Annotated in this window: 43 protein-coding genes and 4 pseudogenes (1 of these 47 running past the window's edge); 28 read left to right on the forward strand and 19 right to left on the reverse strand. The window is 60.2% G+C overall.

Annotation, left to right across the window (positions count from 1 at the left end):
* Positions 1-441 (forward strand): annotated as a pseudogene (locus C493_RS18905) (methylmalonyl Co-A mutase-associated GTPase MeaB); the annotation flags it as partial.
* 134 nt (positions 442-575) lie between these two features.
* On the opposite strand, the pseudogene C493_RS18910 reads toward C493_RS18905, so the two are convergent.
* Positions 576-1,709 (reverse strand): annotated as a pseudogene (locus C493_RS18910) (acyl-CoA dehydrogenase family protein); the annotation flags it as partial.
* Positions 1,710-1,834: 125 nt separating this feature from the next.
* On the opposite strand from C493_RS18910, the gene C493_RS18915 reads away from it, so the two are divergent.
* A complete protein-coding gene (locus C493_RS18915; RefSeq protein WP_007261100.1) occupies positions 1,835-2,314 on the forward strand; it encodes a MaoC/PaaZ C-terminal domain-containing protein in 480 nt (159 codons plus the stop codon).
* Between the two features lie 51 nt (positions 2,315-2,365).
* Here the strand turns inward: C493_RS18915 and C493_RS18920 are convergent, their stop codons facing one another.
* Positions 2,366-3,520: an epoxide hydrolase family protein gene (locus C493_RS18920; protein WP_007261101.1), complete on the reverse strand. Its 1,155-nt coding sequence runs from the start codon at positions 3,518-3,520 to the stop codon at positions 2,366-2,368.
* Between the two features lie 210 nt (positions 3,521-3,730).
* Between C493_RS18920 and C493_RS18925 the strand changes: the two genes are divergently transcribed.
* Positions 3,731-4,624 carry an MBL fold metallo-hydrolase gene (locus C493_RS18925; protein WP_049889500.1) on the forward strand — a complete coding sequence of 298 codons (894 nt, stop codon included), beginning with the start codon at positions 3,731-3,733 and terminating at the stop codon, positions 4,622-4,624.
* Positions 4,625-4,635: 11 nt separating this feature from the next.
* Here C493_RS18925 and C493_RS18930 read toward each other — a convergent pair whose 3' ends face one another.
* The 3 genes from C493_RS18930 to C493_RS18940 all read right to left on the reverse strand — a co-directional run bounded on the left by C493_RS18930 (position 4,636) and on the right by C493_RS18940 (position 8,789).
* Positions 4,636-5,415 carry a crotonase/enoyl-CoA hydratase family protein gene (locus tag C493_RS18930; RefSeq protein WP_007261103.1) on the reverse strand — a complete coding sequence of 260 codons (780 nt, stop codon included), beginning with the start codon at positions 5,413-5,415 and terminating at the stop codon, positions 4,636-4,638.
* Between the two features lie 473 nt (positions 5,416-5,888).
* On the reverse strand, positions 5,889-6,647 hold the full coding sequence (locus C493_RS18935) for an IclR family transcriptional regulator (RefSeq protein ID WP_007261104.1): 759 nt from the start codon (positions 6,645-6,647) through the stop codon (positions 5,889-5,891).
* 447 nt (positions 6,648-7,094) lie between these two features.
* Positions 7,095-8,789: a (2,3-dihydroxybenzoyl)adenylate synthase gene (locus tag C493_RS18940; RefSeq protein ID WP_007261105.1), complete on the reverse strand. Its 1,695-nt coding sequence runs from the start codon at positions 8,787-8,789 to the stop codon at positions 7,095-7,097.
* A 284-nt stretch (positions 8,790-9,073) separates the two neighbouring features.
* Between C493_RS18940 and C493_RS18945 the strand changes: the two genes are divergently transcribed.
* From C493_RS18945 to C493_RS18970, 6 genes are all read left to right on the forward strand, one after another.
* Positions 9,074-11,215, forward strand: coding sequence for an oxidoreductase (locus tag C493_RS18945; protein WP_007261106.1), 2,142 nt, complete (start codon positions 9,074-9,076; stop codon positions 11,213-11,215).
* A 90-nt stretch (positions 11,216-11,305) separates the two neighbouring features.
* Positions 11,306-11,716 carry a universal stress protein gene (locus C493_RS18950; protein ID WP_007261107.1) on the forward strand — a complete coding sequence of 137 codons (411 nt, stop codon included), beginning with the start codon at positions 11,306-11,308 and terminating at the stop codon, positions 11,714-11,716.
* 117 nt (positions 11,717-11,833) lie between these two features.
* Positions 11,834-12,091: a hypothetical protein gene (locus C493_RS18955; protein ID WP_007261108.1), complete on the forward strand. Its 258-nt coding sequence runs from the start codon at positions 11,834-11,836 to the stop codon at positions 12,089-12,091.
* On the forward strand, positions 12,088-13,569 hold the full coding sequence (locus C493_RS18960; protein ID WP_007261109.1) for a sodium:solute symporter family protein: 1,482 nt from the start codon (positions 12,088-12,090) through the stop codon (positions 13,567-13,569). Before C493_RS18955 ends, C493_RS18960 begins: the two co-directional genes overlap by 4 nt.
* Before the next feature lie 644 nt (positions 13,570-14,213).
* Complete coding sequence (locus C493_RS18965) at positions 14,214-14,489, forward strand: hypothetical protein (protein ID WP_007261110.1); 276 nt, start codon at positions 14,214-14,216, stop codon at positions 14,487-14,489.
* A gap of 100 nt (positions 14,490-14,589) precedes the next feature.
* Positions 14,590-15,390: an IclR family transcriptional regulator gene (locus tag C493_RS18970; RefSeq protein WP_007261111.1), complete on the forward strand. Its 801-nt coding sequence runs from the start codon at positions 14,590-14,592 to the stop codon at positions 15,388-15,390.
* Positions 15,391-16,629: 1,239 nt separating this feature from the next.
* On the opposite strand, the gene thiM is transcribed toward C493_RS18970, so the two are convergent.
* The gene (gene thiM / locus C493_RS18975; protein WP_007261113.1) at positions 16,630-17,463 is read right to left on the reverse strand and encodes a hydroxyethylthiazole kinase; all 834 of its coding nucleotides are present in this window, start codon (positions 17,461-17,463) and stop codon (positions 16,630-16,632) included.
* Positions 17,456-18,109: a thiamine phosphate synthase gene (gene thiE / locus C493_RS18980; RefSeq protein WP_049889503.1), complete on the reverse strand. Its 654-nt coding sequence runs from the start codon at positions 18,107-18,109 to the stop codon at positions 17,456-17,458. Before thiE ends, thiM begins: the two co-directional genes overlap by 8 nt.
* A 1,139-nt stretch (positions 18,110-19,248) precedes the next feature.
* Between thiE and C493_RS18995 the strand changes: the two genes are divergently transcribed.
* Positions 19,249-20,022 (forward strand): IclR family transcriptional regulator, encoded by a 774-nt coding sequence (locus C493_RS18995; protein ID WP_083912458.1) that lies wholly within the window; start codon positions 19,249-19,251, stop codon positions 20,020-20,022.
* Positions 20,023-20,166: 144 nt separating this feature from the next.
* A complete protein-coding gene (locus tag C493_RS19000) occupies positions 20,167-20,976 on the forward strand; it encodes an SDR family NAD(P)-dependent oxidoreductase (RefSeq protein WP_049889505.1) in 810 nt (269 codons plus the stop codon).
* A gap of 35 nt (positions 20,977-21,011) precedes the next feature.
* Here C493_RS19000 and C493_RS19005 read toward each other — a convergent pair whose 3' ends face one another.
* Genes C493_RS19005 through C493_RS19015 form a run of 3 tightly spaced genes read right to left on the reverse strand, consistent with a single transcriptional unit; the run spans position 21,012 to position 24,504 of the window.
* Entirely contained in the window at positions 21,012-22,511 is a 1,500-nt protein-coding gene (locus tag C493_RS19005; RefSeq protein WP_007261118.1) for a dihydrolipoamide acetyltransferase family protein, read from the reverse strand.
* A gap of 5 nt (positions 22,512-22,516) precedes the next feature.
* Positions 22,517-23,524, reverse strand: a complete 1,008-nt coding sequence (locus tag C493_RS19010; RefSeq protein ID WP_007261119.1) for an alpha-ketoacid dehydrogenase subunit beta — start codon at positions 23,522-23,524, stop codon at positions 22,517-22,519.
* Positions 23,521-24,504: a thiamine pyrophosphate-dependent dehydrogenase E1 component subunit alpha gene (locus C493_RS19015; protein ID WP_083912450.1), complete on the reverse strand. Its 984-nt coding sequence runs from the start codon at positions 24,502-24,504 to the stop codon at positions 23,521-23,523. The genes C493_RS19010 and C493_RS19015 overlap by 4 nt, the downstream gene beginning before the upstream one ends.
* Before the next feature lie 224 nt (positions 24,505-24,728).
* Between C493_RS19015 and C493_RS19020 the strand changes: the two genes are divergently transcribed.
* Together C493_RS19020 and C493_RS19025 are read left to right on the forward strand one after the other, a co-directional pair.
* On the forward strand, positions 24,729-25,409 hold the full coding sequence (locus C493_RS19020) for an AMP-binding enzyme (protein WP_007261121.1): 681 nt from the start codon (positions 24,729-24,731) through the stop codon (positions 25,407-25,409).
* Between the two features lie 60 nt (positions 25,410-25,469).
* Positions 25,470-26,639: a M20 family metallopeptidase gene (locus C493_RS19025; protein WP_007261122.1), complete on the forward strand. Its 1,170-nt coding sequence runs from the start codon at positions 25,470-25,472 to the stop codon at positions 26,637-26,639.
* A gap of 120 nt (positions 26,640-26,759) precedes the next feature.
* On the opposite strand, the gene C493_RS19030 is transcribed toward C493_RS19025, so the two are convergent.
* Positions 26,760-28,799, reverse strand: coding sequence for a TRAP transporter permease (locus C493_RS19030; protein WP_049889516.1), 2,040 nt, complete (start codon positions 28,797-28,799; stop codon positions 26,760-26,762).
* Between the two features lie 244 nt (positions 28,800-29,043).
* On the opposite strand from C493_RS19030, the gene C493_RS19035 reads away from it, so the two are divergent.
* Complete coding sequence (locus C493_RS19035; RefSeq protein ID WP_083912451.1) at positions 29,044-30,087, forward strand: TAXI family TRAP transporter solute-binding subunit; 1,044 nt, start codon at positions 29,044-29,046, stop codon at positions 30,085-30,087.
* A gap of 81 nt (positions 30,088-30,168) precedes the next feature.
* On the opposite strand, the gene C493_RS22335 is transcribed toward C493_RS19035, so the two are convergent.
* Positions 30,169-31,221: a zinc-dependent alcohol dehydrogenase gene (locus tag C493_RS22335; protein WP_083912452.1), complete on the reverse strand. Its 1,053-nt coding sequence runs from the start codon at positions 31,219-31,221 to the stop codon at positions 30,169-30,171.
* Between the two features lie 110 nt (positions 31,222-31,331).
* Between C493_RS22335 and C493_RS22340 the strand changes: the two are divergent.
* The 8 genes and pseudogenes from C493_RS22340 to C493_RS19075 all read left to right on the forward strand — a co-directional run bounded on the left by C493_RS22340 (position 31,332) and on the right by C493_RS19075 (position 38,509).
* Positions 31,332-31,960: pseudogene (locus tag C493_RS22340) on the forward strand (IS6 family transposase).
* 56 nt (positions 31,961-32,016) lie between these two features.
* On the forward strand, positions 32,017-32,811 hold the full coding sequence (locus C493_RS19045; protein ID WP_007261126.1) for an enoyl-CoA hydratase/isomerase family protein: 795 nt from the start codon (positions 32,017-32,019) through the stop codon (positions 32,809-32,811).
* 113 nt (positions 32,812-32,924) lie between these two features.
* Entirely contained in the window at positions 32,925-33,605 is a 681-nt protein-coding gene (locus tag C493_RS19050; protein ID WP_007261127.1) for an IS6 family transposase, read from the forward strand.
* 92 nt (positions 33,606-33,697) lie between these two features.
* A complete protein-coding gene (locus C493_RS22850; RefSeq protein ID WP_152421213.1) occupies positions 33,698-34,333 on the forward strand; it encodes a universal stress protein in 636 nt (211 codons plus the stop codon).
* Positions 34,334-34,438: 105 nt separating this feature from the next.
* Positions 34,439-35,839, forward strand: coding sequence for a chromate efflux transporter (gene chrA, locus C493_RS19065; RefSeq protein WP_007261130.1), 1,401 nt, complete (start codon positions 34,439-34,441; stop codon positions 35,837-35,839).
* Between the two features lie 126 nt (positions 35,840-35,965).
* Positions 35,966-36,407, forward strand: a pseudogene (locus C493_RS23950) (IS6 family transposase); the annotation flags it as partial.
* Positions 36,408-36,846: 439 nt separating this feature from the next.
* On the forward strand, positions 36,847-38,181 hold the full coding sequence (trkA, locus tag C493_RS19070; RefSeq protein WP_007261131.1) for a Trk system potassium transporter TrkA: 1,335 nt from the start codon (positions 36,847-36,849) through the stop codon (positions 38,179-38,181).
* Positions 38,182-38,227: 46 nt separating this feature from the next.
* Entirely contained in the window at positions 38,228-38,509 is a 282-nt protein-coding gene (locus tag C493_RS19075; RefSeq protein ID WP_007261132.1) for a hypothetical protein, read from the forward strand.
* Between the two features lie 170 nt (positions 38,510-38,679).
* On the opposite strand, the gene C493_RS19080 is transcribed toward C493_RS19075, so the two are convergent.
* Complete coding sequence (locus tag C493_RS19080; RefSeq protein WP_007261133.1) at positions 38,680-39,213, reverse strand: Rrf2 family transcriptional regulator; 534 nt, start codon at positions 39,211-39,213, stop codon at positions 38,680-38,682.
* Positions 39,214-40,621: 1,408 nt separating this feature from the next.
* Between C493_RS19080 and C493_RS19085 the strand changes: the two genes are divergently transcribed.
* The 3 genes from C493_RS19085 to C493_RS19095 all read left to right on the forward strand — a co-directional run bounded on the left by C493_RS19085 (position 40,622) and on the right by C493_RS19095 (position 44,321).
* Positions 40,622-42,049: a sodium-dependent transporter gene (locus C493_RS19085; RefSeq protein WP_007261134.1), complete on the forward strand. Its 1,428-nt coding sequence runs from the start codon at positions 40,622-40,624 to the stop codon at positions 42,047-42,049.
* A gap of 194 nt (positions 42,050-42,243) precedes the next feature.
* On the forward strand, positions 42,244-43,437 hold the full coding sequence (locus tag C493_RS19090; protein ID WP_007261135.1) for an MFS transporter: 1,194 nt from the start codon (positions 42,244-42,246) through the stop codon (positions 43,435-43,437).
* A gap of 128 nt (positions 43,438-43,565) precedes the next feature.
* Positions 43,566-44,321 (forward strand): proteasome assembly chaperone family protein, encoded by a 756-nt coding sequence (locus tag C493_RS19095; RefSeq protein ID WP_007261136.1) that lies wholly within the window; start codon positions 43,566-43,568, stop codon positions 44,319-44,321.
* A 116-nt stretch (positions 44,322-44,437) separates the two neighbouring features.
* Here C493_RS19095 and C493_RS19100 read toward each other — a convergent pair whose 3' ends face one another.
* Entirely contained in the window at positions 44,438-45,211 is a 774-nt protein-coding gene (locus C493_RS19100) for a competence/damage-inducible protein A (protein ID WP_007261137.1), read from the reverse strand.
* Positions 45,212-47,103: 1,892 nt separating this feature from the next.
* Between C493_RS19100 and C493_RS19105 the strand changes: the two genes are divergently transcribed.
* Complete coding sequence (locus C493_RS19105; RefSeq protein WP_049889517.1) at positions 47,104-48,549, forward strand: MATE family efflux transporter; 1,446 nt, start codon at positions 47,104-47,106, stop codon at positions 48,547-48,549.
* An 834-nt stretch (positions 48,550-49,383) separates the two neighbouring features.
* Here the strand turns inward: C493_RS19105 and C493_RS19110 are convergent.
* Complete coding sequence (locus tag C493_RS19110; protein ID WP_007261139.1) at positions 49,384-50,460, reverse strand: phosphotransferase family protein; 1,077 nt, start codon at positions 50,458-50,460, stop codon at positions 49,384-49,386.
* 152 nt (positions 50,461-50,612) lie between these two features.
* Between C493_RS19110 and lpdA the strand changes: the two genes are divergently transcribed.
* A complete protein-coding gene (gene lpdA / locus C493_RS19115; RefSeq protein ID WP_007261140.1) occupies positions 50,613-52,016 on the forward strand; it encodes a dihydrolipoyl dehydrogenase in 1,404 nt (467 codons plus the stop codon).
* 58 nt (positions 52,017-52,074) lie between these two features.
* On the opposite strand, the gene C493_RS19120 is transcribed toward lpdA, so the two are convergent.
* The 4 genes from C493_RS19120 to C493_RS19135 all read right to left on the reverse strand — a co-directional run bounded on the left by C493_RS19120 (position 52,075) and on the right by C493_RS19135 (position 56,872).
* A complete protein-coding gene (locus tag C493_RS19120; RefSeq protein WP_007261141.1) occupies positions 52,075-53,151 on the reverse strand; it encodes a zinc-binding dehydrogenase in 1,077 nt (358 codons plus the stop codon).
* Positions 53,152-53,261: 110 nt separating this feature from the next.
* Positions 53,262-54,737, reverse strand: a complete 1,476-nt coding sequence (locus C493_RS19125; protein WP_161606919.1) for a 2-oxo acid dehydrogenase subunit E2 — start codon at positions 54,735-54,737, stop codon at positions 53,262-53,264.
* A gap of 168 nt (positions 54,738-54,905) precedes the next feature.
* Positions 54,906-55,871 carry an alpha-ketoacid dehydrogenase subunit beta gene (locus C493_RS19130; protein WP_007261143.1) on the reverse strand — a complete coding sequence of 322 codons (966 nt, stop codon included), beginning with the start codon at positions 55,869-55,871 and terminating at the stop codon, positions 54,906-54,908.
* Positions 55,872-55,873: 2 nt separating this feature from the next.
* Positions 55,874-56,872, reverse strand: a complete 999-nt coding sequence (locus C493_RS19135; protein ID WP_007261144.1) for a thiamine pyrophosphate-dependent dehydrogenase E1 component subunit alpha — start codon at positions 56,870-56,872, stop codon at positions 55,874-55,876.
* A gap of 170 nt (positions 56,873-57,042) precedes the next feature.
* Here C493_RS19135 and C493_RS19140 point away from each other — a divergent pair, with 170 nt between their 5' ends.
* A protein-coding gene (locus C493_RS19140) for an SDR family NAD(P)-dependent oxidoreductase (protein WP_007261145.1) crosses the window boundary here: on the forward strand, positions 57,043-57,671 show its 5' portion. The gene runs 121 nt beyond the window's last position; only the first 629 of its 750 coding nucleotides appear in the window; the start codon lies at positions 57,043-57,045; the stop codon falls past the right edge of the window.

The raw sequence follows: 57,671 nt of genomic DNA on the forward strand, positions 1-57,671 counted from the left end.
CTCGACTCGGGCGACGGGTACGGCGGCGGTGGCGGCGGCCACCACAGCCAGGAGGTCATCGACGCTCACGACGACTGGGATCCCGAGGACGACGAACCCGAGGACGACGCCGTAAGCTGGACGACGCCGATCGTCGAAACCGTCGCCATCCGCGCCGAGGGCGTCGACGACCTCACCGGCGAGTTCCGCGCCCACCGCGAGTACCTCCTCGAGTCGGGCGAACACGCCGATCAGGTCCGCCAGCGCTACGCCGAAGAGATCCGCACGCTCCTCCGGGAGGACGTCCACGCGCTCCTCGAGGACGAACTCGCGGCCGCCGGCGGCATCGACGACCTCGCCGAAGCCGTCCGGCAGGGCGAGACCGATCCCTACTCCATCGCCAGTGACATCCTCGAGCCGGTCGAGGCCTGCGTTGACGAACTCCGCGTCGACGGCGAGTGAGAAAAGAAGAGCGTCGGCGGCTCGAACCGCCCGTTCAGTTCAGCAGTTCTCGAGCGATCGTGTTCCGCAGGACCTCGCTGGTCCCCTCGTAGATCTCGTTGAGCTTCGCGTCGCGGTAGAACCGCTCGGCGGCGAAGTCCTTGGTGTAGCCGTAGCCGCCGTGGNTCGCTGGTCCCCTCGTAGATCTCGTTGAGCTTCGCGTCGCGGTAGAACCGCTCGGCGGCGAAGTCCTTGGTGTAGCCGTAGCCGCCGTGGATCTGGATGCCCTCGTTGGCGACCTCGCGGCTCACCTCGCTGGCGTAGAGCTTCGCCTGCGCGGCCTCCTTGACGAAGTTCTCGCCGCGGATCTTCCTGTCGGCGGCGTCGTGCATGAGCAGTCGTGCGGCGCGCGTTTTCGTGTCCATGTCGGCCAGTTTGTGTTGAATCGCCTGGAAGTCCGAGATCGGCCGATCGAACTGCTCGCGGTCCTGGCTGTACGTCGCCGCCTCGTCGAGGGCCGCCTGTGCGATCCCGATCGAGCGGGCGGCGATGGTGATCCGGCCGCCGTTTAACGTCTTCAGCGCCTGCACGAAGCCGTCGCCTTCGTCACCGAGCAGTCGGTCCTCGGGGATCCAGAGGTCGTCGAACCGGAGTTCGGCGGTCGGACAGCCCTTGTCGCCGAGTTTCTCCTCCGTTCCCTCGACGATGAAGCCGTCGTCCTCCTCGGGTTGGACGACGAACGAGGAGATTCCTTTGTTCCCCGCGTCGGGGTCGGTCTTGGCGAACAGCGTGACCGTGTCGGCGACCGAGCCGTTCGAGATCCACAGCTTCCCGCCGTTGATGCGGTAGCCGTCGCCGTCTGCTTCGGCGGTCGTCTCCATCGCCGGCACGTCGCTGCCCGCGCCGGCCTCCGAGAGCGCGAACGCGCCGATGTCCGTTCCCTCGGCCAGCGGCGTCAGGAACTCTTCCTTCTGGGCGTCGTCGCCGAACTCGTAGACCATGTTGCCCGCGAGCGAAGTGTGGGCGGCGACGATCGTGCCGAGCCCGCCGGAACCCCGCGAGATTTCTTCGAGCGCCGCCGGATAGGCGTGGTAGTCCAAGCCGGCGCCGCCGTACTCCTCGGGGAAGGGCATCCCCATCAGGCCGAGGTCGGCGAGTTCGTCGACCAGCTCGCGGGGGAACTCGTCGTCGTGGTCGATCTCGTCGGCGATCGGCACCACTTCCTCGTCGACGAACTCCGTGACCATCTCGACTATCTGTCGCTGCTCGTCGGTAAAGCGGAAGTCCATACGGGACGTGTTATCCCGGTTCGCCTATAGCTGTTCCTCTTCTCGAAGACCGCCGCCCCGTCTCGCCTGGAGGCCACGCGGTGGGTTGAAGAAAGATATATGGATGCGATCGATGACCATCAGGTATGGTATACAGTTACGAGCCACACCACTTCGAGGAGTTCGAGGAGGGACAGACGTTTCGCAGTCCCGGGCGGACGATCACCGAGACGGACGTGGTGATGCACGCCGCGACGACCAGCGACTGGAACGAACTGCACACGAACGAGGAGTTCGCCCGGGAACGGGACTTCGACGGTCGGATCGTCCACGGCCCGATGACCTTCGTTCAGGCGATCGGGATGGTCATGCGCATCGGGATCCTCGAGCGGACCGCCTACGCGTTCCTCGGGATGAACTACATGGACCTGCCGAATCCGGTCCGTATCGGCGATACGGTCTCGGTCGATATCGAGGTCGCCGAGACGAAGGCACTGGAGAGTCGCGACGACGTGGGCCTGGTCGTCTTCGAGACGGAGATGACCACGCAAGAGGAGACGGTCGTCTTCCAGGGCGATCTGAAGTTCTTCGTACTCAAGACCGATCAGACGGAGTTCGGATCCTGAACGCCGCCGCGGCGGGATCACGCCGCGGGAGTCGTCGGCGCGGTTCGCCGCTCAGCGGACGTCGACCTCCCGGACGAACGAGCGGACCTCCTCGACGAACAGGTCGGGAACCTCCATCGCGGCGAAGTGGCCGCCTTCGGGCAGTTCGTTCCAGCGCGCGATATCGTAGGTTTCCTCGGCCCAGCTTCGAGGCGTCTTGATGATCTCGGCCGGGTACCGGGCGTGGCCCGTGGGTACGTCGACGGACTCCGGGACCGTCCGCTCGACGTCCGTCTCGTAGTAGAGTCGCATCGAGGAGTTGATCGTCCCGGTGAGCCAGTAGACGCTGATATTGTCGAGCAGCCGGTCGCGGCCGAACGCCGCGTCGACGTCGTCGCCGTCGCTCCACTCGCGGAACTTCTCGACGATCCAGCCCGCGAGCCCCGCCGGAGAGTCGGTGAGGCCGTAGGCGAGGGTCTGCGGTCTGGTCGACTGGATCTCGTGGTAGCCGAACCCCGTCTCGTAGAACTCGCTCGTCTCTCGGTAGGCGTCCATCTCGGCTTCGTCTACCATCCCTACCGGATCGTCCAGTCTCGACGGAACCGAGAACAGCATGTTCGCGTGGATCGCGTCGACTCGGTCGGGGTAGTTCGCCCCGAGGACGGCGGCGATCAGGGCGCCCCAGTCGCCGCCCTGGACGACGTAGCCGTCGTACTCGAGGCGATCCATCAGCCGATCGAACGCGGCCGCCATCTCCGCGACGTCGTAGCCGCGTTCGTCGGTCGGTCCGGAGAATCCGTACCCCGGCAGCGACGGCGCGACCACGTGAAACGCGTCGGCCGGATCGCCGCCGTGGGCGGCCGGATCGCTGAGCGGGCCGAAGACCTCGAGGAACTCCGCGACCGAGCCGGGCCAGCCGTGGGGCATGAGCAGCGGCGTGGCGTCGGATTCGGGCGAGCGCACGTGATAGAAGTGAATTCGCTGGCCGTCGATCGTCGTCACGTACTGGTCGAACTCGTTGAACCGGTCTTCGAAGCCGTTCCAGTCGTACTCGGTTCTCCAGTATTCACAGAGGTCCTGGAGGGAGACCCGATCCGTGCCGTACTCCCAGTCCGCGTCCGGCAACTGATCGGGCCATCGCGTCTCGGCGAGCCGATCGCGGAGGTCGTCGATTGCCGATCGATCGACGTCGACTTCGAACGGATCGATCGAGTCGGTCGCCGTCATGGCGGACGCCCTCCACCCGTGCGATACGTCGTTTCACCGATCTCCGTCTCGCTGACCATACTCCGTACTTCGAGAGACGAACCCAAATAACGACCGGGCGATTCGTCGCACATTCGCCCTCGAGTCGGCTCGAGTCGACCCTCAGCGCCCTCGAGTCCGCACCCCGATATTTCCGAAACAGATTTGGCACTTGATAACACTGGTTGTGCTATGACTACGTTCGAGGTAACGGAGGGAGTGTACGGAATCGATATCGGCATGTTCGACTCGAGCGTCGCATCGGTCTACCTGTTCGACGACGACGAGCCCACGCTCGTCGACGGCGGGATCGCCGCCGCGGCGGAGACGATCGTCGAGGGTATCGAGGACTGCGGCGTCGATCCGTCGTCCCTCTCGAACCTCGTCCTCTCTCACGTCCACGTCGATCACACCGGCGCCGCGAGCGCGCTCGTCGACGTCGCTCCCGACCTCGACGTCTACATTCACGAGTCGACCGCGCCCCACCTCGTCGATCCCGCCGGACTCGTCGAGAGCAGCAAGCGGGCGATGGGCGAACACTTCGAGCTCATGGGCGAGCAGGGACCGGTTCCCGAGCAGAACGTCGTCGGCGTCCCGAACGAGGGGACGACGGTCGACATCGGTGCGAACAGCCTCGAACTGATCCACGCGCCCGGCCACTCCCCGGATCACTTCGCGGTCTGGAACCCCGAACGGGAACTCCTGTTCGCCGCCGAGTGTCTCGGGATCTACTTCGGAGCGGCCGAGGAGTGGCTGCCGCCAGCCACGCTACCGAACTTCGACGTCGACGCGATCGGCGACGCCATCGACCGACTCGCGGAGTTCGACCCAGACCGGATCGTCTTTCCGCACTTCGGCGAGTGGCCGGGCGAACCGGACGACGCCTTCGAGACGGCGCGGACGGAACTGCACCGGTTCGACGAGCGGATCCTCGAGTACCACGACGAAACCGGGTCGGTGGACGCGACGAAAGAGCTGGTCGGCGAGGAACTGCTCGATCTCTCGCCGCCGTACGATCCGGCCGTCGAATCGTTCTTCTCGAGTCTCCTCACCGATGGCTACCTCAAACATCACGGCCGCGTCTGAGCGCTCTGCGGTCAGTCGTCGAACTCGTCGACGATTCCCTCGCCGTGTCGTCCCTCGCCGTCCGCAAACCTGCTAGCGCCCTCCTGGGCGACCGCCATCGACTGCAGACCGTTCCACGCCTCTATCTCGAGGCCGCGCTCGAGCGGCATCCCGATTCCCTCGTAGATCGCCTCGAGGTCGGTTCGGATCGTCTGTTGTGGGTAGCCGGCGATACGATCCGCGAGTTCGATCGCTCGCTCGAGCGCGTTCCCGGGTTCCGCGACGCGGTTTACGAGCCCCCACTCTTCGGCGGTTTCGCCGTCGATCGGTCGGCCGGTGAGCATGAGATCGAGCGCGCGACTGTAGCCGATCATGCGGGGGAGTCGTTGCGTCGCGCCGTCGACGAACGGGACGCCGAACCGGCGGTTGAACGCGCCGAACGTCGCGTCGGCGGCCGCGACGCGGAGATCACACCAGAGCGCGACCTCGATGCCGCCGGCCACGCAGTGGCCTTCGATAGCGGCGATCGTCGGTTTCCGAACGTCCGCGTGGGAGTAGCCCATGAGGCTGTACGGGCGCTCACCCATGTCGACTCCCTCTGCGATCTCCTTCAGGTCCGCACCGGCACAGAAGTCCTCGCCCGTTCCGGAAACGATCCCGACCGCGAGATCGTCGTCCTCGTCGATCCGACGGAGCGCGTCGACCATCTCCTGGCCCGTCTCGTAGTCGACGGCGTTCGTCCGTTCGGGTCGGTCGATCGTTACGTGTCCGATAGGTTCGCTCCGCTCGAACTGAATGTTATCATACGACATCGTATGGTGATAGCACGGCTGCGCTGTTGAATCTATTTCAGGGGACACTAACAGTCGTAGTTCTCTAGGAATGATATCGGATGGCCCTCGCAGCTCTGAACGGCTACCGTAGTGTGGATAATAAACAATACTAAATGATGTCATTGGGCGCTAATCATCCTCCTTCACGATACAATAGCTGCAATAGGCGTCTATTTCAGGATTGTGTGGAGAAAAGAGCTGAAAACTGATTCTGGAATTGATTCACTCTTGAGTATCATTCTCCAATATTCTATACAGTATTGTATTAAGTTGGGTTAAATATACTAGTCTAAATCCGATATTCTACTACTCGAAATACTAAAATGTGGGAGTAAATATAGTATGTTTCACTATTTCGCCTATTCGGTTGGCGACATGCTCTTCAGAGAGACCGATCACATTTACAGTTGTATTCTTGTAAAGAAACGACCGATCGTTGTCGATTCGGCTACTTACAAATGCGACATATTGAGTTCGAACTCCTTTGCCGCACCGAGAAGATACTCCGGGAGTTCGTCTTCGAACTGTTCGCCCCGCATTCGATACGTCGGCCCGACGACGAGTAGCCCGCCGGCGATTCCGCCGTTGACGTCGTGAACCGGAACGGCGACCGCCCAGAGTCCTTCCGTGTGCTCGCCGTGGGCGTACGCGTACCCGCGTTCTCGAATCGTCTCGAGGTTTCGCTCGAGTTCCTCTCGGTCCGTGATCGTCTTCGGGGTTCGTTCCGGGAGTCCGTGTTCGTCGATGATCGCGGCGGTACGCTCTTCTGGAAGGTTTGCAAGAATCGCCTTTCCCGCGGCGGACTGATGGAGGTGGATTCGGCGCCCGATCCGAACGTCGTTGCCGACACCTTCGGAACCCCACTCGCTGTAGATATAGGTGCCGAGGCCGTGTTCTTCGACGAGAAAGCCGACGAATTCACCGGTTTCTTCCGCGATGTTCCGCACGAGCGATTTCACCTGCTTGTGGATCGGATTACGGTGGCGAACGTGCCCGCCGAGATCCAAAAACCGGAAGCCGAGGGCGTACTCGTGGCCCTCCTTCGCCACGTAATCGTGTTTCTGCAGCGTTGCGAGGTGTCTGTGGACGGTGCTCTTCGAGACGTCGACGACGTCGGCGACGTCGGTGACCGTCGCGCCCCCTCGGTCGTACAGTACCTCGATAATCTCGAGGAGGGTTTCGTCCGATTTGATCGTGTCCGATTCGGCCATACGCTACGTATCGGATCGGCTGTGATAATTGTTCCGTCTCATGGAACGGTGAACGGCGTCTATACTGATTCTCGCAGACACACGCACATCGTTGCATAGTGTGGAACGGACGTAGACAGGCACATATCATATATTCACGGACTATATATCTGGATATGTCTGGACGATTGATTTGGTGAATCGCTCCGCCATGTATATTCCAAAAGATTTTCCGAATCATTAACAGTCGTTCATGTCATGGTGTCTCCCGTCACGGTGTAGGGTAACGAGTTACAATATTCGGTGATGAACGGTAAAGCAACTTTCGACTGACTCGTTCTCTTCAGAGTTCACTGCGCCTGCTCGCCGTCGGACGCGTAAAAAAGCCTCCCGAAACCAACTCACACCGATTCTGAGCCGCGCTTCAGCCGTTGTCGTTACCTCCGAATTCGCTCGAGTCGGTTCCGTTCAGTACCCGTCCGGCAGTTTGCCTTCGCGCTTGAGTTCCTCCGTGATCCGTTCTTCGAGATTAACCTTCGCGATTTTCCCGACCTCCGTCCGCGGAAGTTCGTCGACGACGTCCAGTCGCTCCGGGCGCTTGAAGACGGCGATACCGCGGTCGCTGAGATACGATTGCAGGTCCTCGAGCGTCACCTCGTCTGCGTTCTCGCGCAACTCGACGAATGCCGCGGGTCGTTCACCCAGCCGTTCGTCGGGCATGCCGATCACTGCGACGTTCTCGATGGCCTCGTGCTCGATGATCACGTCTTCTAAGTCCGGCGCGTAGATGTTCTCGCCGCCGCGGATGATCGTCTCCTTGATTCGGCCGTGGACGCGGTAGTTTCCGTCGTCGTCGACCGAGAGCACGTCCTCGGTGTAGAACCAGCCGTCGTCGTCGAAGTTCTCGGCGTTCTCCTCCGGCGTTCGGAAGTAGCCGGTGAAATAGCCCGGTCCGCGGACGGAGAGTTCGCCCTGTTCACCCCGATCGACCGCCGTTTGGCGGTCGGTGCCGACGATCCTGACTTCGTCCGCGTCGGGAGCGATGGGCCGGCCGACGGTGTTCGCCTGCGTATCGACGTCGTCGTCGGGGCGCGTACAGATGAGCGGTCCTTCGGCCATCCCGAAGATGTTGCAAAAGCCGATATCGTACTCGTCGACCAGTTCGTAGACGACTCGCGGTGGTACTTTCTGTCCGCCGCTGATGAGGGTCTCGAGCGACGACAGATCGTACGATTCTCGATCGGGATGCTCGAGGATGTCGACGAGTTGCGTCGGAACCGGCAGCGAGTACGTCCCGCCGACGTCCTCGATGAGTTGCATCAATCGATCCGGCTTGAGCACCGGCTCGACCGCGACCGTCGCGCCCGCCCAGAACGCCGAGCCGACGACGCAACACAGCGAGGCGTTGTGACCGATCGGGACGCTCGGGAAGCCGATCCAGTCGTCTTCGACGCCGACCGCGTCGGCCATCTGCCCCCACTGGAAGACGTAATCGTTGTGCGTTCGCGGGATTCCCTTCGGAAGCCCCGTCGTTCCGCCGGATAGCAACATGACGCCGGGATCGCTCGGGTTGACGTCGACCGGCGACAGATCCTCGGGGTCGGACGCGGACCGAAGGGCGTCGAACGCCGTCCAGTGCTCGGGAAGTTGCTGGCCCGCTCCGGCGACGGCCACGAGCCGTTCTAGATCCTGATATTCGTCGGCGAAATCGTCGACGAACTCGACGAAATCGAACCCGAGATCGTACCGCGAGCCGGTCGTGAAGAACGCCTTCGCGTCGGTGAGCTCGATAACGTGGCGAGCCTCGCTCTCGCGGTGGCGGGGCAACAACATGACCGGAACGACGCCGAGCCGGGAACAGGCGAAAAACGCCTCGATGAATTCCACCGTGTTGGGAAGCTGGAAGACGACCCTGTCGAGTCGCTCGAGGCTCGTTTCGCGCTGGAGGGACGCGGCGATTCGCTCGGAGTTTGCGGCGAGTTCCGCGTAACTCAACTCCCTGTCGGGACCGACGAGTGCGGTTCGGTCGGGGTGGCGTTCGGCTCGCTCATCGAGTACGGCGTGGAACGGTTGTTCCTTCCAGTATCCGTCTTCGATGTACGACTCCGCCCGATCGTCGGGAAACGGTACGTAGCCCTCAATCTCCGCTGACGGTAGTTGCATTCACTCACTAGTATTCGGGTATCGGCATTTAATTGCTGTGTTGCCGGGAAGACACGTCCGCTTCCCGAACGAATTGTGGCTCCCTCTCCTCTCGACGTCTTCGCCGCGTCCACGGTGCGTTCGCGTCCGTTCCCGTGAACCGCTTTCCGATCGACGCTCGCTGGCGTCGTGCTACACGAAATAATTAAGAAGCATCACGGGCCATATGTAGACGTTATGTGCCCAACGGCGACCACGAGCCAGTGCGACCAGTGTGTACCACGTTCCGACGAGGTGACTGCCTGATGGACGTCTCGGTAATCGGCGGCGGACCCGGTGGACTCTACGCGAGCATTCTCCTCCAGAAGGCGAATCCCGACTGGGAGATCACCGTCCACGAACGCAATCCGCAGGGCGTGACGTACGGCTGGGGGATCGTCCTGCCGAATCGGACGCTCTCTAACCTGCGGGCGGCTGACGCCCCCTCCTACGAAGCCATCGACGAGCGGTCGACCCAGTGGGAACCGTTCGACCTCTACTACGGGGGAGAGCGCTACCGCTCGTCAGGGCACTCGTTCGCGAGCATGCTGCGGACGGATCTCCTGGAACTCCTCCAGGAACGCTGTCGCGACCTCGGCGTGGCGCTCGAGTTCGAAAGCGAGATCGACGACCCGCAGTCGCTCGCCGCGGCGTCGGATCTGGTGATCGGCGCCGACGGAATCCACAGCGAGACGCGGTCCGAATTCGCCGACGAGTTCGGCGCCGAGACCGTCGACGGCGAGGCCCGCTTTTCCTGGTTCGGAACGGAAGCCGACTTCGATGCGCTGAGCCACATCTTCGTCGAGAACGAGGACGGGATCTGGTGTGCGCACACGTATCCGGGCGAGGTGAGTACGTTCATCGTCGACTGCGACGCGGAGACGTGGGCGAACGCCGACCTCGATCAGCGCTCCGAAGAGGAGTATCTGGCGTACCTCGAGGACGTCTTCGCGGAGCACCTCGACGGACACGAACTGCTGTCACAGGTCGACCGCTGGCAGACGTTCACGACGGTCAGAAACGAGCGCTGGTCGCACGACAACCTCGTTCTGATCGGCGACGCGGCGCACACGGCTCACTACTCGATCGGCTCCGGGACGACGCTGGCGATGGAGGACGCGATCGCGCTCGCCGACGCGATCGGCGAGTCGGACGCCGACGTCGGAACGGCGCTCGAGAGCTACGAGCAACAGCGGCGACCGATCGCGGAGTCCCTCCAGCGGTCGGGCGAACGGAGCCGGCTTCACTTCGAGGACATCCGCCGGTTCTACGGCTTCGACGGGATCCAGTTCGTGCTCCACCACCTCACCCGTTCGGGCCGGCTCACCTACGACAGCATGTCCCGGCGCGATCCGGACCTCGTCGAGGAGTTCGAACGCTGGTTCGCCGCGAGCTCTCCCGGCGGCGCGGCGACTCCCGAACAGGCCGATCCCGTTTCGCCGGCAACCCAGCCGCTGGAACTGCGCGACCTCACGCTCTCGAACCGGGCCGTTCGGGTCGCCGGGCAGACGTTCGACGCTCGAGACGGCCGACCGACGGACGCACAGCTGGCCGCCGTTCGCGAACGGAGCAACGACGGTGCCGGATTGACGATGACCGAACCGCTCGCCGTGTCCGAAGACGGCCGGATCACGCCCGGGAGTCCCGGACTGTACAGCGACGATCACGTCAGCGCCTGGCAGGAGACGATCGCGTCGGCGGACACCCCTGTTGGATCGACGCTCGTCCACACCGGGACGAACGGCGCCCGCCAGACGCAGCCGTTCGGCCTCGAGGGACCGATTCCCCGAAACGAGTCGTGGGCGTCTCGAGTGACCGACCAGTACTCGAACCCGCCGCGTACGTACGCGCCGGATCGGTTGCAAGGCGAGGATCTCGAGCGAATCGAGCGGACGTTCGCCGACGCCGCGCGGCGAGCGGACGACGCTGGCTTCGACTACCTCCAACTGCAACTCGGCAACGGCTACCTGCTCGGCTCGTTCCTCTCGCCGCTCACCAACGACCGAACCGACGCGTACGGCGGCGACCTCGAGAGTCGAGTGCAGTTCCCGCTCGAGGTCGTCGACGCGGTTCGCGACGCCTGGCCGGACTCGAAGCCGCTGGGTGCGGTCGTCCAGGCGACCGACTGGGCCGCGGACGGCCTCACGCTCGAGGATTCGTTCGCCGTCGGTCGCGCACTCTCCGACCGCGGCGTCGACGTTCTCGCGCCGGTTGCCGGCGGCGTCTCGGACGACCAGCACCGCGGCGACGTCCACGGGCTGGCCAACTTCAGCGACGAACTTCGGAACGAAGTCGGGCTTCCTACGATGGCGACGGTTCAAGCGACGACGTCGGACGAGGTCAATACGCTCGTCGGAACCAGCCGCGCCGATCTCTGTACGTACTACGGATCGGTCAACGAGCTATAGTCGTTACAAGATCGTTACAGGCGAGAAAATCTGCGTCGCTCACGTATCGGCTGCACAATCGTTTTGTCGATCGGCCTCGAACGTCGGTGTATGCATCGTATTGTCCAGGCGATCGACGACGAAGTCGATCGGTCACTCGATCAGGCACAGACGATCATCGACCTCGCGGCGGATTCGGAGTCGGTTACCGTCGTCATCACGCACGGCTTCGAGTTCAAAGGACCGGACGACGAACTCACCGATCTCGAGTCGGTTCGACGGGTGACGGACCGCTTCGACGAACACGGTATCGCGTACGAACTGCGCGGCGAACAGGCGGAACCGGCAGCGTTCGTCCTCGAGACCGCTGACGAGATCGACGCCGACCTGATCTGCGTCGGCGGTCGGACGCGAAGCCCCGTCGGAAAGGTGCTCTTCGGAAGCGTCTCCCAGCAGATCATCCTCGAAGCCGATCTGCCAGTCCTCATCGCCGAGCGATCGACGGCCGGCGTGGACGAGTAGGGTCGGGCCTTCGTTTCGCTCGATGAGTTACGTGCCAGTAGCCGTCCGTGTTCCTTCGGTTTCGATGTACAAATCAGTCACTTATTTATAGGGGGACTAGGAATGGTATGGTAGAACATGCTCAAGGGCAGCTTTTGGTATCCAAACAGCTGGAAGCACGCGGCGCTGTTCGCGGCGGTGTGTGCGATGGTCGTGTTACACCAGAGCGAACTGGTCGGGCTCTACGATTCGACGACGATACTCTTCGGGTGGCTCCCGGCACAGATCGCCTACGACATGGCGTTCAACGTAGTCGGGTTCGGTATCCTGATCGTGATGTACTACCTCGCTCCGACGGCGCCGGAACGATACGAATCCGAGGGTGAGTCACAATGATCTCGACAACGAACGCGCTCATCCTCGGAATCACGGCCGTCTACCTGTTGCTCGTCGTCGCCGTCGGCGCCGCGGCGTCCCGAATCACGGGCGATTCCAGAGAGGACTTCCTCATGGCGAGCCGGTCGTTCGGGACGGTCGTCCTCCTCTTCGCCCTGTTCGCGACGAACATGACGTCCGTCGTCATGATCGGCGCCCCGGGCCTCGCGTACTCGACCGGGGTCAGCGCGTACGGCTTCTTCGTGTCGCTGTTCGCGTTCCTCTTCCCGGTCTTCCTGATGACGTTCGGATACCGGATCTGGATCGTCGGCAAGGAGTTCGGCCACATTACCCCGGGGCAGATCTTCAATCACCGGTGGGAGTCTGACAACCTCGGGCTTCTCGTGATGGCTATCTTCACCATCTGGACGATTCCGTACATCCTCGTCGGCGTACAGGGTGGCGGAATCGTGTTCGAATCCCTCACCGACGGGTTGATTCCCTACTGGCTCGGCGCGTTGATCACGATCATCGTCGTCGGGATGTACGTCTACCCCGGCGGTATGCGCGGGACCGGATGGACGAACACCTTCCAGGGAATGGTGTTCATGGCCGTCCTGTTCGCGTTCTTCCTCTACGTCCCGTTCCGAATCGGCGGGTTCGGCGCGGCGACCGACGCCGTCGCACAGATCGATGGCGGCGTCTTCCTCAATCGCGAAGGGCTGCCGCCGTACGAGACGCGGATGTACTTCTCACAGGGGATCATCGTTGCCCTGGGGGCGTTCATGTTCCCGCACCTGATCCTCCGGTACATGACGGCTCGATCGTTCACGACGCTCAAGCAGACGTCGGTCGTCTACCCAGTCGCCGTCCTGCTGGTCTGGGTCCCCACCGTGTTACTCGGCTTCTGGGGCATCGCACAGATCCCGAACCTCGAGAACCCGGACTTCATCCTCCCGGAACTCGTCTTCGAATTCTTCCCGACCTGGGCGATCGGCCTCGCCCTCGCGGGTATCCTGGCAGCGATGATGTCGAGTATCGACGGTCAGGTCCTCACGCTGAGTACGTTCTTCGGCGAAGACGTGCTCCGGAAGTTCTGGGACGACGTTACCGACGCGAAAGTCGTCTGGTACACTCGAATCTTCCTCATCGTTATCTTCGTCCTCGCGTACATCGGCGCGCTTCTCACCTCTGATACCGTCGTCGACACGGCGACGTTCGCGTTCGCCGGGTACGGACTGTTGTTCGTCCCGATGGCCGCGGCCTTCTACTGGCGGAGTTCGACGAAAGCCAGCATCTACGCTGGCGTGATATACGGTTTCGTCGGAATCTGGGCGTTCGAATACGGTCCCCTGCCGCCGGAAGTCGCCGGGTTCCATCCGTTCGTTCCGATACTGGTCACACAGATTCTACTGATGGCCGTCGTCGCACTGGTGACCCAGCCACCGTCGGAAGACCGGATCGACGAGTACGAGGAGTGCTTCGAGGACGTCTGGTAACGTCTTTTCTCTCTCGTCGCTTGTAGCGACGTTGTAAGAGTTGTCTCGAGTCACAACCGATAGTCACCATTACACCTCACTGCGCAGCTGATCACCAGACGAGGTTCTGCTCAGTGTGTGAATTATTTAGTGGCTACTGCTTCGAGTAACGGATTCCGTACGCCCACTCCACGGAGTCGAGACACTTATCCTATCTCAATCATATGCAACTGGATGTCGGATGTGTACAGATATAGGAATATTACACCTCCACACTGATTCTACCGATAGAATAGAGTGCGTACACCATCGATACAGCTAGCATAAGCGGAGAACAGTAGATGTTGAACTGTAATGCCCAATCCCGCAAGCCATTGTGACTTATTCCACGATTATACAAGATATCATTCCTAAACACGAGTGTTGTCTGCACATGCTGTATTTTTCTATCCACATTCTGCCTGCACTACTTTGGTTAGAACGCACAATACTCACACATACAATATCAGGAACAATATTCTAAATGATATAGATAATACGATCAACTGACCCTCCAAAATTGTACCACAGCAACGGTCAACAGTTGCGATACCATTATGGGTCATCCGGCCGAAATAACCAAAACGCACCCCCTGTAGTGGTGTCTGCGTATACCCAGAGTCACAATGACGGACATCCCCAGTCAGCTCCAGACGTTCGACATCGAAGCGACGGACGACGTAGTAAAACGACACCTGCGATCGGCGTACATCGAACACCCGACCAGGGGCCCCTACGTCAAATCTCGAGCGCTGTACGACGCCGTCGAGGCGGATATCGACGACCGATTCTCCCTGGAACTCTTCGGTCGGTTCTGTGAGAGCCGACCCTATCTGGAAAAGTGGTCGCGGGGATACGGTGGCTCGTATCGGTATCGGATTCTCGTGCAGGAACTTCGGTGAGATGGATCCGTGCGGTGTGATCGATTCTGTCGCTTTCACCGGTCGTATTTAAGCGTCCGGCTGGAACACACTTTTATATAGTCCAGCAGTAGTACGAGATATGAGCTCCCAACGCGCAAAAACCACGGAACGCTCGCTCCACTTGATCGAGACGATCCAGCGGCTGGGTGGTGCTTCGTTGGACGAACTGACCGCCGAAGTCGCCTTCTCCCGGAGCACGATTCACATTCACCTCCGAACGCTTCTCGAGCACGGGTATCTCGCGAAAGAGGGCGAGGTCTATCATATTGGACTGCGCTTTCTCAATCACGGCGAGTACGCTCGTTCGCGGAAAACGGCGTACACGCTGGCGAAACAGACGGTGATGGACCTCGCCGATCGGACGGACGAGGAAGTCGAGTTCGTCGTGGAAAACGACAACCGCGGTATTCTCGTCCACGAGTCGTTTCACCCCGATAGTCAGTTTCCCTCCAAGGAACGCCACATCTCCTCCGCGCCGAGCACGGCCGGGATCTACTACTATCTCCACAGCGTCGCGACGGGGAAAGCGATCCTCGCCGAGTACTCGGACGACCGGATCGAGCGCGTGTTAGACGAATGGGGACTCCCCAGGCAGACGGACCAGACGATCACGGACGAGGACGCGCTCTTTCAGGAACTCGAGCAGGTTCGAGACCGCGGCATCGCGTTCGCCGACGAGGAGTACGTCGACGGCCTCAGGGAAGTCGGGCGACGGGTCGAGGCGCCCGACGGAAGCGTTCTCGGTGCGATCGCGATCATCGGCCCAAAGTACCGATTCACGGACGACCGCTACACGACCGAGTTACCGACCCTCCTCGACGAGGCGGTCAGCGAACTCGAGGAGGATATTCGAGAGTCGTACCTGGAGCAGTATCGGTGAGGGGACGCTACCGGCCCGGTTGACCGCTGTTCGATCGGTCTATTTATAATAGTCATACTATATCGAACTATAAAATATAGAATTTCGTCGTCACTCGGAGCGTTCTCGCCCCATGGATTTACAAACATATGATGGTAAATTTCTGCTGGGGGCGGAGTGATCGATGCCGCTTTTCGACGTGAGCCGCCACCGCTCAACAGTTCGAAACTGAGATGAAGATGCTACCATCCTAACCTGCTGTATTTTTATAAGCTGTCGTTCGAAGCTAGGCAGCTGGTCGAATCAAGCAATTTATTTCGCCTGACTGTATAGCTACTCCCATGGAGATCAATGATTTCCTCAACGGAGACCAGCTTACAGGCCGACAGGCTGCGACGATTTTTTTCCTCTGGCTAGCCATCGTTCTGGCAGCGGGTATCATCCTCCTGCTATTTACGAGCGCCACGATCTCGTAATGGGCTCGAGTTTGGTCCTCCCGGCCTCTCGAGCAGTGTGGCGGTAGAGCGATTGGACTGTCGGAACAGGGAGACAGTTTTGAGGGGTAGACAGACCGTGGCGCCGCCGAAGACTCCGCTTCACTGCTCGGTTTCATGTGATCAGCCGTTCGATTCGACTGGTCCAGTTGCTTGGTGCTTACTCGGTTACGAACGCACTCCGTGCGCGATCCAACACGGATGGTATCGTCTCAGTAACAATAGCAGACATCTGCCAGTCGCTTCGCTGCCTTCGCTGGAGTTGACGAACCATCGGGTAGTGCGCCAACCTATATATTGCACATAAGTAGCAATAGTCTATCGAGAATTCGGTTCTGCTATTATAACATTTTGGTGCGGAGAACTGTTTGGGCGGTAATCTCCTAATAGCATCTAACCGAATATATTCGGCTATGTATCGAAATCGACTGTGGACTGTACTCAACTCACCGCGATACTCGCTACCGCATTGGCCGAGAGACAGCTAATTACACGTTCTATCCAATATACTATCAATAAGTGTATTTACTAGCTGCTAATACAGATAGCCGATTATATTGCACTATCTACGCACTATCGTGGCGCCACAGTTCCGTATCAATCAACGAAGAAACAATAAAATGGGCCTAGCGAATTGGACAAACATCGTGACAATTGAATCGAGTTATACACTGTTCGCACAGCCGTCTGTGATCAGGTATGCCGTAATTCAGGGGCCACTCCCGACTCGCGTCAGATTGATGCGACGAGAGACGAAGCCGACCGCTCAGTGAAGACGTTCGAGTCGGTCCATCGTCTCGAGTCCCGTCGCGACGTCTGGGGTCAGACCGGCGATGCTGTCGAGAAAGTTCACCCGATAACTGGCTGGACCGTTGTACTCGAGGTCGGTCGCGCGTTCGCCCGCGAGCCCGTAGGCGAGGGTCCCGTGTACGGCAGCGGCGAGATCGTCCTCGAGGCTGCCGGCGAAGGCCGCGAGGGTCGAACCGAGCATGCAGCCGGTGCCGATGATGGTCGTAAGCATCTCGTGTCCGGCGCTGACGCGATAGACGCGGTCGGGGCCGGCCACGATATCCTCGGCTCCCGAGGCGACGACCGCGGCGCCGGTCGTCTCCGCGAGCGCCAGTGCCGACTCCGCGATTTCCTCGTACTCGCCGATTGACTCGACGCCTTTCACGTCGGCATCTGCACCCGCGAGATGGGTGACCTCCCCGTAGTTCCCCTTGATAGCGGCGAACTCGACCTTCTCGAGTAAACTCGCGTGAACCTCCTCCCGGGTCGGTGTCGTTCCCGCGCCGACGGGGTCGAGGACGACCGGAACGCCGAGTTCGTTGGCCCGCTTGCCCGCAGCGTGTAGCGCTTCGACGTTCGAGTCCGTCATTCGGCCGGTGTTGAGCAGTACGGCGTCCGCGAGTTCGGCCATCTCGGGCGCCTCGCCGGGCGCGTCCGCCATCACCGGTATCGCGCCCCAGCCGAGGGTCACGTTCGCCAGATCGTTTTTCGTCACTTCGTTCGTTAACTGCTGTACTAGCGGTTCGCGGTCGCGGACCGCGGCGAGCGAGTCCGACAGCGCCTCGCCCGTCGCATCGACGTCGTCACTCATCGTTTCCCACCTCCGCGGAGACGGCCGCACCGAGTTCTCTCGTCGCAGCGGCCGGCTCTTCAGCCCCGGTTATTTCGCTGATTACGGCGACGCCGCTCGCACCCGCCTCGCGGACCGGCGCCGCGTTCGCAGCGGTGACGCCGCCGATTCCGACGACTGGAATCGAGACGGCGTCGGCGATCTCGGAGACGATCTCGAGTCCGGTGCCGTCTTTTTCTTCGGGGACGTCCGTTTTCGAGTCGGTCCCGTAGATTGCCCCAACGCCGAGATAGTCCGCACCGGCGGCTTCGGCCTCGGTCGCCTCTTCGATCGTTCCGGTTGAGCAGCCGATTATGGCCTCGGAGCCGAGCAATTCGCGGGCGACGTCGACGGGGAGGTCCGATTGTCCGAGGTGGACGCCATCGGCGTCGATCGCCTGTGCGATGTCGACCCTGTCGTTGACGAGCAGGGGAACGTCCGCCGCCGCGGTGAGTTCGCGGAGTTCGCGTCCGAGTTCGTAGCGCCGACGGGTGTCCGTGTCTTTCTCTCGGAGCTGGACGACGTCGACTCCACCGTCGATCGCAGCCTCGACTACTTCAGCGGTTGTGCTCTCTCCGGAGAGCGATTCTTGCGTTACCAGATACGTTCGCCAGTTCGCTGGATTCACACCGAATACCATCGGGTGGTTCGACTAAGCTACTTTGATCCTCTCGCGCTAAAGTGCGAGCGTTGTCAACATATACTCTCTACTAGCGACACGCTACCATCTATTAGTACCCACGATGAAGCGTATATGCTTGTTGATTAATCAGTTCTATATGCGCTATAGAATTGTAGGTATAGTTCAAAATCAGTTCGGACACTGGCTCGCCTGTCCATCCACGAATTATGAAAGCGGTCGACGCACATCTTGAGCGTGTGAAACCAGTATTCGATCAGATCTCGGTCAGCGCAGTCGAGTTGTCCGCTCAACCCAAACTGTGCAAATGAAGCCAGGTGGAAGTAGCTACCGACGAAAAACATCATGCTGGTGGGGCGATATTCTAGCCGATTAATTTACGAATACAGCAGTTAAAACGGTGACTCGGAGTCCGAAAACTTCGACCTCAAGAATCGATCGTGAGCCCAATTGTATTGTTCTATATGTGCAACATAATGTTCCTGTCAATTCTGACAGGAACCTCACTGATGGTGGTCTGTGACGGCTTTACTATCCCCAGAATGCTTGGCGTTCTGATGTCGAGACGAATCAAAGATTCGCCGGCCATTGGAGCGAAAAATCCTCCAAGAGGCCCCACGAGAGCGTTAATCTCGAGGATATCGGTGGATCTGGCACGCTCCCAGGCGGCTGGTGTGTTCAGTGCCGAATTTTGATGAATGCGTTCTATGCCAATTAAACAACGAATCGCTTGTGTTTCTCGGAGCGAACAACCAGTCGTGTAGAACTGGACAGCGACGCCCTGACTAGCATCGCCGTCCGCTCGCATCCTCAATTCATCAAATTCCGCCGTATCTCTCTCGCTGAGTAGGCCTGCGAGCATCGTACCAAGCTAACTCTACGGCTTGATCGTTTCTCAAACTGCACTGACTGGACGATACTATCAATCAACATATGGCAATTGTGTAACCAAAACTGGCAATTACACGAGTATGCCTGTAATACCACTGCTACCTGATGACTACAAATTCTTGTGAACATACGGATGAATTTCCTAATCAAACATGGCTGTCCCCGAGGAGGAAAATAAAACCGAGACTGTCCTAGTGTGGGAAAAGACTAAGAGAGACCATACCACATGTGAGCACATGCCAACAGAAGAAACGAACCGGTCTGACCGATTGATCCAGGCGACATCAACCAGTGTAGCGGTCATTGACGCACTCATCGAAATCGGTGGGGAAGGCGGAGTAACGGAAATCAGCGACGCCGCCGAACTGTCCACGAGTAGCGTTCACAAGCACCTCAATACGCTTCGAGAGTCCGATTTCATCGTCAAAAATGGGAAAACGTACTCGCTCAGCCTACGTTTTCTAGATATTGGCGGGTTTATTCGCAATAACCATCCGGGATCTAGGGAGATAAAGCTCCACATTCAGGAAATGGCACAACAGACAAACCATAACGTGTTTTTCACAGTCGAGGAAAACGGCCGTGCAGTAGTACTTTATCGGGAGGTTGGCCGAAACGGTGTGCCGATGCGCTCGAGAATCGGGACGCGTTTCTATATGAACCAGGCTGCGGGGGGGATAGCCATCCTGGCCGAATACCCAGACAGTCGTGTCGAAGCGATAATCGAACGACACGGTCTCCCACCCGCGACCGAAAAAACGATGACTGACCGCGATGTTTTAATGGAAGAACTCGATCGAGTTCGCGAGCGAGGGTACGCGATGACCGTCGGCGAAACTACCGAAGGCGTTCAATCAATTGCGGTTCCAGTTACCCTTCCAGAAGAAGAGATCATTGGTGCCTGTGCGGTCTCGGGTCCGATCCACCGAATGGGTGATCCTGACGAGGAACTCCTCCAGTATCTGCGAACCATGACGAACGAACTAGAACTAAATATTACGTACTCGTAGTACGTGCAATTACTCGACGTACCCGCAAATTCACTCGGGTCGGTCGCCTCACAGGGTTGACTCAAAACAGTATCGGCCGAGTCCAAGACCGGTCGGCTCGGCTTTCGCAACAAGATATAACTTGGATGGCACCTCATTGAGACTATGTCCCATACTGAGGAAGCGAAAACGGCACTCGTGACTGGCGGTGCTCGAGGACTCGGCCGAAGCTACGCGTTGCGCCTCGCAGAACAAGGAATGAACGTTGCCATTAGCGATATCGACCTTCGGGCTCACGAAGAGTACGAGCGGGAGCGAGAGCAAGTAGAGGGTGAGAGCGTCGTCTCAGAGATACGTGAACGAGGGGTAGACGCGATTGGTATCGAAGCCGACGTGACGGACCCCGACGAAGTGCAGGCGATGGTCGACACGGCAGTTGACGAGTTCGGAGCGATCGATGTCGTGATCGCAAACGCTGGCGGCGGCGTTGGTCCGAACGACGCCACCCTCGCGAGCGAACTGCAACTCGATCATCTTCACGAGACTATCGAACGGAATTTGTACGGGACGATCTACACCTGCCTTGCGGTCGCACCGTACATGAAAGAACGGGAAAGCGGAACGATCGTCACCGTTGCATCAGGAGCCGGACGACAGGCGCGGAGGGACGGATCGTATGCGCACTACGGAGCCGCGAAGGCAGGGATTATCATGTATACGAAATACCTCGCACAGGACGTCGGAGAGCACGGTATCACGGCGAATGTGATAGCCCCTGGTTACATCGGAACCGGTCGGTTGATGGAAGCATTCGAGAAGCGAGGGATCGAAGACGTCGAGAGCGATACCGCACTACGACGGATCGGAACGCCCGACGATTGCGCTGACGTGGTCGAATTTCTGGCTGGAGAGGCCTCGGATTACGTCACGGGGGCTGTGATTCCGATCGATGGTGGGCAGGTGAGAGGACTCTGAAGAAGAACCCAAAATGCAGTAGTCTCTTCGGATCGCTATGAGAGAAGCGAGTGAGGGTCCTCAAGTCGGTGTTTCACCGCTTGAAGGAACTGGACGGCGGTTGATCCTTCGACAACCCGGTGATCGTACGTGAGACAGAGGTGCATGATCTTGCGCGGGACGACCTCGTCGTCGACGATGCCCGGCTCCTCGTTCACCGTACAGACGCCGAGTATGCCTGTCTGCGGCGGATTTATCTGTGGCGTGTTGATATACGCGCCGAACGTGCCCGCGTTCGAGACCGTAAACGTCGCGTTCTGTTGTTGATCCATCTCGAGGTCGTGGTTTCGGGCCTGTTCGGCGAGTTGTGTGACGCGTTCGCCGAGTTCCACGGCGGATCGCTCGTCCGCACCGTATATCGTCGGGACGAGCAGTCCGTGTTCGGTATCGACCGCGACCCCGAGGTTAACATCCTCGAACTGGCGGACGAGCGGGTCGTCTCCTGACCCGTCGCCTTCGACGATCTCCGCGTTCAAGATCCGGTACTCCGGTAGTGCTTCAGCGACCGCCCGTAGCACGAACGCAGTGATCGACGGGGAAACGTCGTGATATTTTTGCCACGGCTCTTTCAGTGACTCGGTCAACGAGGTCAATTGAGTAACGTCGACGCGTGCGACTGTCGTTGTACTGCCGTAGTCCCTCGACACCGTCTGCATCCGATCGTACATCACTTTCCGGCCGCCCGTGACGGAAACGGTCTCGTGGACCGTTGGCGACGGATCGTTGGACTCGTTCGTCGGTTCTGCGTTGCGGTCATCGGTTGGCGAACTATCCTCGGCCTTCCGCTCGAGGTACCGGTCGATGTCGGCCATTCGAACCCGATCCGTCTCGAGTTCTTCGCCGACAGCTGCGATTTCGACGCCGTTGTCCGCAGCGATCCGTCTGGCCGCCGGGGAGCCGCGGATTTCCGTTCCGCCGTTAGCGATCGACGAATCGTTCACGTACTTTCCGACGTGTTCAGACTGGACCTGTTGGACACCCAGTGCGCTGCCGACGGCAGTAACGTCGACGTCGTGGACCTGCGCCGCCTTCCGAGCGTTCGGAGTCGCGTTTATCGATCCGTCCGCCGTCGTCGCGGTATCGGGTGATTCAGTCGCCGACTCGATTCCTCCCGATTCGTCGGCTTGAGGTGACTCGAGTTTGATTGGTTCGTCCCGTCCGTCGAGTTCGGCGCGCTGGCCGAGTTCCGCCTGCGTCTTCTCCGTCGGAGTTTTGGCAGCGGAGTCAGAATCGGGTGCGGCCGAAATCTCGCTCGCTTCGTCTGCAGTACCAACGTATCCGAGCGTGGTCCCAATCGGAACAGTCTCGCCTTCACCGATCAGCTTTCGAAGCAGTCGACCGTCTTGATCGGCAGGGAGTTCGTGGACCGTCTTTTCGCTCTCGATTATCACGACCGTATCACCGGCTGAAACGGAATCCCCTTCGTTCACGCACCACTCGTCGACCAGTCCTTCTTCCATCGCCTGCCCGAGTTTAGGGAGCTTGATCTCTTGCATGCTGATTACGTCTCGATCGCGTCGATAACGGCGGTTTCGATGTCTTCGGCTGTCGGAACGTACGCTTCTTCGAGGCTCTCTGCGAAAGGGATAGGTGTGAACGGTGCACCGACGCGCTTGACGGGCGCGTCGAGGTAGAAGAACGCGTCGTCGATGACTTGCGCTGCGACCTCGGATCCGAATCCACCGAACGTCGGGGCCTCCTGTGCCGTGACGAGGATGTTCGTCTTCTCGACTGATTCCAGGATAGGGTCCGTATCGAGTGGCGTAACGGTTCGCGGATCGACGACCTCGCATTCGACACCGCGGTCGCTGAGCCGTTCTGCGGCTTCGAGTGCCTCGTATACCATTCCACCGATGGCGACGACGGTCGCGTCGTCACCGCGACGCTTGATGTCGGTCTCGCAGAGCGGTATCGTGTACTCTTCTTCCGGAACGGGACCGCTTTCGCCATATCGCATCTTATTTTCGAGGAACAGTACCGGGTCGTCGTCGCGAATGGCGGACTTGAGTAATCCCTTGTAATCCTTCGGTGTCGACGGCATGACGATTTTCAGACCAGGGACGTTCATGAACCAGGCCTCGGGGCTCTGACCGTGGTGGAGGCCGTGTCCGTCACCCGTTCCGTACATCGAGCGAACGACCATCGGTACGCTCGTCTCGTCGCCGTAGTTGAAGTACATCTTGGCGGCGTAGTTTATCAAGTGGTCGCCCGCTATCGGGAGGAAGTCGGCGTACATGATCTCGACAATCGGACGGGCTCCGGCCAGCGCCGCACCGACTGCCGACCCGCCGAGCGTCGTCTCGGCTAGCGGCGTATCGAAGACACGGTCGTCCCCGAACTCCTCATACAACCCTTCTGATATTTTGTAGAGTCCGCCGTACTCCGCGACGTCCTCGCCGTAAAGGATGACGCTGTCGTCGCGCTCGAGTTCCTCGTAAAGTGCCTGATTGAGGCTCTCTCGAATCGTTTGTTCCGTCTGTTCGGCCTGAACATCGACCTGTTGGCTCATCGAACCACCCCTTTCCAGTGGTCGATCTCGGTGTCCTTATACACGTGGTACATCGTCTCCTCGTCGGGTAATTCGTCGGTCTCGGCCGCCTCGAACGCTTCGTCGATTCGCGTTTGCAAACGCCGATCGATTTCCTCGATCTCATCTTCGGTAACGAAATCCTCCTCGAGGAGCCGCGATCTGTACAACTCGATCGGATCCCTGTCGCGCCACTCCTCAAGCGTTGCTTCGTCCCGGTGTTCGGGCATGGTCTCTGCGTGTGGTCGGTATCGGTACGTCTTGGCCTCGAGCAGCGTCGGTCCATCGCCGTCTCTGGCCCGTTGCGCTGCGGTAGCGGTTGCGTCGACAACTTCTTCGACATCTTGCCCGTCAATGACTTTCGTCGGTAGACCGTGGTTGGCGAGGTCGGCCAGGTCGTCGACTGCGACGAGTTTCTCGATCGGGGAGGCCTCCGTCCAGTGGTTGTTTTCGATCACGAAGATGACTGGAAGCTCTTGGACGGTCGCGAAGTTCAGGGCGGAGTGGAACTCGCTGCGTTGGCTCGCACCGTCGCCGAAGAAGGCGACCGTCACTCGATCATTGTCGAGTACCTTGTTGCCGAGCGCGGCGCCGGCAGCCGGATTAAGGTGCGCTCCGATCATGCCGGTCGTACCGAGGATTCCGTACTCCGACGAGCCCATGTGATGCTCTGTCGTCCGACCGTTCGACGGGCCGGAGCGAGTACCGTACATTCCAGCGACGATTTCGTCGAGCGGGGCTCGAAGTAGCATCACCGCTCGTGTTCGCAGCGACGGAACCAGAATGTCGTCGTCTTCGAGCGGGTAACACGCTCCGACACCGACTGCTTCCTGACCGATACTTGAGTGAGGTAACTCTCGAATGCCGCGGTCCTGGTAGACTTCGAGGACCTTCTCTTCGAATCGCCGGGTCAATAAGAGGTCCTCGAGCAGTTCCCTATGGTTTATACTAGCATTCCCCATGACATAGCTATCTCCCGTGTGTGAGCACCTATATTTTTCCCCGTGTGAGAACGTTCTTCCCTGTCAAAATGGTCGCCGCGCAAATCCGATCCGACAATCGACTTTTTGGACCGAATCCGATCGAACACCTTCATCGGAAAATCCGGGCGTGTTGAGCAGTTGGGAGCTACCCTCGAGTGGGGCGCCACGGAATTGATAAGCTATCGTATAATACGTACCACCACATGTGGCCAGAGGCCATCGAAACTGCACTGGAGCGCTACGAGAACCGATACGGAACTCTCCGGGAAGCGTGGAAGGACGCGGGATACTGGCCGGAAACCACGTTCCCCGAACGAGCCTTCGAAACGATTGCGGAGAACCCTGAAAAGCGAGTGATCGGCCCCCGCCGAACGGAGACGTTCGAGGACCTCGGCACAGGCGAGATTCACGTGTCCGGGCCGAACGCGATGGTCGGCTACCTCGACGGGAACCACGACGATGACGCGTTCGACGGAACGTGGTTCGCGACCGGTGACATCGGCCGGCTGGACGGCGACGGCTACCTCACGATCACGGGCCGAAAGAAGGACGTTATCGTGAGAGGTGGCGAGAATATCCCCGTCAAAGAGGTCGAAGACGTCCTTTACGAACACCCATCGGTCGACGATATCGCGATCGTCGCGATGCCGGACGAGGAGATGCAGGAAAAGGGTTGCGCGTACGTACGGGTCGATAACGGCCGATCGTTCTCCTTCGGGGAGATGATCAACCACCTCGACGAGTACGAGATGGCGAAACAGAAGTACCCGGAACGACTCGAGATCGTCGACGAGTTCCCGCGGACTGGAAGCGGCAAGATACAGAAGGCCGAACTCCGGGAACGCATCGCCGAGACGCTAGGAATGAAGCCGGTGCGGCGGTAGCTGCGTATCGAACCAAATCCGCGGGGTTACGATTATACGTCCGTTCGGAGTGAATGACCTATGGACGAACCCAGCGTAACCGAATCCGAGGCCGCGGAGTTGCTCGCCGAACTGATCTCGTTCGACTCACTGAATCCACCCGGTCGAGAGGCGGCGTGTGCGGAGTTCATCGTCGAGTGGCTCACCGATGCCGGTATCGACGCTGAACTCGTCCTCGAACCGTATCCCGATCGACCGCAGGTCGTCGCGACGATCGGTGACGGAGACGGTGATTGCGACCACCTCGTGCTCAACGGCCACATCGACGTCGTGCCAGCGGGCGATCGCGACCGATGGTCCGTCGACCCTTTCGAAGGCGTCGTCGACGACGGTCGCGTGTATGGGCGCGGAGCCAGCGACATGAAATCCGGTCTCGCTGCCGCGATGCTCGCCGCGCGCGAAGCAGCGAACGACCGACTCGAAGGAACGCTTACCCTGACGTTCGCGATCGGCGAAGAGACCGCTGAACCCGGCACGAAGACGCTGGTTTCGGATCTCGACGCTGATCACGGCATCGTCCTCGAACCAACCGAACTGGAGGTCCAGACCGTTGGGAAGGGACTTGCGTGGTACGCTGCGCAGATCGCGGGCGAAGCGGGTCACGCGAGTCGACCGCACACCGGAAACAACGCGGTTGACGCGCTGTTAGAATTCGGTGAGTGCCTCGAGGATTATCGGAGCGAGATCGCTGACCGGACGCACCCGCTGATCGGTGCATCGCTCTGTACGCCCACGATGGTTGATGGCGGGACGAAGGAGAATGTGCTTGCGGAACTGGTCGAACTTCGGTTCGACCGCCGCTTCCTCCCGAGCGAATCGCTCGCCGATATCGACCAGGAGATGAACGATCTATTCGAACCGATTCGCGACCAAGGGTTCGACGTGACAGTTGAACGCACCCGAACGTACGAGGCTGCTGAAATCCCCACGGATGCGCCGATCGCGGAGACGGTTCGTTCTCACGCCGCAATGGTAGCGGGCGCGCCGACGGAACCGGCCGGAAAGGAGGCGGCAACGGACCAGCGAAACCTCGTCAACGACGCTGGTATTCCGACGATTATCTGGGGGCCAGGCACGCCCACGCAGGCGCACACAGTCGATGAATGGGCCAGGATCGATCTACTCGTTGACGCGGTTGACGTACTGTGTCGAACGATCACGGAACGCTGCTCCCGGACTGAGAATTCGTAATTCCCGGGAGATTCAACGAATCGTTGTTCAAATTGACCCGTGCGACGATAGAACCCGAGACGACAGCGACGCCGCGAACGGAATCAATGGGCGGTCGGTTGAGTTCGGGAACCGTCCCGCTCACTCGGTGGGATCGGTGAGGGGAAGGCTGATCTCCTTACTGCCGATGACGATCAGCGACGCGATGAGGAACGCCGAAATCCCTTGGAGTGCGACGCTTACGACTGCACCGTACAGTGCACCGAACGCCAACACGAGGAAGACGCTGCGAAAGAGGTAGTTGAGTCGCCGCGATCCGTCGTAGCCGATGGTCGTGATGACGAGCGCAACCGTACCGACGAGGACCATCGGGAACGCGATTAGCGTATCGGGGAACGACCAGTATATCAGCGACTCGTTAACGATGAACGAGTACGGGATGAGAAAACCCGGTGCACCGATTCGAAGCGCTTGGACGCAGGTTTTGTTGAAGTCGGCGTTCCCAATGCGGGACCCGACGGCAACCGCGATGGCTACGGGCGGCGTAATCGCCGACAGCATCGCGAAGTAGAACACGAACATGTGGGCTGTAATATCTTGAATTCCCAGATCGATTATCCCTGGGGCAACGAGAATAACGACTAAAATATACGCTGCGGGCGTCGGCATACCGAGTCCGAACAGAATACTGGCGATCATCGCAAATACGAGGACGAGCACCAACGCCCCTGCTCCCATCGAAACGAGCGCCGTACTCACCTTCTGTGCGAGACCTGTGTTCACCAGCATTTCGATGATTATCCCCATCGCCGCGAGAACACCGACTAGCGGGGCCATCTCTATGGCGCCATCCCTGAGCCCCTTTAGCGTATTATAGATCTCGGTCCGAACGCCTGCGACGCTCCGATCGGAGATCGCCGTCGTCGCGAGTGCAACGATCCACATCGTGATTATCGTGTACAATCCAGCTGAGAGAGGGGTGAGACGCATTACGACGAGGCCGTAAATGAGAACGGCCAGCGCCGGGAGGAACTTGAGGCCGTTCACCAGAACCGATTTGTCGAACGGAGTCGTGTCGGTCTCCGTCCATCCGTGTTTCGTGACGACTAGGTGGAGTGCGACTCCTACGCTGAAATAGAACAGGAGCGCGGGTATCGTCCCGGCCTGGATGATCTGAACGTACTGAACGCCCAAGATATCCGCCATCAGGAACGCGGCGACGCCCATGATCGGGGGTAACATTTGTCCCCCGCTCGAAGCGACGCTTTCCATCGCCGCAGCGAAGTCAGGGCGGATACCCTGCTCTTTCAGCATCGGGATCGTGAAGCTCCCGGTCGTCGCCGTATTTGCAGCCGCGCTCCCGGTGATCGATCCCATAATCATGCTCGCGATGAGCGCAATCTGAACGACACCGGTTCGCAGCGTTGTTCCGAGTTCTCGTCCCACCTCGAGAACCCAGTCCATTAGTCCGTAGGCCTTCGCGATTCCAGCAAACATGATGAAGATCGCGACCCAGGTCGTGCCGATCCCGACGACGGTATCGTGATAAATACCTGACAGGGAGACCGCACCTTCCCGGATGATCTGTTCCCAGGTGAATCCTGTGTGATTCAATAGCCCTGGCATATACGGCGCGAACCAGTGGTGAGCGTAGAGAATTGAAACAATAGTAACGACCGCGATTAGGTTCCCGAACGCTCGTCTCGTTGCATCGATGACGAGCAGCATCAGGATGCCGCCGACGATGTAATCGTTCGTCTCGTATCCGAGAACCGGCGCATCCTCGAACAGTCGAGTGAAGTTCAGTTCGATGTATAGTGATCCCAACACTGCGAGTGTCGCACCGAGAACCAGCAACACTGCGTCGATAGCGCGCCACCGCTCGAGAACGACGTCCGGAACCGCATCTACCGTGACGGTTGATTGATCCCCGTCACTCATTGCGCTCTTCTGAGAGGAATCTTCGTAGAGGTTTTGGAGTTGAACCAGGTAAAAGAGGCAGATGCCAATCCCGAGAAAGATGTTCGAGTACCGAAGCCGAATAAGCATTCTCGAGTGCGCGTAGTAAATCGTATACAGGGTCAGCGTGATTCCGAGGATCCATATCAACCCTCGAAGGAAGTTCAACGGTGTAACGTCATCTCTGCTAACCGAGAGTGAGGAATTGTCTAACACGCCCATGAAACTGTAATTCAGGTACTCACATTTATACCTTACCGAGAAATGGCCGTCTCCAAGTAATATTGCTCTGTTAACTAACAATCTTGTATACGGAAATATATAAATTATGATAGGTATATTTAGCATGTTGTGGCTCCCAGAGATAAACATATTTTTCTTTAATTTGGTAATTTGTAATTACGGCAACATCGGAGATCGTAAGCGTTAGTGTTTAATATAGGTTTCAAGATAGTCCACATGGACCATGAAAGACTGTGGCAAACACGGACATGCTAACCGCAGGTCATTCCTTACGGCGGTCGGTGCAGCTGGGTTAGCCGGCGTAGCAGGGTGCATCGGGGGAGGCAACGGTACTGGAGGCGCCGAGGACGGAACACTCCGAATGCACACCTCTACCGAGGGCACGTCCGCCTACGCGATGAGTCAAGGGATGGCTGCTGTGATAAATGAGCACTCGGATGAGATCGAGATGGAAGGGCTCACGAGCCGGGGCTCCGAAGAGAACGTCGGCTTGATCAATCAGGGCGAATCCGAGATGGGATACATAGACGATACCCTCGAGCGAGCTATTCGGGCCGAAGAAGAGCCGTTCGACGACCTGGACTACGAACCGGCGCAGGTGTTCTTTTTCTACGACATCAGTACGTTCTGGGTCACGGCCGACGAGTCGTACGAAACGGTGCAGGACATCGATTCCGACACGGTTATTTCACCGAACGTCGCCGGCAGTACGAACAGAACGACGCTCCAATTAGCCTTGGAAGAAATCGGAATAACCGAAGACGATTACACGCTCGACGACGTCAATCAAGCTGACCAGGGCAGTGCCTTCAACGAGGGTCGTCTCGACGTCGGCATCCTCCAACTTGTGGGACCAAATCTGGCGGGCTGGGGGCAGGAAATCGTCAGTACCGTCGATGCGCAACTGCTCGATTACCCGGACGAAGACGCCGAGACGCTCGAGGAAAGCGAGATCGTGACCGACTGGTTCGACAGGGAAGATATCTCCGAAGACCTCGTGAACACGCCCGACGAAAACCTCGGAATCGTCGCACCGTACATCCATATTACTCGGGCAGACCTAGACTACGATATGGTCTACGAGTTCCTGAGTACGTTGCACGAACACCGCGAGGAACTAGGACAGTATCACGACCTACTGGATCTCTTCGAGGACGACGACTACTGGGTCGACACCGTATTTCCCGAGATGCCGTTCCACGAGGCTGCGGCGGACTTCTACGAGGAGATCGGTGTCTGGAACGACGACTGGGAAGTTCACAACTAATTCGAGCGCGAATCTTTTCGCGACGTTTCCGATCGACCGAGCGGCGTACCGAAGCCTATCGGAACTGAGCTCGTGAACGGATCACACCGTCTGGAGTTCGTCGATATCGAGCAGCGGCTTGACTGTCTCTGCCCGGACGAACGATTCGAACGCGTCGTTAGGACGCCGCGGATCGGCGGGATCGACGATTGAATCGATCGGAAGAGCGTCGGGTGAGCGAAGCAGTTCTAACGCTCGAAAAAAATCCTCAGTGACACTGCCGTGGGAAGTCCTGAGATCGATCTCCGAGCGAACGAGTTCGGCCATATTGATTGTGACCGGCGTAGAAGGAATTCCGATGACGACGATGGTGCCGCCATCCCGAGTCGCTTCGATGGCCGTTCCCACGCCGCTCTCGACGCCGGTCGCATCAACCGCGACGTCGAAGCCGTTTCGTGTCGCGTATCGTCCGCACAGCGCCTCCGGACTCGGTTCACCGGTATCGGAATTGATCGTGACTGTCTCGATATCGAGATCAGATAACGTTTCGAGCCGAACCGCGTCGTCCGGTAACCCCGTAACAACGACGTCTGCACCAGCCGCTCGTGCAACCAGAGAGCTGAAAACACCCATTGGACCCGGACCTTGCACGAGGACGGAATCTCCCGGCGACACGCCGCCTTTCGTCACGACCGCTCTGTGCGTGACAGCCAATGGTTCCGTTATTGCGGCGTGCTCGATCGGGACGTCATCCGGCACGGACACGACTTGATCGGGCTTCGCGACAACGTACGGTGCAAACCCCCCCGCAGCGACGGCGGGCACCCGGTCCGGACAATTATTCGGTTCGCCAGTACGACATTGATAACACGCGCCACATGGGGAACCGGGCTGGAGTGCGATACGATCGTCCGGTTCGACTGACTTGACGTCAGTGCCGACCGACTCTACGGTCCCCGCACACTCGTGTCCGAGAATCGCCGGCGTGTCGATGTACTCGTACTCCGGTTTCCCTAGGTAGGCGCCGACGTCACTCCCGCAGACGCCAGCAGCCCGAACTCGGATCAGTACTTCGTTTTGAGAATAATGCGGCTTCTCAACGTCTTCGATCGCTACCGCTCCCGCTTTGCTACCGTGTTTGACAATAGCTTTCATGTCCTGAATAGCGGTAGTCAGCTATATTAAGGTTTAGACCTGTTTTGAACTCGACATCGGACCCAGTGTTCGAAGGCACGATTAAACAGTGACGATCATCAGCATCCGGTATATCATTTGAGACATTCTACTTAAACGAGCATGAGAACAATTATTTTCATTTTGTGGGGCGCGAGCGGACACCGCGTCAACTGATGGAGCTGTATATTCGGCTGTATATGTCCAAACTATCGCTTTCAAATACTATTTAATAATTGGAGAAGATCTGTGTTAATCGGTCGCAGAAGGCCGTTCGCAATTGGGTTCACAAATGTGATTTATAACCCGCAGACGGTGCGTCACCGAATCACGTTGCTCGACGAAACGGTGATTCGGATCGACGAGCAACAGTATTGGCCGTACGCTACTGTCGATCCAAAACCGAACGAATTGCTGTATCTCGGCTGTTTTTGACAACTATATCCACCCTACAGAGTCTTCTTACGAGAACTAATCGAGAAACACGCCGTCGAGGTAACTGTGTTTCTCGTCGATGGTGCAACTCATTTCCAGACAGCACTCCGACGAAGCGAACTCCAATTTCGATACGAGAACACAGAAGTTGGACGCCGTTGAATGTATCTCTTGCGTGGTAAGCCTGAATACTTCTATGTTTACAGTCTGGTTCAATCACGGTGATCTAGGAGCGGCTGAACCGCGGCTCCAGACCTTCATCGTCTGGCACAATGTGACTAACTAAACACGAGGCTGCAACAGGCCCGATGATATATATGAATGGCGCGAAATTAGTGCTCTATGGGAACGTATGACAATCTCGAGTACACCGTAGACGAGGGTGTGGCCCGAATCGCACTGGATCGTCCGGACGCGCTCAACGCGTTGAACCCACCGTTACTGAGCGAACTCGAGGCCGCGATCGACCGCGCCGCGGCCACCGAGAACGTCCGGGTCATCGTTCTGCGCGGCAACGGCCGTGCCTTCTCTTCAGGCTACGACATTAGTCAGGCTGAGGGCGAGCGGTCGACCGATGACCGTATCCTCGATCAGCGGACTCACCTCGAAGCAATCTTCTCGGCGCGGCTTCCGGTCATCGCGGCGGTCGACGGCCCCGCGGTCGCCGGCGGGTGCAACCTCGCGATCTGCTGTGATCTTACCTTTGCGACGGAGCGGTCCGAGTTCGGGTATCCAGACATGCACTTCGGCGAACCTCCGCCGAAGTTCGTTCTGCCGTTCGTGACGGATTCACTGAAGGACGCCCGGGAACTGCTCTACTCGGGGAAGACTGTGGACGCGGCTATTGCCAGCGAGATGGGGCTGGTCAATCGGGTCGTCCCCGAAGACGAACTGGAGGCGACCGTCGATGCGGAAGTCGACGCCATCAAGAAGACTCCGAGTACGGCCGTGGCCATCGCGAAGGACCTGCTCAACGGTGTACAGGAAACCCAGGGATTCAGGCGGTACGGCCGTATCGACGAGTACGTCGGCGCCCTCACCATGGAGTCCTCAGCGGCGGAGCAATTTCGAGAGATTCGGGACGAGGAGGGACTGCAAGCTGCCCTCGACTGGATGCACGAATCGGACAAACCCTGACTGACGAGTGCCGATCAGTACCTTCACATGTGTCTTAGAGGATGGGCAGGCACAAAGGGCACTGTCTAGTTGAGTCAGTTTGAGAAGTGAGCAGGTCGTTGAGTGAATTTGGAATGAAGCTCGCAGACCTGCTCAGCGAGAGCTACGACGCGGATTTAGAAGAAACTTGGGAGAACGAACGGACGGCAACGCCCGTCAGGGCGTTTGCCGTCCGCCTCCACGCCACCGGTTGTTCGCTTCGGGAGACAACAACGATTCTTGCCGAATTAGGCGTTGAACGCTCTCATGGAGCGGTTTGGAACTGGGTACATCGGCTGGCTGACAGCGTCCCTGACCCGCCGAGGGCGAAGCCCTCGCGGGTCGCAGTTGACGAGACCGCTGTCAAAATAAACGGCGAATGGTCTTGGCTGTACGCTGCAATAGACCTCGATACAAAGTTGATTCTCGACGCCCAGCTGTTCGGCCGCCACGGCACCGATCCGGCGGCTGCGTTCCTGCATGGACTCCGCGAGAAACACGATCTCTCCGAGGCGGTGTTTCTCGTTGATCAGTTTGGCTACCGGACTGCCCTTGCTCGATTAGGACTGAACGGTCGGGTTGACTATACCGACCGAAACCTCATCGAAAAGTGGTTTCATACCTTCAAAATACGGGTCGACCGTTTCCATACCTCGTGGGTGGGCAGTCGGCGGAGCGCTCGCAAATGGATTGAACAGTTCGTGCATTACTACAACCATCAGAGACCGCATCAATCGCTCGGTGGACGAACACCAGCTGAGGAGGTGCTAAACTAGACAGTGCCGGTTACCCTATTGTGTCATCCCGTGTTCTCGTCCCCGTCGAACTGCCGGATCCAGTACCGGTCCCCGATTCCGTTGTGAATCTGTTGACCGATTCGGACGTACACGTATTGGGGGTATGCACGGTTCCTGATCAGACCGCTCCAGCGCAGGCCCGTCATGAGACGGCACCCGAGAACGAAGATGTCGTCGGCGAGATTGTCGATCGGCTTCGGACTGCCGGAGCTACGACCACATCGAAACTCGTCTACACGCACAATCGGCGTGAAGAAATTGATCGAATTGCGAAAGCCGAAGCAAGTGACGTTATTCTCGTTCCGCATCATGCCGAGCGGATGGAGTGGATTCTCGTCCAGCTTCGTGGCGACGTTAACGTCGAACAGATCACTGGCGTCGTGGGCGGATTTCCTAATGACACGCTCGGGCACGTGCAGTTGTTACACGCCGCTGATTCGGAATTGGACCAGCCCATAGGTGAGGCGCTACTCGCCATGGCCCGGGAGCAGTTGCGCGAGAGCGGCATTGACGAGCAGGTGATCGACGCGGAACTCGTCGAGTCCGATGACGCGGTCGGAACCATTATCGAACGGGCGAAAAATTACGATGCGATCGTCATGGGAGGGAACAAACCGTCCCTTATGGACTACATCTTTGGCGACGTTCCGCATCGCATCAGTCAGGCTTCCGGGTGTCCCGTCTTTGTCGTTCCACCCAAGTCGTAGATTGATGACAACGCATGCACTGATATGCCATATCGTGGCTGATGAAGACTATCCCGTCCGGGTGACCCGCGCAGTACCGCATTGACGAGACGGAAGCCGATAATCATGGCCGACGAAACGATCGACGCGGCGAAAACGGAGTACGCCGGCCAGTCCACGCCCGGCAAGCTAGTGGAGATCGCTCGCTACTTCCTGTTCATCGGCATCGTCGGCTTCGGCGGACCGATGGTCCACATCGCAATGATGGAGGACGACCTCGTCGGCGAGGACAGCAAGGAGTGGACCGACCAGTCGATCTTCATGGAGGGCCTTGCCATCTGCAACATGCTGCCGGGCCCGGCATCAACCCAGCTCGGCATCTTCATGGGCTGGATATACGCCGGGGTAAAAGGTGCGCTCGTCGCGGGCTTTTTCTTCATGCTGCCGACGTTCATCATTGTCCTCTTCTTCTCGTGGCTCTACTTCGCCTATCAACAGGTGCCAGCAGTCGAGGCGCTGTTCTACGGGATCAACCCCGTCGTGATCGGGCTCATCGTCGGAGCCTGTTACTCGCTGACCCACAGCGCCTTCGCGGAAGGGCGAACCGACGCGAAAGTCGAGATCGGTGACGACACCTGGAATATCGACTACCTACTCGTCGTATTGCTCCTCGTCACGACGATCGCGATGGCCGTCCTCGGCACGAACCCAGTACTGCTGTTCATCGTAGCCGGCCTCATTGGCGTCACCGCATATCGCTCCGAGTGGATCCGGACGAACGCGCGGCGGTTGACGCCGTGGACCATCGCAGGCACGATCGCCGCGGCAGTTTACGTGCTTCGTGACCGCGTTCTCGGTCTGCTCGGTCCCGCCGTAGTGCAAGCAGTCCAGGCGAGTCCGCTCTGGGGCGTGCTGGTAGCGTTGTGGGCGAACCCGTGGATCCAGCTCTTTCTGTTCATGATCTATACGGGATCGTTTATCTACGGTGGTGGCTTGGTGCTGATCCCGTTCATCGAACTGTACGTGGTCCGCGAGTTCGGTTGGATGACAGGTAGGGAGTTCGTCGATGGAATCGCCATCGGCCAGTTGTCGCCCGGGCCAGTCGTGATGACGACGGCCTTCGTCGGCTACAAGCTCATGCTTGACATCTCGGGTGGCATCATCGCCATCGCCGTACTCGGGGCACTCGTAGCCACGATCGGGGCGTTCAGCCCGTCGTTCGCCTTCATCATCGGGTTCTTCCCATACTTCGCGAAGATCCGCGAGAACGAGGTCGTACAGTCCGCGCTGATCGCCGTCAACGCCGCCGTCATCGGCGCAATTCTCGGTGCGACGGTCCTGCTCGCACAGGAATCGTTCGTCGTCGAGCAGCCGAGCATCCCCGTCGCTATCAGCGACATTACTTTCGACGTTTTTACGATTCTCCTCGCTGTCGCCACCTACTGGTTGTTCGTCCGGGGAATCCACGCGGCGTATCTCATCATCGGCGGAGGCGCCGTTGGCATCGGAGCGTTCTTTCTTGTATAGCTACGATTTCAACTCCACTCAACGAAGTGAAACAGTTCCACGTATTCACGGCAGCATTGAATTCCTCGGCGTCATTCTTGTGAAACTCGCCACGACAGCAGAACGCGAAGCGTTCTGCGGATGACGCAGCCGTCAAGGGTCGCGATTGATAAAATTACTGTCAGGAATAATGGCCCACTATCTTGGATATTCAACGCAATACCCCTCGAGACAAAACTCGTTCTCGATGTAGCGCTCTTGGACGGTGAGGCACCGATCCAGCTGCTGTGTTTCTGTACAGTCTCACCGGGAAACACGATCTCTCCGGCGCTGAGTTTCTCGTCGATGGTGCTTGATATCTGGCCACCCTCTCCCGATAAGGATTCAATGGTTACCTCGACTACGTTGATCAAACCCACATCTAAAAGTGGTTTTACACCTCGAAATGAGGGTCGAACGCTTCCATACCTCGTGGGCAGGTAGTCGGGCGAGTCGCAGAGAGCGACTTGAACAGTTTGGACACTACTATCACACACAGCGACCACACCAGTCACTCAGCGGACAGACGCCAGCGGCGGTGCGAAACTGACAGTGCCCCAGTAGTCTACGGATCGTTTCAATAGAGTTTACACACAACTGTCTGTAGTAGTAACTATGGTGATGAGAGTCACCTCGAGGTGTCACAACCTTGAGGATCGCTACAAGACACTCAGCGCGCTGCAGCCACAACACATCAACCCTGAACTCCTAATTCTGAAGGGGCTGTCAAACTGCGGTAGACCTTACGAGAGTGAGATAATTACTGTTTTTCTGGTAGTTAATTTCTCCTCGGACTTCACTCGATAGATGGAGTCGCTCTCCCAATGAGCGCAACGCATATTGATGCGGGAGTGCTATCTGTACTCACATCCGAGACGAGACGACTACTGCGGCAGTCAATGGGTCTACCGGATGGTCCACAGAAACCAATGACAGTCACTAATGGCAGGTTGGAGTCGACTCTCGATCGTCGGTTACCTGCGAGTTCGATGCGGATACTGGTCGTCGGGGCTGGTGAGGTCGGGCAAACGATCGCGACGACGCTCGCGGAACTTCACGAGGTGGTCGTTGTCGATTGTGACGAGCGGCTCGTCGAGGAGCTCACGTACGCGTACGATGTGCTCGCCGTCCACGGAGACGGCCGAGATATCAAGACGCTACGTGAGGCTGAAATCGAACGAGCAGATCTCGTGGTCGCGTGTACTGACGATGACGATGTCAATACCGTTATCTGTGCGACCGCGACGACGATCGCTGACACCTTCACGATCGCCCGAGTGAGACATCGAACGCTCTCCGAAACCTGGAATGATCACCCGGACGCTTTCGGTGTCGATTTCATGGTTTGTACGAACTCGTTGACGTCCGAAGCAGCGTTTCGAATCGCTGGACTCCCGGCTGCAGAAGAGGTTGATACGTTTGTGAACGGTCTCGTTCGAATGGCTGCGTTCGAAATCGACGACAGGAGTCCACTCGGTAATCAGACCGTGCGCGAGATCGATCTGGACGAATCCATAACGATCGCAGCGATCTTCCGCGATGACGAGTTAATCCTTCCGACGGGAGAAACAGTAATACGCTCCACCGATCGGATCGTGGTCATCGGGAGTGCTAGCGGCGTTACGAGCGTCGCGGATCGCGTTTCATTGTCATCACGAAGTGCAAGCGACGAAGTCGTTATCGCCGGTGCGAGTGAGATTGGCCTCCAAATCGCCCAGCTATTCGAAGAACACGGCTACCACCCGTGGATAATTGAACAGGACCCCGACCGCGCCCGAAATGCGGCCGAAGCACTTCCGAAGACGACAGTACTCGAGGAAGACCCCGCAGACGTCGGATTTCTGGAGCGCGAACACATCAGTGACGCGGATATCGTTATCGCTGCATTGCCGCAGGACGAACGGAACTTACTCGTATCACTAGTTGCCCGCCAGTTCGGCGTCGGTGAAACCGTCGCTATCGTCGAGCACAGCGAGTACACCGAGTTGTTCGAGACCGCCGGCGTCGACGTAACCGTTAATCCGCGCGAAGAAACCGCCGAAGAGATAATTCGATTCACCCGCCTGATCCCGACTGAAAAGATCGTCCTGCTCGACCACGATCGCGCAGAAGTGATCGAAATCGTCGTTACTGAAGAGAGTATTCTCGCGGATCGTGAAATCAGCGATTCGACGGCGAATCTTCCGGAGGGAGTTATCATCGGCGCGATCGCTCGAGCTGGTGAACTCGTGACGCCTCGAGGAACGACCGTACTCAGACCGGGTGACCACGTCGTTCTGTTCGTGGATGCGGACGTACTCGACGAAATTACCGACGTGATCTGACGCGAAAGCAGCACGACTTATAGGCTGCAATCGCCAGTACACAGATATGGCAGACCTCAACCCGATCGCGAAGCGAATACACCAGATCAGTCCCGACCCCGTCGAGCTGACGCTCAGCGAGGGAACGACGGCCGTATTTCATATCACCGGGGCGGAGTTCTTTCAGCAGGAATTTCAGGCGGAGGGGAGTCGTGAGGACGATGATGCGGACTACCGATTCGTTACGAGTTCGGATAACGAATCGATCCTGGTCGGACGAAAGGGCGTGGGCGAATCGGAGTGGTCGATGATCGGGACGGTGGTTGAAGTTAACCGAGCCGGATCCTAGCCGTCTGTGCAGTAGGTATACCGCACTGTCTCTGACGTGACAGACATCCCGTTTCACGGTTCGAAAACGAAAGCGGCTGCAAGATGTTCTGTAGTTCGGGGGTGTACTGTTGCTCGAAGAGAGAACTGTGGTCGGGGGACACGGGCGGAGAGCGCCGACGAGGCGCGCGATCAGTGTTCGGATTCTTCGGCCGGAGCGACCATGTCGTCGATTCGGAGGATGAGGATGTTGTTCGTGTCGTCCTTGCCGTCGACGCGGCCATCGATGACGAGTTTCGAGAGGGGAGTCGGGCCGACGGTGACCGGGTCGTCTTCGTCGATGTCGCCGATGGTTCCTTGCAGATGGATCTCCGCGCGGCAGAGTTCGGGGTGGTGAACGCTCGAGAGGTCGATTCCTTCGACGATGACGTCTTTGACGAGGGTTCCCTCGTGCTCGAGGCCGACGGAGACTGGATCGTCTAACTGCTGGATATCGAGCGCTTCGTAGGCTGCGGCGGTCGGTTTATAGCCGCCTTTTGGACCGGGAACACCCTCTACCAGTTGGAGGGCTTTGAGGCTCTGCATCTGATTGCGGATCGTTCCCGGGTTTCGGTCAACCTGCTCGGCGATGTCTTCGCCCTTGATGGTTCCCTCGGACACCTTGTGGAGGTTCGTTAGTGTGCGGAGAATCCGTTTCTGGCTCGGAGTGAGCTCGATAGACGACATAGTAAACTGTTCGTAGCGATCCGTCTTAAGCCCGGCGAGTCACCGCCTCGGGGCCAAGTCCGAAGCTTGTCAGTGAAGTCGAGCGCTTTTTGACTGACAGCCATCACAGCGGAGATGAGACGCCACTCGGATACTCGTTGGACAGCAATCCTGCGGTCGGTTGCGGATCCCCATCAGGCGGGAACCAGTCGCCCTCCGAAGAACTCCTCGGTAAGGGTGTCTGGTGAGCTCGATAGGGGGCCGGAGGATTGTACTACTCATACTGCCGGACAGCACGAGTTGACGATCGGTCGCGCGACGGCGCTCGTCACCGTCGGAGCCGACCGCGACGGCGCGACCGACTGCTCACTGACTGCTGTCCGGCAGTATCACGAGAGCGAAGTGACAGAACCGCGAACGCGTCGTGTGTGCCGCCGCGGAGTAGATAGCGAGTACGGCACCGTCCTCGTCGCACTTGGGGAACGAACTGGGTTTTACACCCTCGATCCAACATCAGTGTACTTTTATAAGCTGTCTCGAGCAGTCGCTTCTCAATTTACAAGCATACATTTATAATTCCTCGGCCGTCGATGTGGTTCTCTTTGGCTTCGTAATCAACGTGGCGGAAATACCGAGTATGACCTCGCTTGCGAACCCAAACTATAGTAGCCACTGAACGTCGCTGCATACTCGATTGCACGACAGCTGTGCGATCAGTGTGTAAATCGTTTCAGGTATTACTATAATACAGTGATATTGGATTTTTATACCGGAAATAGAGACCACCGAATTCGATGAGTAGCTGCTTCAACAATCACCGCATTGATTGCGACCACTCACCACGATTGCAGCCCCCGGGGAATAGATCTCCATGACCTGTCTCGACGGTCGGTGAATCGAAGATTTGCCTCGACAGCAGAACACGAAGCGCTCTGCGGATGACGAAGCGTCTTGACCCACTATTAATAAATTTCCTGCCATGGTTATCGATGGCCGGTTTTGGTTATTTTATACAATATAAATAACCCAGCGTATTCCCAATACCACAGTGCTCAAACGAAGACACCGCTCCAGTCGCTTTCCTATCTGCCAGCCGGGGAAAAACAGTTTTGGGGACCGGTATTTCCCCTGAGATACAGATATCCAACCTCTCTCCCGTGACTGTGGGTAGTCAGTCAGTTCTACTACGTTGATCAAAAGCATTTCAAATCTCAAGTATTTAGGTTAAATTCTCCTATGGATTGTAGATTCATATCAAGAAACATCGGGTCAGTAGTGTGTAGTTTAAGAAATACTAAACGCAAAACAATTATATTGATAACTAAGCAGACAGGGATCAGCAGGAGGGGAAACTAGACGATACCGTTAGGTTGTTTACACCACTTCAACGATAATCCTTATGCGCGCCGAGTTGGTTCGCTGAGACAGAATGGCACGTGAGAGTTGGGGGAGTCGCGCCGGATTCATCCTGGCCGCGGTCGGAAGCGCGATCGGACTGGGGAACATCTGGCGGTTCCCGTGGATGACCGCGGAGAACGGCGGAAGCGCCTTTCTATTGTTGTATCTGCTCATCGTCCTCGTCGTCGGGGTCCCTGGATTGCTAGCCGCGTTCGTGATCGGTCGACGGTCGAATCGGAACCCGGTCGGGGCGTTCAAATCGCTCGCCGGATCGCGCGCCTGGACGGTGCTCGGCGCGCTCTGTGTCGTCACCTCGATCATGCTGATGTCGTTCTACAGCGTCGTCGGCGGGTGGATCCTCCGATACTTCCTCGAGAGCGCGACGGGCGCCTACTTCGCGAGCCCGGAGGCTCACTTCGACGCGATCAGCTACGGTGCCGCAGCGTTCGGCTATCAACTCGCCGTCCTCGCGGTCACGTCCCTGATCGTCGCCGCGGGGATCAGGCGCGGCATCGAGGCGACGACGAAGGTGATGATGCCCGGCATCGTCGTGTTGCTCGTCGGACTCGCGGTCTGGGCGGCCCAACAACCCGGCGCCGCGCAGGGGTACGAGTTCTACCTCGGATTCGACGGCACCTACCTCGCGGAGAACTTCCTGTCGGTGCTGGGATCGGCCGCCGGTCAGGCGCTGTTCACGCTCTCGATCGGCGGCGGCACGATGATTACCTACGCCTCCTACGTCGACGACGATCGCTCGCTGCCCCTCGACGCCTCGACCATCGCCGTGTTCAATCTCGGCGTCGGCGTCCTGGCCGGACTCGTGTTGTTCCCGTTGCTGTTCTCGTTCGCGGCGGGACCGACCGATGGCGGGCCCGGCGCCCTGTTCGTCGGGATCGCCGGCGCGTTCGCGGGCCTGCCCGGCGGGCGGCTCCTCGGCGCAGTGTTCTTCCTCGTAGTTCTTCTCGCGGCCCTGACGAGCCTGATCAGCATGCTCGAGATCCCGGTCTCGTTTCTGGTCGACGAGTTCGACCTCGAGCGGTCCACGGCGACTCGAGGGCTATTCGTGCTGGTCGCACTCACCGGCGGCGTGAACGCGTTCAGCCCCGCGGTGTTTACGCTGTTCGCCGACCACCTCGTCGACCTGTTCCTCGTGCTCGGCCTGACCGGGTTCATGGTCTATACGGCCTGGGTGCTCGGTCCGGCTGCGGTCGAGGAGTACCTCGAAGGCGCGGGTCCGCTCTCGCGTCCGCTGGTGCTCCCGTGGCGGTACGCGATCGGGACCGTCTTCCCGGCGTTCCTGCTCTTTACGTTCTACGCCGACGTCACGGCCCTGATCGGGCTCTCGACGGGAACCGAGCTGCTGTTGGCCGCGACGGTACTGACAGTGGTGCCGCTCGTGATAGCGGCCCGTCGTTCCGTCTCCGAGCCGCGGTCTCGCTCGAGCGAGAGCACGGACTGACGAGCAGTCGGCCGCGTCGGCGACGGCCCTCTTTCGATTCGGAACCGTTCTGTGGTGGTTGCAGCTGCGTACTCGAGTTCGGCGTCGACGGTGATCTGAGCAGCCGCTATCTGACACAGCGACTGGCTCCCGTCCAGTTCCGGAAGCGAAAAGCAATTTCGGCCGCGTCGTGACACCCCGAACGCGAGTACTCAATGGGGACTCTGGATGCGGTGCGTCGAGAACTGGCCGGTCTGTGGGCCGACGGCAAAGGAAAATCGCTGCTCGCCATCGCGCTAGGCTGGGGACTGCTAAACGGGACGCGAATGATCTATCCCGTCTTGCTGCCTTACTTCAGCGACGAGTTCGGACTCACGTTGACGACCGCCGGGTTTCTCGTGACCGTTATCTGGCTCGCCTATGCGATCGGGCAGGTGCCTGGCGGAATCCTCGCGGACCGGTACGGCGAGCGGACGATACTGACGGTGAGCGTCTCGTTCGCCCTTTTCGGACTGGTGCTCGTGCTCCTCGCGCCGTCGGCGCTCGTCCTGTTCGGCGCGACCGCGCTGGTCGGACTCGGGCTGTCTCAGTATCCGATCGCCCGAATTACGGCGCTATCGGATCTCTATCCGGATCGTATCGGCCGTGCGTTGGGCGTGACGATGGCCGCCGGCGACATCGGACAGACGGTGCTCCCGCCCGTCGCAAGCGTCCTCGCGGTCGCAGTTGGCTGGCGGCTCGGCCTCGGGTACGTTCTCCCGTTTCTCTGTCTGACCGTGGCGATCATCTGGTGGACGCTGCCGAACCCCGAACCGGACGATACCGAGGGCACCGACACGAGCATCCGGGCGGTCGCCGACGAACTTCGTTCGCCGACCGTCGTGATCATGGGCGTCATGCTGTTCCTGTTCATCTTCGTCTGGCAGACGTTTTCGGCGTTCTACCCGACGTATCTCGTCGAGGAGAAAGAGCTCTCGCCGACGGCCGCGGGCGCCCTATTTGGGTTGTTCTTTGCCGTCGGCGTCGTCGTGAAGCCGCTCGCTGGTGCGGCCTACGATAGAATCGGCATTCGCGGCTCGCTGCCGCTGGTTTTGGGCGGTTCGATCCTCGGCCTCGCATCGCTCCCGTTCGTCGACGGCGTCGGAGCGCTCCTCGCGGTCACCGTCCTCATCAGTACGATGCTCGGCTCCGGCGCGATCACCCAATCGTATCTGGCCGAAATCACCCCTGACGACGTCCAGGGCACCGGACTAGGGCTCGTTCGCTCGAGTACTGCGATGCTCGGCGCGACGGGACCGGTGGTGTTCGGCGCGGTCGCCGAACGCGGGTACTTCGACGAGGGGTACGTCGTGTTAGCCGCAATCGTCGGTGTTGTCACCGCGCTAACGCTGTTGCTCCCGACGGATTGACCGGCGTCTGCATCGAACGTACTGCGGACGATGGGGTCGGTTCCGTCCGTCGCGTCGAACGCAGGCGAGTCGATCCCGTGATCTGCGCCCCGCAGGCATATATGACAGGTCGATGTAGCTCGTCGAGTATGACCACAGGTACGTCCGGGACGGAGTTTCATCGAGAAACGGAGCCCGACGCAGCGGAACCGACACTCATCGAGGGCCTGCCAGGTCACGGGCTGGTCGCCTCGATCGCCGTCGATCAGATCACCGACCAACTGGACCTCGAGCAGTACGGATCGATCCGATCCGATTCCTTTCCGCCGGTGACGTCGTTTGCAAACGGTCGCGTTCAGGATACCGTCCGCGTCTACGGCGGGACGGATCCCGACGTCCTGACGTTGCAGAGTGACATTCCAATACCGGAAGACGCGTTCGGGGAACTGAGTCGGTGCGTGTTAGAGGAACTGGTCGACGACTTCGGCCGAGCGATCTTTCTCGCCGGCGCGCCGGCCCAGTCGGAAGAACAGCAAGGCGACGTCGTCGGCGTTGCAACGACCGAGGAGTTGAAGACGGAACTCGAGGACGCCGGAGTCGACCTGATGGAAGACTCCGGAGCGGTCGGCGGTGTGACGGGCGCGCTCGTGAACGCGTGCTATCAGGCGGACGTTCCCGCCGTCTTGTTGCTCGTGCGGGCGGATCCGCGCCTTCCGGATCCGGCCGCGGCCCAGTCGGTGATCGAAACGGCGCTCGAACCGCTCGTCGAGTTCGAAATCGATGCCGACCCGCTCCAGAAGCAAGCGGAGAACATCCAACAACAGAAACAACAGGTCGCACAGCAGTTACAGCAAGCCCGCGGTCAGCAAGACGAACCGATGCAGGCGAAAGGGATGTTTCGGTAGCGCTCCGTCGATACCGCAACCTCCCACGACGGATTCGCCCCGTACATCACACGCGTTGTGATCGGATCTGCTCGAGAAGGCTGAGATATCGACGCTGGATGGGAGGGCGATCGCTGTCAGTTCGTCTCCGAGTCGGGCGTATCGTCGTCGCCGGCGTCGCGCGAGACCGGCGTTTCGCTCGCGTCGATGGTGCGCAACAGCCACTCGCTGGCGGCGTCTAGCTGTGCGTCGTCCGCCGCCGTAATCTTCAATCGATTGTGCCTCGCTTCGCGATCGGGATAGCAACCGACCGTGACCTCGAACCGCTCCATCGCCTCCTCGAGCGTCCGAACGATATTCGCCTCTGGTTCGACGGTGTAGAGGTGGGTGGAACGGAGTTCCCCGGTAAACTCGTCGGCGACGGTCGCGAACATCGCCTTCAGTTCGTCGGGAATGCCCGGCAAGACGTAGACGTTCTCGAGAACGCAGCCGGGCGAGAGACCCGCGTCGTTCAGTAACGGACGACTCCGCTCCGGGAGTGCGGCCTCGGCCTCGACGTCGACGTCGAACTCCCGATCCGGAAGTCGCGTTTCGATTTCGGCCACCCGCTGTTCGACCGCCGATCGAGTCAGTTCCGACGCGGTCAGTTCGCGGTCGAACGCGTCTGCGACGGCTTCCATCGTCACGTCGTCGGGGGTCCCGCCGATTCCACCGGTGACGATAACGCCGTCGAACGTCTCGCTGTATTCGCTAACGTGGGTGGCGATGCGGTCACGATCGTCAGGGAGGGTGACGACTTGCGCAACCGAAACGCCGCGGTCGGTAAGCTGCGTCGCCAGCCAATTCGCGTTCGTGTTCACGACGTCGCCGGAAAGCAACTCGTCACCGATCGTTATCAGCGCGACCTTCATCGAGTGTTCGTCACCGTCCCGACCAATAGAAGTTACTCCCCGTCTCTCGACCGACCGTGTGAACGCCGACCGACTCCTGGATAGACAGTCGAACGGGGAAGGGACAGGTCCTGTCAGAACGGCATCGCGAGTCTCGCCCGTGCAGCGAGTGCGGCGCGGAGAATTTGCTGAACGGCCAGACATGAGCGGGTCGTATTTCGGTTGTCGCATCCGCATCGTGCGAGCGGGTGCGTGGGACACGATTTGGCGGCTGACGGTCGGGCGTGGCCGAAGCAGTTCGAAAACGAAGAGGTGTAGCCTTTTATCACACAGCAAACTCGTTCAGGGCCGTTCCGATTCCCACATTATTCGGAGTGAAGCCGAGCCCCGATCGGCGGCGCACAGTCTGGAGGTATCGTACCCCATCACCGAGAGACACGGCAACCTCGAGGTCGGGTTTCCCGGCGAATTCTCGTACGGCGGCCGTTCTGTCGTTCGGTCATAGCCGTCGAACGACGCAGCATATGGGGAACTACTCGGCACAGGGTCGACGACAGTGTACAGCAAGCAGCGGTGTCCGTCGAGGTGACTCACCGTCTCGTCACGTGCGAGTGGGTCGGTTCTTCGGTAACTGTCGGCTGTCGATTCCAGTTGCGAACTCGACCATGGACTGTCTCCCGACGAGAATCAGGACGATACTACGCTAATTCCCGAACTATCGCTGAAAGCGAGAGATCGGTTGCGTTTCACTACGATACGAACCAGCGGTGATCCTGTGTGTGATTGAAAGCGGCTGTTCTGAACGCGTCTTCCCTGCTACGAACCGCCCAGTTCTTCAGTACCTTCTCCTATTGTACCTCTTATATCTATTTCACCTATTGTAACTATTCCTTCCGTTCAGGCCCTGACGTAGCCTGCACACATCCCATAAACCTATTGTTGCTATTGTTTCTATTGCACCTATTCCACCGTTCCAGTCCTGCCGCAGCCTGTACACGTTCTGACACCTATTGTAGCTATTGCTCCTATTGTTTCGTTGTCTAGCGGATCTGTCCGAGCTCGCTATCAGGGTCCCCGAGATTCGTTGTCGGCCAGCAGTGTTCCGACGTACCAATCTCGGTCGTGGCTATAGTAGCCACTGAAACGAGTGACGCACTGATCGCAACGACGTACTGCGATCAGGTGTGCAGTGACTTTCAGTGGCTACTATAATTCTCACCTCCCTCGAGAAGGCGCGAGGTATCGACCCAGATGAACCGAAGAGCGATCCGGAACAGTCGAGAAGTAGGGTGCAGCGTCGTGCATACTGGGAACGGAACTCACTGACGTCTCCTCGAGAAGTTGCCCGACTGGCGGCTATTGACTGGATGGTCAGTAAGTTTCATAACGGATGCTGACTAACTAGTCAGTCAGAGCGAGATACTGCCAGTGAATAACATTCGTACGAATGTAATTATACTGATCGCCGCACCGCGTAATCGGCGAGCCGTCGATGAGGCGGTGATATCACTAACGAAAGCCAAAGCGTTCATACTATCCGATCACCGCCTCTCTAGAGGAGTTCAGACGAACTACCGAGACCAAACGAGTGTTAAAATAGTGACAAAGTGATAGTACGTATGGTAGGACAGCGGCGACAGATACGCACGGACCGACCGGTCGACCCGCGTCAGGAAACCGTCGCAGAGCGGACCAGAATCGAGGACGATTCGCCTGGCCGATTTACCGACGCAGAACGTCTAGACGGGTGTTTCTAACGGTGGACGTCGAATTCACGATGTCGGATCAGTCGATCGACGGCGCGGCGATTTTCACACCACCGTGTTGCGACGATGCGTCGAGAGGGCAGCATCCGCCAATTGGCAGGAGCCGACGGTCCGAGACGAGCGTTCGAACGACGGCGGGTGTACCCCGTGAGTAGGATTCCGAACCCCCTACAGCTGGTAATTCTATACATCGGACTCGGTCTAGCACGGCTGGGGGTAATCGACCGCGAGCGCGCCGTGCAGACGACTGTGCTGGCCTGGCCCCGAATCGTCACCGGAATCGCGCGCATGTCGAAAAGCGCCGTCGACGTCGCGATGGTCGGCGTCGCCGTCGGGACGTCGGCCGTCGCCGGCGTCGGTTTTGCGGGCCCGTTCTGGGGGCTCGCCTTCGCGATCGGCGGCGGCGTCGCCGGCGGTACAATCGCGCTGGTCTCCCAGCGCTATGGCGCCGAAGCTTACGACGAACTCGGCCTCGCCGTCCGCTCGAGTACGGTACTCGTGATCGTGGCCAGCGCTCCGGTCGTAGCCGTCTTCTGGCTGTTCCCGACCGAACTCATCTCGGTGCTGAGCAGCAACGAGAGCGCGATCGAGTACGGCGCGCGGTACCTCCAGATCGTCGCGCTCGGCATCCCCTTCGCCGGGCTAAACCTCGTCGGCAGTCGCATCCTCGTCGGCGCGGACGACTCGTATACGGCGATGCAGGTTCGGGCCGGCGGCGCCGTCGCCAATATCGGGTTGAACGCCGTCTTCATCTTCGGCCTCGGGTGGGGCGTCGCCGGTGCGGCCCTGGGAACCGTTCTCTCGAACGTCGCCGTTACCGCGGCGTTCGCCGCGGGTCTCTGTGCCGGGCGGTTCCCGGGAATCGGGGCGTTTCCGGTCCGCGTGGATCCGACGGGGGCGTACTTCGACGGCGAGACCCTCCGCGATCTCGTCACGATCGGGCTTCCCGTCGGCGGGCGCAACCTCGTCTGGACCGTCGCCGAGTTCCCGATGCTGGGCATTCTCGACCTGTTCGGGGAGAACACGGTCGCCGCGTTCGTCATCGCCCGCCGCATCTGGGGGTTGATGAACGCGCCCGGCTGGGGCTTCGGGCTCGCGTCCTCGAGTCTGGTCGGCCAGGCGCTGGGCAAGAACGACGAGGCGACGGCGAAGGCGTACGGACGGGACATCATCCGTTTTGCCGTCGCCACGTACGTCGTTTCGGCGATTCTCATCGCCGTCTTCGCCGAACACATCGTCGTGCTGTTCGCGGAGGATCCGACGAGCGCGGAGATTCCGATCGCGGTCGATCTGGTGTACGCGGCCTGCGTCGCGGTCGTCTTTCAGGGCGTCGCCGGCGCCGCGGCGGGACCCCTCGACGCGAGCGGCGACACGCGCGTCCCGTTCGCGAGCCAGTTCCTCGGCATGTTCTGCGGTTCGATTCCGCTCGCGTACCTCGGCGCGACGACCGGGCTCGGCTACTGGGGGCTGTACCTGGCGTTCCTGGCCGAGACCACCATTCCGGCCGCGATCAACTACTGGCGGTTCCGCACCGACAAGTGGAAGGCGATCAGTCAGTCCTACCGCCCCGAAGCGGCGGCCGCCGACGACTGATCGCGCGACCGCGGCCGCGACCGTTATCGGCCTTCAGTGTCGAAATTCGAGCCGAGAGGTCAGGGGAGAACGGTTCGCTCGAGCCCCTTCGACAAGCGGTCGACAAAACGGATCAGTTCAATCGGGTATAGCGCTGGATCGCAGCTCGATTCTTCGGTTACTCATAGAGGAGAGCAGCCCGCTGGAAGTCGGGCCAGCCCTCTGGTAGGTGGAAGGGTGCTGTGGTGGGTGGTCACGACGAGGGGACTGGGTCAGCATGGGTTTGGGTGGCGCGATAGGTGAATCGCTGGGACCCCTCACCGACTGACCATTCAGTCAGGGTCGTTGTAAACGTTTTGTTTCACGACGCAACCGGGCTCCGTGAACGAACGGCGGCTGGCTGCAGACGGACGGTTCCGATAGAAGTTCCATATAAACGAGTATAGTGTTCCAGGGATAAGTTCGTATAGCTATAGGATTCGATTGTCGGACTGGGAAGACGTCGGTCATCGTTTCGAAGCGGACCCTCCGAAGAGACGCCAGTCGAGTTGATCGATCTCTAGCGAACGGTATCTGAGGGGCAGGGGCGTACTACGTGGTTCGACTCGCACGGCACCTTTGCGTTGAGACGAACGACAGCGACGGCGCGGCGTGAGTTTGATAGTCTAGTTCCGTCTCCTCGAGCGCCCGCTGGCAGTTCGAAAGCAAACGCTCGAGGTCGGCCGATCCGTCGAGAGAAAACGCATGGTAGCGCCGTCCGGACGCACGGAAGTTGACCTTTCAGAGGCACCACGGACGAGTTTGAGAAGCTATCTGTTTTGTGAGTGGTTTCAGCTTCCCTCAGATTCGTGATGGTCAAAGCGGCCGGTCGCCGTCGATACGCGCGAGCGTCTGTTCGGCCAGGAGCGGAACGCCCGTTTCCATCTTCGGGTACAGGGGATCGGCCGAGTTGCCCTCGAGATACCGACGGAAGAACATCTCGCCGAGTCCGGCCATCTTGTACGCCGCCAGCACCTGGTAGAAGCGTCGATTCTCGAATTCGACGCCAGTCTGGCGTTCGTATCGGTCGACGAGTTCGTCTCGAGTCGGATACCCCTCTCGAGCCATGAACGTCGCCATCAGGTCCGGCATCGGGGGCTCCGGATCCGACGGGTCGTGCCAGAAGAGCAGCATCCAGCCCAGGTCGGTGAGGGGATCGCCGAGCGTCGAGAGCTCCCAGTCGAAGATCGCGCCCAGTTGCGGCGGGGTGCCCGGTTCGAACAGGACGTTGTCGAGTTTGTAGTCGCCGTGGACCAGCGCGTGGGCGTGGTCCGTCGGAACGTTCGCCCGAAGCCACTCGCCGATCGTCTCGAGTTCGGGCACCTCGCGCTCGTCCTCGGTGACGTCGAACGCCCACTCGAGTTGCTGTCGCCACCGGTCGACCTGTCGTTCGGTGAACCCGTCCGGGCGGCCGAAATCGCCCAGCCCGACCGCTTCGTAGTCGACCGCGTGAACGCTTGCGAGCGAATCGACCAGTTCGGCGGCGATCGTCGACCGGTGCTCGGGCGTCGCGAACCGATCGGGTTCCGTCTCTCGGATGACGTCGCCCGCCTCTCGAACCATGACGTAAAACTCGCTGCCGATCACCGACTCGTCGTCACACGCGAGAACGGTCTCGGGAACCGGAACTGCCGTTTCCTGCAGGGCGTCGATCGTTCGGTACTCTCGCAACACGTCGTGTGCCGTGTCCGCGGTTTCGCCGGCCGGCGGCCGACGGACGACGAACTCGCGGTCGTCCCACTCGACGAACAGCGTCTCGTTCGAGTGCCCCTCGTCGTGTCGCGCGATCGAAACCGAGTCGGCCTCGCCGAGGGCGTCCTCGAGATACCGTCGAAGCGCCGTTTCGTCGACGAGCTTTCGCAGGTATCGGTCGTCATTCGACACGTCGATCACCGGTTCCAGTTGGAGTCCGCAGCGTCATGACCACCGGACGTACGAGAGAGCCCGATAAGTAGGTTGGGGCGCCCGCTCGTCGGCCGGCGGCTGTCAACCGCGGCGAAACCGGCCACCAAATTACTATAAGGACGCCGAGTGACTCTCATCGCATGGCAGCGACCGACGTTCTCGTAGTCGGCGGTGGACCGGGCGGGTACTCCGCTGCGATTCGGGCCGCACAACGCGATCGCGACGTCACGCTCGTCGAGCGAGACGGCATCGGCGGAACGTGTCTCAATCACGGCTGTATCCCGTCGAAAGCGCTGGTGACCGCGTCGACCCTCGTCACCGATCTCGAGGCGGCGTCTCGAATGGGGATCTACACGGAGCCGTTCGTCGACGTCGGCGAACTGATCGACTGGAAAGACGAGGTGGTCGGCCAGCTCACGGACGGCGTGGCCACCCTCTGTGAGGCCAACGGCGTCTCCGTGAGGGAGGGAACGGCGCGGTTCGTCGGCGACCACACCGTCGAAATCGTCGCGGACGACGGCGCCGTCGACGAACTCGAATTCGAGTCCGCGATCGTCGCCACCGGCAGTCGTCCGATGACCATCCCGGGGTTCTCTTTCGGAGACGAACCGATTCTGAGCTCCCGGCAGGCGCTGGCGCTCGAGTCGGAACCCCGGTCGCTCGCCGTCGTCGGCGCGGGCTACATCGGGATGGAGCTCTCGACGGTGTTCGCGAAGCTCGGAACGGACGTGACCGTCGTCGAGATGGAAGACGATATCCTGCCGACGTACGACGCGGATCTCTCCCGCCCGGTCAAACGACGGGCCGAGTCCGTCGGCGTCGACTTCCGGTTCGGAGAGGTGGCAGTCGACTGGTCGCGAAACGGCGACGGGACCGTGACGCTGCGGACGGAGGAGTCGAGCGGCGACGTCCGCGAGACCGACGTCGAACGAATACTCGTCGCGATCGGACGGGAGCCCGTCACCGAGAGCCTCGAGCTCGATGCGATCGGACTCGAGCCGACCGAGGACGGCTTCCTCGAGACTGACGACGAGATGCGGACGGCCCGCGACCACGTCTTCGCGGTGGGTGACGTCGCCGGCGAGCCGATGCTCGCGCACGAGGCCGTCGCGGAGGGGCTCGTCGCCGCCGAAGTCGCTGCGGGCGGCGACGCCGAATTGGATCGATCCGCGATTCCGACCGCGGTGTTCGTCGACCCGGAGATCGCCACCGTGGGGATGACAGCGGAGGAAGCGCGCGCTGCGGGGCACTCGCCGACCGTCGGCGAGTTTCCGTTCACTGCCAGCGGTCGGGCGCTGACGCTCACCGAAACTGACGGGTTCGTCCGGGTCGTCGCCAACGAGGACGACGGGCGGGTCCTCGGCGCGCAAATCGTTGGTCCGGAGGCCTCCGAACTGATCGGCGAGCTCGGCGTCGCCGTCGAGGCCGGGCTGACCCTCGAGGACGTCGCCGGCACCGTCCACATGCACCCGACGCTTTCGGAGGCGATCATGGAAGCGAGCGAGAACGCGCTCGGACAGGCGATCCACACGTTGAATCGCTAATCTGTCGCGAAACGTGTTCGAACCGTCGTCGCGTGACTGCGGAATCGGGCGCTGTCGATCACGGCTCGACGAGCACCTTGATCTGCTCGCTTTCCGGATCGCGAAGGTCCTCGAACGCCGATTCGACGTCGGCTAGCGGAACGGTATCCGTGATCATCGGCTCGGGTTCGATACGACCGTCGGCCACGAACTCGAGCGCCGTCTGGAATTCGGACCGCGAGGCCAGCGGGCCGCCCCGGAACCCGAACGAGCCGACGAGTTCCCGCTCGGCCTGCATGATGTCGTTGGGGTGAAGCGCCACCTCCTCGTCGAAGACGCTGAGAACGACGACTGTTTCGCCGTAGGCCGTGCTCCGCAGCGCGTCGGTCAGCGTCGTTTCGGTTCCGGCGCACTCGAACGAGACTTCAACCCGATCGACCTCGTTTCGAAGCCGTTCGACGACGTCGACGTCGGCGGGATCGAACACAACGTCTGCACCGAGCGCCTCGGCCGCCTCGCGACGGGCCGCCCGCGGTTCGCTGACGTACACCTCGCGAGCACCCGCCGCCACGGCCCCGGCGACGACACCCAACCCGATCGGCCCGGCGCCGAACACCGCGACGCGGTCGCCGGTCTCCAGCCCCGACCGACGAACGCCGCGAAGCGACACGCCGAGCGGTTCGGCGAGGGCCGCGTGGCGAAGCGACACGTCCTCCGGGACGGGCACGACCATCGATTCCGGCACGACGATTCGATCCGCGAAGCCGCGACTCGAGACGGCGCCGCCGTCGCCCCGCTCGCAGAGGTGGTACTTCCCGACCGCACAGTACCGACAGTCGCGGCAGGTACTCACCATGTTCAGCGTGACTCGATCGCCGACCTCGACGTCGACGACGTCGTCGCCGGTCTCGGAGACCGTGCCGGCGACCTCGTGTCCCATCGGCTTCGGGAGGTGTTCGTCCCACGCCGACTCCGGGATCGAGTGGTCGGTGTCTTCCGCCCGGATCGGTACCGGCCCGATTTCGTACTCGTGTAAGTCCGAACCGCAGATTCCGGTGTACTCGACGTCGACCGCGACGGCCCCCGCCGAAACGGGGCGCGGGTCGACGGCGTCGACGCGAAGGTCCTCGGGACCGTGAAGGTAGACAGCATCCATGCGTTTGGCTATCATACACAAGAAGGTAAATGTATGCGTCTACGGCCCGCTCGCGGCGAGTGCGGCGGGACCGATCTCGAGTTCGGAGGGATATTCGGTCCCTGAGCGCCTCACACCGCGTCGAACGCGCGACCCGGGTACTCGAGGTACTCGGCGAGTCGATCGAGGAATCGCCCCGAGTCGGCGCCGTCAAGGACGCGGTGATCGATGGTGAGGCTGAACGTAATCGCACGTTCGAACGCGACCTCGCCGTCGCGCTCGACGGGAACCTGTTTTCGGCGGCCGACTGCGAGGATCGCGACCTCGGGCGGGTTGATGATCGAGTAGGAGACGTCCATGTCGAAGACGCCGACGTTGGTGACGGTGAACGTCCCGCCCTGGAGATCCGACGGCGCGTGGTCGTTCTCGAGGACGGACTCGACGAGTCGTCGGCGCTCGTCGGCCAGCGCCTCGAGATCGCGGTTGGGGACATCGTCGATCACCGGGACCGTGAGCCCCCGATCGCTGTCGACCGCGTAGCCGACGTTGACCTCGTCGATGAACCGATGTTCGCCGTCTTCGAAGTGCGCGTTGAACGCGGGGAGATCCTCGAGCGTCCGGCCGACGAAGTGGAGGATGAGGTCGTTCAGGGAGACGTCGACGCCTTTCTCCTCGAGTCGGTCGCGGACTTCTTCGAGGCGTTCGATCCCGATCTCGCGGGTTCCCATGACGTGGGGTTTCTCGCGGGCGCTCTCGCTCAGACGCTCGGCGATCATTCGCCGAGTGCCGGTGAGTTCGTGGGCCTCCGTGACGGTGAGTCCGTCGTCGGTCGTCGCGTCGCTCGAGGCGGCGGGTTCGGTGCGCTCGACGCCCTCGCTGCTCGCGAACTCGACGACGTCGTCTTCGACGATCGCGCCCTGCGGCCCCGTTCCCTCGACCCGCGAGAGGTCGACCCCGTCCTCCTCGGCGCGGCGTTTCGCTCGCGGCGTCGCTTTGACGTCCGCCGCGTCCGCCGCGTCGGACGCGTCGGCAGCCGCGATTTCGTCCTCGCCTTCCGTCCGGGACTCGTCCACGTCGCGCTCGAGGTAGCCTTCGACGTCGGTTTCGGTGACGGCGCCCTTCGGTCCGGTGCCTTCGATACCCGCGAGCTCGATCCCCGCCTCGGTAGCGCGGCGTTTCGCCCGCGGCGTCGCCTTCACGTCCGCGGTCGCCACACCACCGTCGTCCGCGGTCGCCCCACCGCCGTTTGCTTTCGTGCCGGACGCGGACTCGGTGTCCGCCGCGCCGGCGGAGTCGCCACCGCTCTCGGTCGGCGCTTCGGGACCCCCACCCGCCTCGAGTTCCGAGAGCGAGGGCGCCGACTCGCCTTCCTCTCCGATCACCGCGATCGGTTTCCCCACTTCGATGGCGATTTCCTCGCCCGTCTCGACGTACTGGCCGAGCAAAACGCCGCTCGCCGGCGCTTCGATCTCCGCGCTGGCCTTGTCCGACTCGAGGACGGCGACGACCTCACCCGCGTCGACGCGGTCGCCCTCGGCCACCTCCCAGGAGACGAGATCGCCGTAGTCGCTGAGTCCGAGTTTCGGAATCCGCACTACCTCTACCATATTCGGTACCATGGTTCATGCATCTATTTAAAATCTCACTAACCCCGGTTCGCTTTCCGTCGGCGGCGAACCAGGGGCACACTTTCTCGTCCTCTCGTGCTCGAATCCCCAGGATCTCAGGATCGCGCCGCCGGCGCAGCGGACCGCGACGCGGGGGCGGCGAGCGCCCTAGAAGAGCGACTCGATCCCGGCCGCGATGCGATCGGCGGAGGGGAGGACCTCCTGCTCGAGGGGCGGACTGAGGGGAATCGGGACGTCCTTCACGCCGATGGTCTTCGGCGGCGCGTCGAAACTGAAGAACTCGTTCTCGACGATCTCGTTTGCGATGTAACCTTGCGTCCCGTACCGCTCGACGGTCTCGTCGACGACGACCAGCCGGCCGGTCTTCCGGACGCTCTCGGCGATGGTCTCGGTGTCGAGCGGGGCGAACGTTCGGGGATTGACGATCTCGACGTCGGCGTCCACCTCCGCGGCGGCCTCCTTCGCCCGGTGGAACATGAGCTGGGTCGCGACGACGGTGACGTCCTCGCCGTCTTCCTCGACCACGGCCTCACCGAGCGGGAGCGTGTACTCCTCGTCGGGCACCTCGCCTTTCGTTTCGCTCAGCATCTTGTGCGGGAGGAAGAAGACCGGATTATCGTCCCTGATGGCGCTCTTGAACAGCCCCTTCGCGTCGTACGGCGTCGTGGCGGTGACGACGACCCACCCGGGGACGTTTCCGAGCCAGGAGTGGACGGACTGGGAGTGCTGTGCGCCCGCGCCGATGCCGGCGCCGGACGGGGCGAAGATCGTCAGCGGCGCTTCGAGCCGACCGCCGCTGACGTAGGGCTGTTTCGGTATCTGGTTGAAGACCTCGTCGCCGGCCGTCGCGGCGAAATCGGCGAACTGAAGCTCCGCGACGGGACGGATTCCGCCGACGGCGGCGCCGAGGGCCATCCCCGCGATGCCGATCTCCGAGAGCGGCGTATTCCGCACCCGGTCGCGACCGTGTTTCTCGTACAGCCCCTCCGTCTCGCCGAAGTTGCCGCCGAACTCCTCGACGTCCTCGCCGAACAGGATGACGTCGTCGTCCCGCGACAGTTCCTCGTCGAGCGCTTCCGCGATCGCCTCCACGTACGTAATCTCTCTCGTCATCGTTACTCACCCTGCCCGTAGAGGGGCGTTCTGTAGACGTGTTCGTAGGCCGCTTCCGGTTCCGGCTCGGGGCTCTCCCGGGCGAACTCGACGGCTTCGCTCACCTCGTCCTGAATGTTGGCGACCATGTCCTCGATCTCCCCCTCCGTGAGCACGTCGTTCTCGAGTAGCCGCTCGCGGTAGTTCTCGATCGGATCTTTCTCCTCTTTGAGCCGTTCGTACTCCGCCTCGTCGCGATAGGTCTCCTTGTCGCCCTCGAAGTGGGGGACGAGCCTGACGACGCGGCTCTCGATGACCGACGGCCCCTCGCCGTTGCGAGCGCGTTCGATCGCGTCGGAGACCGCCCGATACACCTCCTCGACGTCGCTTCCGTCGACGCTCTCGGTCGCCATGTTGTGGGGGTCTCCGTAATCCGAAAGGCTGTCCGGCGAGAGCGACTCGGCCGGCGTGGAGATGGCCCACTGATTGTTCTCGATCACGAAGACCACCGGCAGATCCCAGTACGCGGCAAAGACCAGCGCCGTGTGGAACGAGCCGCGACTCGTGCCGCCGTCGCCGATAGTCGTCACGGCGACGTTGTCGGTCCCCTTCACCTTCTCGGCCAGCGCAAGCCCGACTGCGGGGTTCTGACCGGAGCCGATGGTCGCGGCGTGTCCGTACAGCTTCCGGTCGACGTCGGCCACGTGCATCTGGCCGCCGTGGCCCCTGTTGGATCCGTCGACGCGCCCGTACAGTTCCGCCATGATCTCCGGGAGCGGGACGCCCTTGGCGATGTACTGCCCGATGAGTCGCGCGCCACCGACGGCCAACCAGTCTTCGTCCCGCATCGCCGCTCCCATTCCGACGTGGGATCCCTCGTGCCCGCCGCTGAGGTGGACGAATCCCGGGATCTCCCCGTCGCCGAAGCGCTCCTTCGTCTCCTCCTCGAAGATATCGATCCGAAGCATCTCCTCGAGGAACCGTCTCGCGGTGTCGTCGTCGACGTTAACGTCCTGTGTCATGCGTTCCCACATCAATGTGTGATGCAGTATCCAGCATAAAGCTACCCCAACTGATGGGTCGGCTGACCGTATGATCGCAGACTATCGGCGGTGGATCGCCGCCGATCCGCCGCCGAGCGGATCCGACCACGTGAGTACCTACTTATGGAACGTCCACGTTACCAACCAACATGCGTGGATTGCACGGAAAAACCGCAGTCGTCACCGGCGGTGCCTCTGGAATCGGTCGCGCGACGGCGCACCGACTGGCCGAGGAAGGCGTCGACGTCGTCGTCACCGACGTCGATTCGGAGGGCGGCGAAACGATCGTCGAACGGATCACCGAAGCGGAGTCGACCGACGGAACGGCCGAGTTCCGCCGCCTCGACGTCAGCGATTACGAACGGTTCGAGGAGTGTTTGCTCACCGTCGCCGCGGAGCACGACGGACTGGATATCCTGTTCAACAACGCCGGCATCGGCGAAGGACGGTCCTTTCGCGAGACGACTCGCGAACACCGGAACCGATTGATCGACGTAAACCTCAACGGCGTCTGGAACGGCTGTCACGCTGCGTTGCCGATCTTCGAGGAAAACGGCGGCGGCGTCGTCGTCAACACGTCGTCGATGGCGGGATGGAAGCCGGCACCGATCACGAGCTACGCGTTCACGAAGGCGGCGGTGCTTCACTTCACGCGGTCCGTCGCGGGCGAACTCGCACAGTACGACGTTCGGATCAACGCGGTCTGCCCAGGGCTGATCGAGACCGCGATGACAGACGAGTGGTACTCCGAAGCGCAACGGGAAGCGATGGGCCAACA

The sequence above is a fragment of the Natronolimnohabitans innermongolicus JCM 12255 genome (assembly GCF_000337215.1).
Lineage (GTDB): Archaea > Halobacteriota > Halobacteria > Halobacteriales > Natrialbaceae > Natronolimnohabitans > Natronolimnohabitans innermongolicus.

What these genes read in the sequence shown, in the direction of transcription:
- C493_RS18915 (WP_007261100.1), top strand. Translation starts at nt 1,835, where the DNA reads ATGGTATACAGTTACGAGCCACACCACTTCGAGGAGTTCGAGGAGGGA.
- C493_RS18920 (WP_007261101.1), bottom strand. Translation starts at nt 3,520, where the DNA reads ATGACGGCGACCGACTCGATCGATCCGTTCGAAGTCGACGTCGATCGA.
- C493_RS18925 (WP_049889500.1), top strand. Translation starts at nt 3,731, where the DNA reads ATGACTACGTTCGAGGTAACGGAGGGAGTGTACGGAATCGATATCGGC.
- C493_RS18930 (WP_007261103.1), bottom strand. Translation starts at nt 5,415, where the DNA reads ATGTCGTATGATAACATTCAGTTCGAGCGGAGCGAACCTATCGGACAC.
- C493_RS18935 (WP_007261104.1), bottom strand. Translation starts at nt 6,647, where the DNA reads ATGGCCGAATCGGACACGATCAAATCGGACGAAACCCTCCTCGAGATT.
- C493_RS18940 (WP_007261105.1), bottom strand. Translation starts at nt 8,789, where the DNA reads ATGCAACTACCGTCAGCGGAGATTGAGGGCTACGTACCGTTTCCCGAC.
- C493_RS18945 (WP_007261106.1), top strand. Translation starts at nt 9,074, where the DNA reads ATGGACGTCTCGGTAATCGGCGGCGGACCCGGTGGACTCTACGCGAGC.
- C493_RS18950 (WP_007261107.1), top strand. Translation starts at nt 11,306, where the DNA reads ATGCATCGTATTGTCCAGGCGATCGACGACGAAGTCGATCGGTCACTC.
- C493_RS18955 (WP_007261108.1), top strand. Translation starts at nt 11,834, where the DNA reads ATGCTCAAGGGCAGCTTTTGGTATCCAAACAGCTGGAAGCACGCGGCG.
- C493_RS18960 (WP_007261109.1), top strand. Translation starts at nt 12,088, where the DNA reads ATGATCTCGACAACGAACGCGCTCATCCTCGGAATCACGGCCGTCTAC.
- C493_RS18965 (WP_007261110.1), top strand. Translation starts at nt 14,214, where the DNA reads ATGACGGACATCCCCAGTCAGCTCCAGACGTTCGACATCGAAGCGACG.
- C493_RS18970 (WP_007261111.1), top strand. Translation starts at nt 14,590, where the DNA reads ATGAGCTCCCAACGCGCAAAAACCACGGAACGCTCGCTCCACTTGATC.
- thiM (WP_007261113.1), bottom strand. Translation starts at nt 17,463, where the DNA reads ATGAGTGACGACGTCGATGCGACGGGCGAGGCGCTGTCGGACTCGCTC.
- C493_RS18995 (WP_083912458.1), top strand. Translation starts at nt 19,249, where the DNA reads ATGCCAACAGAAGAAACGAACCGGTCTGACCGATTGATCCAGGCGACA.
- C493_RS19000 (WP_049889505.1), top strand. Translation starts at nt 20,167, where the DNA reads ATGTCCCATACTGAGGAAGCGAAAACGGCACTCGTGACTGGCGGTGCT.
- C493_RS19005 (WP_007261118.1), bottom strand. Translation starts at nt 22,511, where the DNA reads ATGCAAGAGATCAAGCTCCCTAAACTCGGGCAGGCGATGGAAGAAGGA.
- C493_RS19010 (WP_007261119.1), bottom strand. Translation starts at nt 23,524, where the DNA reads ATGAGCCAACAGGTCGATGTTCAGGCCGAACAGACGGAACAAACGATT.
- C493_RS19015 (WP_083912450.1), bottom strand. Translation starts at nt 24,504, where the DNA reads ATGGGGAATGCTAGTATAAACCATAGGGAACTGCTCGAGGACCTCTTA.
- C493_RS19020 (WP_007261121.1), top strand. Translation starts at nt 24,729, where the DNA reads ATGTGGCCAGAGGCCATCGAAACTGCACTGGAGCGCTACGAGAACCGA.
- C493_RS19025 (WP_007261122.1), top strand. Translation starts at nt 25,470, where the DNA reads ATGGACGAACCCAGCGTAACCGAATCCGAGGCCGCGGAGTTGCTCGCC.
- C493_RS19030 (WP_049889516.1), bottom strand. Translation starts at nt 28,799, where the DNA reads ATGGGCGTGTTAGACAATTCCTCACTCTCGGTTAGCAGAGATGACGTT.
- C493_RS19035 (WP_083912451.1), top strand. Translation starts at nt 29,044, where the DNA reads ATGAAAGACTGTGGCAAACACGGACATGCTAACCGCAGGTCATTCCTT.
- C493_RS22335 (WP_083912452.1), bottom strand. Translation starts at nt 31,221, where the DNA reads ATGAAAGCTATTGTCAAACACGGTAGCAAAGCGGGAGCGGTAGCGATC.
- C493_RS19045 (WP_007261126.1), top strand. Translation starts at nt 32,017, where the DNA reads ATGGGAACGTATGACAATCTCGAGTACACCGTAGACGAGGGTGTGGCC.
- C493_RS19050 (WP_007261127.1), top strand. Translation starts at nt 32,925, where the DNA reads ATGAAGCTCGCAGACCTGCTCAGCGAGAGCTACGACGCGGATTTAGAA.
- chrA (WP_007261130.1), top strand. Translation starts at nt 34,439, where the DNA reads ATGGCCGACGAAACGATCGACGCGGCGAAAACGGAGTACGCCGGCCAG.
- trkA (WP_007261131.1), top strand. Translation starts at nt 36,847, where the DNA reads ATGCGGATACTGGTCGTCGGGGCTGGTGAGGTCGGGCAAACGATCGCG.
- C493_RS19075 (WP_007261132.1), top strand. Translation starts at nt 38,228, where the DNA reads ATGGCAGACCTCAACCCGATCGCGAAGCGAATACACCAGATCAGTCCC.
- C493_RS19080 (WP_007261133.1), bottom strand. Translation starts at nt 39,213, where the DNA reads ATGTCGTCTATCGAGCTCACTCCGAGCCAGAAACGGATTCTCCGCACA.
- C493_RS19085 (WP_007261134.1), top strand. Translation starts at nt 40,622, where the DNA reads ATGGCACGTGAGAGTTGGGGGAGTCGCGCCGGATTCATCCTGGCCGCG.
- C493_RS19090 (WP_007261135.1), top strand. Translation starts at nt 42,244, where the DNA reads ATGGGGACTCTGGATGCGGTGCGTCGAGAACTGGCCGGTCTGTGGGCC.
- C493_RS19095 (WP_007261136.1), top strand. Translation starts at nt 43,566, where the DNA reads ATGACCACAGGTACGTCCGGGACGGAGTTTCATCGAGAAACGGAGCCC.
- C493_RS19100 (WP_007261137.1), bottom strand. Translation starts at nt 45,211, where the DNA reads ATGAAGGTCGCGCTGATAACGATCGGTGACGAGTTGCTTTCCGGCGAC.
- lpdA (WP_007261140.1), top strand. Translation starts at nt 50,613, where the DNA reads ATGGCAGCGACCGACGTTCTCGTAGTCGGCGGTGGACCGGGCGGGTAC.
- C493_RS19120 (WP_007261141.1), bottom strand. Translation starts at nt 53,151, where the DNA reads ATGGATGCTGTCTACCTTCACGGTCCCGAGGACCTTCGCGTCGACGCC.
- C493_RS19125 (WP_161606919.1), bottom strand. Translation starts at nt 54,737, where the DNA reads ATGGTAGAGGTAGTGCGGATTCCGAAACTCGGACTCAGCGACTACGGC.
- C493_RS19130 (WP_007261143.1), bottom strand. Translation starts at nt 55,871, where the DNA reads ATGACGAGAGAGATTACGTACGTGGAGGCGATCGCGGAAGCGCTCGAC.
- C493_RS19135 (WP_007261144.1), bottom strand. Translation starts at nt 56,872, where the DNA reads ATGACACAGGACGTTAACGTCGACGACGACACCGCGAGACGGTTCCTC.